Annotated in this window: 53 protein-coding genes (1 of these 53 cut by a window edge); 32 read left to right on the forward strand and 21 right to left on the reverse strand. The window is 62.9% G+C overall.

The genetic code is table 11. The features are described from left to right. Positions 1-287: 287 nt before the first annotated feature. A complete protein-coding gene (repB, locus tag ACSQ3I_RS13600; protein ID WP_435999687.1) occupies positions 288-1,325 on the reverse strand; it encodes a plasmid partitioning protein RepB in 1,038 nt (345 codons plus the stop codon). Beyond that, positions 1,322-2,527: a plasmid partitioning protein RepA gene (gene repA / locus ACSQ3I_RS13605; protein ID WP_435999688.1), complete on the reverse strand. Its 1,206-nt coding sequence runs from the start codon at positions 2,525-2,527 to the stop codon at positions 1,322-1,324. The genes repB and repA overlap by 4 nt, the downstream gene beginning before the upstream one ends. Positions 2,528-2,724: 197 nt before the next feature. On the opposite strand from repA, the gene ACSQ3I_RS13610 reads away from it, so the two are divergent. From ACSQ3I_RS13610 to ACSQ3I_RS13625, 4 genes are all read left to right on the forward strand, one after another. Then, positions 2,725-3,411 carry a phosphoribosyltransferase gene (locus ACSQ3I_RS13610; RefSeq protein WP_435999690.1) on the forward strand — a complete coding sequence of 229 codons (687 nt, stop codon included), beginning with the start codon at positions 2,725-2,727 and terminating at the stop codon, positions 3,409-3,411. Positions 3,412-3,561: 150 nt separating this feature from the next. Then, on the forward strand, positions 3,562-4,713 hold the full coding sequence (locus tag ACSQ3I_RS13615) for a GGDEF domain-containing protein (RefSeq protein ID WP_435999691.1): 1,152 nt from the start codon (positions 3,562-3,564) through the stop codon (positions 4,711-4,713). An 82-nt stretch (positions 4,714-4,795) separates the two neighbouring features. Continuing rightward, the gene (locus tag ACSQ3I_RS13620; RefSeq protein ID WP_435999692.1) at positions 4,796-5,167 is read left to right on the forward strand and encodes an antitoxin Xre/MbcA/ParS toxin-binding domain-containing protein; all 372 of its coding nucleotides are present in this window, start codon (positions 4,796-4,798) and stop codon (positions 5,165-5,167) included. Further along, positions 5,164-5,676, forward strand: a complete 513-nt coding sequence (locus tag ACSQ3I_RS13625) for an RES family NAD+ phosphorylase (RefSeq protein WP_435999694.1) — start codon at positions 5,164-5,166, stop codon at positions 5,674-5,676. The genes ACSQ3I_RS13620 and ACSQ3I_RS13625 overlap by 4 nt, the downstream gene beginning before the upstream one ends. Before the next feature lie 3 nt (positions 5,677-5,679). Here the strand turns inward: ACSQ3I_RS13625 and ACSQ3I_RS13630 are convergent, their stop codons facing one another. Further along, positions 5,680-7,089, reverse strand: a complete 1,410-nt coding sequence (locus ACSQ3I_RS13630; protein WP_435999696.1) for a helix-turn-helix domain-containing protein — start codon at positions 7,087-7,089, stop codon at positions 5,680-5,682. Between the two features lie 154 nt (positions 7,090-7,243). On the opposite strand from ACSQ3I_RS13630, the gene ACSQ3I_RS13635 reads away from it, so the two are divergent. Genes ACSQ3I_RS13635 through ACSQ3I_RS13650 form a run of 4 tightly spaced genes read left to right on the forward strand, consistent with a single transcriptional unit; the run spans position 7,244 to position 11,593 of the window. Beyond that, positions 7,244-8,776: an acyl-CoA carboxylase subunit beta gene (locus ACSQ3I_RS13635; protein WP_435999698.1), complete on the forward strand. Its 1,533-nt coding sequence runs from the start codon at positions 7,244-7,246 to the stop codon at positions 8,774-8,776. 52 nt (positions 8,777-8,828) lie between these two features. Next, on the forward strand, positions 8,829-9,203 hold the full coding sequence (locus tag ACSQ3I_RS13640) for a hypothetical protein (protein WP_435999700.1): 375 nt from the start codon (positions 8,829-8,831) through the stop codon (positions 9,201-9,203). Positions 9,204-9,207: 4 nt separating this feature from the next. Continuing rightward, positions 9,208-9,582 carry a hypothetical protein gene (locus tag ACSQ3I_RS13645; protein WP_435999702.1) on the forward strand — a complete coding sequence of 125 codons (375 nt, stop codon included), beginning with the start codon at positions 9,208-9,210 and terminating at the stop codon, positions 9,580-9,582. Between the two features lie 4 nt (positions 9,583-9,586). Then, complete coding sequence (locus tag ACSQ3I_RS13650) at positions 9,587-11,593, forward strand: acetyl-CoA carboxylase biotin carboxylase subunit (protein ID WP_435999704.1); 2,007 nt, start codon at positions 9,587-9,589, stop codon at positions 11,591-11,593. Between the two features lie 5 nt (positions 11,594-11,598). On the opposite strand, the gene ACSQ3I_RS13655 is transcribed toward ACSQ3I_RS13650, so the two are convergent. Beyond that, entirely contained in the window at positions 11,599-11,946 is a 348-nt protein-coding gene (locus tag ACSQ3I_RS13655) for a type II toxin-antitoxin system RelE/ParE family toxin (protein ID WP_435999705.1), read from the reverse strand. Then, positions 11,936-12,205: a ribbon-helix-helix domain-containing protein gene (locus ACSQ3I_RS13660; RefSeq protein ID WP_435999707.1), complete on the reverse strand. Its 270-nt coding sequence runs from the start codon at positions 12,203-12,205 to the stop codon at positions 11,936-11,938. The genes ACSQ3I_RS13655 and ACSQ3I_RS13660 overlap by 11 nt, the downstream gene beginning before the upstream one ends. A 132-nt stretch (positions 12,206-12,337) precedes the next feature. On the opposite strand from ACSQ3I_RS13660, the gene scpA reads away from it, so the two are divergent. The 10 genes from scpA to ACSQ3I_RS13710 all read left to right on the forward strand — a co-directional run bounded on the left by scpA (position 12,338) and on the right by ACSQ3I_RS13710 (position 26,421). Continuing rightward, entirely contained in the window at positions 12,338-14,476 is a 2,139-nt protein-coding gene (gene scpA / locus ACSQ3I_RS13665) for a methylmalonyl-CoA mutase (RefSeq protein WP_435999709.1), read from the forward strand. A gap of 281 nt (positions 14,477-14,757) precedes the next feature. Next, entirely contained in the window at positions 14,758-16,845 is a 2,088-nt protein-coding gene (locus tag ACSQ3I_RS13670) for a putative bifunctional diguanylate cyclase/phosphodiesterase (protein WP_435999711.1), read from the forward strand. 227 nt (positions 16,846-17,072) lie between these two features. After that, positions 17,073-18,962: a bifunctional sugar phosphate isomerase/epimerase/4-hydroxyphenylpyruvate dioxygenase family protein gene (locus tag ACSQ3I_RS13675; protein ID WP_435999713.1), complete on the forward strand. Its 1,890-nt coding sequence runs from the start codon at positions 17,073-17,075 to the stop codon at positions 18,960-18,962. A gap of 90 nt (positions 18,963-19,052) precedes the next feature. Next, complete coding sequence (locus tag ACSQ3I_RS13680) at positions 19,053-19,673, forward strand: TetR/AcrR family transcriptional regulator (protein WP_435999715.1); 621 nt, start codon at positions 19,053-19,055, stop codon at positions 19,671-19,673. Positions 19,674-19,909: 236 nt separating this feature from the next. Next, on the forward strand, positions 19,910-20,770 hold the full coding sequence (locus ACSQ3I_RS13685; protein WP_435999717.1) for a shikimate dehydrogenase: 861 nt from the start codon (positions 19,910-19,912) through the stop codon (positions 20,768-20,770). A 161-nt stretch (positions 20,771-20,931) separates the two neighbouring features. Next, on the forward strand, positions 20,932-21,984 hold the full coding sequence (locus ACSQ3I_RS13690; RefSeq protein WP_435999719.1) for a sugar ABC transporter substrate-binding protein: 1,053 nt from the start codon (positions 20,932-20,934) through the stop codon (positions 21,982-21,984). A 51-nt stretch (positions 21,985-22,035) separates the two neighbouring features. Beyond that, positions 22,036-23,520: a sugar ABC transporter ATP-binding protein gene (locus ACSQ3I_RS13695; protein ID WP_435999721.1), complete on the forward strand. Its 1,485-nt coding sequence runs from the start codon at positions 22,036-22,038 to the stop codon at positions 23,518-23,520. Between the two features lie 12 nt (positions 23,521-23,532). Continuing rightward, entirely contained in the window at positions 23,533-24,501 is a 969-nt protein-coding gene (locus tag ACSQ3I_RS13700) for an ABC transporter permease (protein WP_435999723.1), read from the forward strand. Then, a complete protein-coding gene (locus ACSQ3I_RS13705) occupies positions 24,498-25,472 on the forward strand; it encodes an ABC transporter permease (RefSeq protein ID WP_435999724.1) in 975 nt (324 codons plus the stop codon). Before ACSQ3I_RS13700 ends, ACSQ3I_RS13705 begins: the two co-directional genes overlap by 4 nt. 10 nt (positions 25,473-25,482) lie before the next feature. After that, on the forward strand, positions 25,483-26,421 hold the full coding sequence (locus tag ACSQ3I_RS13710; RefSeq protein ID WP_435999726.1) for a cyclase family protein: 939 nt from the start codon (positions 25,483-25,485) through the stop codon (positions 26,419-26,421). Here ACSQ3I_RS13710 and pcaQ read toward each other — a convergent pair whose 3' ends face one another. Beyond that, the gene (gene pcaQ, locus ACSQ3I_RS13715) at positions 26,422-27,345 is read right to left on the reverse strand and encodes a pca operon transcription factor PcaQ (protein ID WP_435999728.1); all 924 of its coding nucleotides are present in this window, start codon (positions 27,343-27,345) and stop codon (positions 26,422-26,424) included. Positions 27,346-27,433: 88 nt separating this feature from the next. Between pcaQ and pcaD the strand changes: the two genes are divergently transcribed. From pcaD to ACSQ3I_RS13740, 5 genes are read left to right on the forward strand one after another with little or no spacing between them, the layout of a single operon-like run. Continuing rightward, entirely contained in the window at positions 27,434-28,222 is a 789-nt protein-coding gene (gene pcaD, locus ACSQ3I_RS13720) for a 3-oxoadipate enol-lactonase (RefSeq protein WP_435999730.1), read from the forward strand. A gap of 1 nt (position 28,223) precedes the next feature. Continuing rightward, positions 28,224-28,631, forward strand: coding sequence for a 4-carboxymuconolactone decarboxylase (pcaC, locus tag ACSQ3I_RS13725; protein WP_435999731.1), 408 nt, complete (start codon positions 28,224-28,226; stop codon positions 28,629-28,631). Then, positions 28,631-29,371: a protocatechuate 3,4-dioxygenase subunit beta gene (pcaH, locus tag ACSQ3I_RS13730; RefSeq protein ID WP_436000221.1), complete on the forward strand. Its 741-nt coding sequence runs from the start codon at positions 28,631-28,633 to the stop codon at positions 29,369-29,371. The genes pcaC and pcaH overlap by 1 nt, the downstream gene beginning before the upstream one ends. Position 29,372: 1 nt before the next feature. Next, the gene (gene pcaG / locus ACSQ3I_RS13735; RefSeq protein ID WP_435999733.1) at positions 29,373-29,996 is read left to right on the forward strand and encodes a protocatechuate 3,4-dioxygenase subunit alpha; all 624 of its coding nucleotides are present in this window, start codon (positions 29,373-29,375) and stop codon (positions 29,994-29,996) included. 22 nt (positions 29,997-30,018) lie between these two features. Beyond that, on the forward strand, positions 30,019-31,083 hold the full coding sequence (locus ACSQ3I_RS13740; RefSeq protein ID WP_435999734.1) for a 3-carboxy-cis,cis-muconate cycloisomerase: 1,065 nt from the start codon (positions 30,019-30,021) through the stop codon (positions 31,081-31,083). Between the two features lie 83 nt (positions 31,084-31,166). On the opposite strand, the gene kynA is transcribed toward ACSQ3I_RS13740, so the two are convergent. The 9 genes from kynA to ACSQ3I_RS13785 all read right to left on the reverse strand — a co-directional run bounded on the left by kynA (position 31,167) and on the right by ACSQ3I_RS13785 (position 42,714). After that, positions 31,167-31,997 (reverse strand): tryptophan 2,3-dioxygenase, encoded by an 831-nt coding sequence (gene kynA / locus ACSQ3I_RS13745; protein ID WP_435999736.1) that lies wholly within the window; start codon positions 31,995-31,997, stop codon positions 31,167-31,169. Then, complete coding sequence (gene kynU / locus ACSQ3I_RS13750; RefSeq protein WP_435999738.1) at positions 31,994-33,190, reverse strand: kynureninase; 1,197 nt, start codon at positions 33,188-33,190, stop codon at positions 31,994-31,996. Before kynU ends, kynA begins: the two co-directional genes overlap by 4 nt. Next, positions 33,187-34,815: a benzoate-CoA ligase family protein gene (locus ACSQ3I_RS13755; RefSeq protein WP_435999740.1), complete on the reverse strand. Its 1,629-nt coding sequence runs from the start codon at positions 34,813-34,815 to the stop codon at positions 33,187-33,189. Before ACSQ3I_RS13755 ends, kynU begins: the two co-directional genes overlap by 4 nt. A gap of 131 nt (positions 34,816-34,946) precedes the next feature. Next, positions 34,947-36,551: a N,N-dimethylformamidase beta subunit family domain-containing protein gene (locus ACSQ3I_RS13760; RefSeq protein WP_435999742.1), complete on the reverse strand. Its 1,605-nt coding sequence runs from the start codon at positions 36,549-36,551 to the stop codon at positions 34,947-34,949. Further along, entirely contained in the window at positions 36,548-37,903 is a 1,356-nt protein-coding gene (locus ACSQ3I_RS13765; RefSeq protein ID WP_435999744.1) for an aspartate aminotransferase family protein, read from the reverse strand. Before ACSQ3I_RS13765 ends, ACSQ3I_RS13760 begins: the two co-directional genes overlap by 4 nt. 150 nt (positions 37,904-38,053) lie before the next feature. Next, complete coding sequence (locus ACSQ3I_RS13770; RefSeq protein ID WP_435999745.1) at positions 38,054-38,986, reverse strand: putative B6 ABC transporter permease subunit 1; 933 nt, start codon at positions 38,984-38,986, stop codon at positions 38,054-38,056. 3 nt (positions 38,987-38,989) lie between these two features. Continuing rightward, the gene (locus tag ACSQ3I_RS13775) at positions 38,990-40,081 is read right to left on the reverse strand and encodes a putative B6 ABC transporter permease subunit 2 (RefSeq protein WP_435999747.1); all 1,092 of its coding nucleotides are present in this window, start codon (positions 40,079-40,081) and stop codon (positions 38,990-38,992) included. Continuing rightward, complete coding sequence (locus tag ACSQ3I_RS13780) at positions 40,078-41,598, reverse strand: putative B6 ABC transporter ATP-binding protein (RefSeq protein ID WP_435999749.1); 1,521 nt, start codon at positions 41,596-41,598, stop codon at positions 40,078-40,080. The genes ACSQ3I_RS13775 and ACSQ3I_RS13780 overlap by 4 nt, the downstream gene beginning before the upstream one ends. A 132-nt stretch (positions 41,599-41,730) precedes the next feature. After that, entirely contained in the window at positions 41,731-42,714 is a 984-nt protein-coding gene (locus ACSQ3I_RS13785) for a putative B6 ABC transporter substrate-binding protein (RefSeq protein WP_435999750.1), read from the reverse strand. A gap of 150 nt (positions 42,715-42,864) precedes the next feature. Between ACSQ3I_RS13785 and ACSQ3I_RS13790 the strand changes: the two genes are divergently transcribed. Beyond that, positions 42,865-43,293 carry a hypothetical protein gene (locus ACSQ3I_RS13790; protein ID WP_435999752.1) on the forward strand — a complete coding sequence of 143 codons (429 nt, stop codon included), beginning with the start codon at positions 42,865-42,867 and terminating at the stop codon, positions 43,291-43,293. 342 nt (positions 43,294-43,635) lie between these two features. Then, positions 43,636-44,403, forward strand: a complete 768-nt coding sequence (locus ACSQ3I_RS13795; protein ID WP_435999754.1) for an SDR family oxidoreductase — start codon at positions 43,636-43,638, stop codon at positions 44,401-44,403. 237 nt (positions 44,404-44,640) lie between these two features. Here ACSQ3I_RS13795 and ACSQ3I_RS13800 read toward each other — a convergent pair whose 3' ends face one another. The 6 genes from ACSQ3I_RS13800 to ACSQ3I_RS13825 all read right to left on the reverse strand — a co-directional run bounded on the left by ACSQ3I_RS13800 (position 44,641) and on the right by ACSQ3I_RS13825 (position 50,802). After that, on the reverse strand, positions 44,641-45,381 hold the full coding sequence (locus ACSQ3I_RS13800) for a GntR family transcriptional regulator (protein WP_435999756.1): 741 nt from the start codon (positions 45,379-45,381) through the stop codon (positions 44,641-44,643). Between the two features lie 307 nt (positions 45,382-45,688). Continuing rightward, positions 45,689-46,870, reverse strand: a complete 1,182-nt coding sequence (gene ppaT / locus ACSQ3I_RS13805; protein ID WP_435999758.1) for a pyridoxamine--pyruvate transaminase — start codon at positions 46,868-46,870, stop codon at positions 45,689-45,691. A 31-nt stretch (positions 46,871-46,901) separates the two neighbouring features. Next, a complete protein-coding gene (locus ACSQ3I_RS13810) occupies positions 46,902-48,248 on the reverse strand; it encodes an MmgE/PrpD family protein (protein WP_436000223.1) in 1,347 nt (448 codons plus the stop codon). A 2-nt stretch (positions 48,249-48,250) separates the two neighbouring features. Beyond that, the gene (locus ACSQ3I_RS13815) at positions 48,251-49,159 is read right to left on the reverse strand and encodes an NAD(P)-dependent oxidoreductase (protein ID WP_435999760.1); all 909 of its coding nucleotides are present in this window, start codon (positions 49,157-49,159) and stop codon (positions 48,251-48,253) included. Between the two features lie 45 nt (positions 49,160-49,204). Then, positions 49,205-49,984: a 3-hydroxybutyrate dehydrogenase gene (locus tag ACSQ3I_RS13820; protein WP_435999762.1), complete on the reverse strand. Its 780-nt coding sequence runs from the start codon at positions 49,982-49,984 to the stop codon at positions 49,205-49,207. Next, a complete protein-coding gene (locus ACSQ3I_RS13825) occupies positions 49,981-50,802 on the reverse strand; it encodes an N-acyl homoserine lactonase family protein (protein WP_435999764.1) in 822 nt (273 codons plus the stop codon). Before ACSQ3I_RS13825 ends, ACSQ3I_RS13820 begins: the two co-directional genes overlap by 4 nt. 238 nt (positions 50,803-51,040) lie before the next feature. Between ACSQ3I_RS13825 and ACSQ3I_RS13830 the strand changes: the two genes are divergently transcribed. From ACSQ3I_RS13830 to ACSQ3I_RS13860, 7 genes are all read left to right on the forward strand, one after another. Continuing rightward, positions 51,041-51,433 carry a carboxymuconolactone decarboxylase family protein gene (locus tag ACSQ3I_RS13830; RefSeq protein WP_435999766.1) on the forward strand — a complete coding sequence of 131 codons (393 nt, stop codon included), beginning with the start codon at positions 51,041-51,043 and terminating at the stop codon, positions 51,431-51,433. 70 nt (positions 51,434-51,503) lie between these two features. Next, positions 51,504-52,991, forward strand: coding sequence for a 4-hydroxyphenylacetate 3-hydroxylase N-terminal domain-containing protein (locus tag ACSQ3I_RS13835; RefSeq protein WP_435999768.1), 1,488 nt, complete (start codon positions 51,504-51,506; stop codon positions 52,989-52,991). Between the two features lie 115 nt (positions 52,992-53,106). Next, the gene (locus ACSQ3I_RS13840; RefSeq protein WP_435999770.1) at positions 53,107-53,511 is read left to right on the forward strand and encodes a nuclear transport factor 2 family protein; all 405 of its coding nucleotides are present in this window, start codon (positions 53,107-53,109) and stop codon (positions 53,509-53,511) included. Between the two features lie 6 nt (positions 53,512-53,517). Then, a complete protein-coding gene (locus ACSQ3I_RS13845; protein WP_435999772.1) occupies positions 53,518-54,960 on the forward strand; it encodes an amidase in 1,443 nt (480 codons plus the stop codon). 11 nt (positions 54,961-54,971) lie between these two features. After that, positions 54,972-56,273 (forward strand): amidase, encoded by a 1,302-nt coding sequence (locus tag ACSQ3I_RS13850; RefSeq protein ID WP_435999774.1) that lies wholly within the window; start codon positions 54,972-54,974, stop codon positions 56,271-56,273. Further along, positions 56,270-56,803, forward strand: a complete 534-nt coding sequence (locus tag ACSQ3I_RS13855) for a flavin reductase family protein (protein WP_435999776.1) — start codon at positions 56,270-56,272, stop codon at positions 56,801-56,803. Before ACSQ3I_RS13850 ends, ACSQ3I_RS13855 begins: the two co-directional genes overlap by 4 nt. Before the next feature lie 34 nt (positions 56,804-56,837). After that, positions 56,838-56,920 carry the 5' portion of a 2,5-dihydroxypyridine 5,6-dioxygenase gene (locus tag ACSQ3I_RS13860; RefSeq protein ID WP_435999778.1) on the forward strand. It continues 961 nt past the right edge of the window, so 83 of the gene's 1,044 nt are visible here — the first part of the coding sequence; its start codon is at positions 56,838-56,840; its stop codon lies off the right edge, out of view.

Consider the following 56,920-nt stretch of genomic DNA (forward strand, 5'->3'; position numbering starts at 1 on the left):
ATGATTTTCAGATTTCCGCCCGGCATTACCCTACGCGAGACGCGCCGTGCGGATAAATATGGTTAACGTCTGAGGAAATTTCCAGGCGTCAGCTGTTGTTTTATCGCTTGGCGTGAGGTGTACGGAGAAAAAAGAAGGGGTGGAGTGAAACGCCGTTTCAAATCGGCAGCAAACCGCCGCCATTTACCGGCAGGGCACCGGCAATGGATCCGGGCGGACACGCGGGGTGGCTATCCGGCTCTTACCGCAGCTACGGCCGCAGCAAGAGTACCGGTACTTAGCAGCTGCTAATCGCGGCCTTCCGCGGCCGCGAGAAATTCTGCATGGAGGTCGGCAAGGCGGCCTTCAAGATATGCCGCGAAGCCATGATCGGTGAAGGTGAACTTTGTCGCCGTCCGCCGGCGGTCGATGGATCCGAGCGGCTGGCCGTCGCTTCCGGCGAGGATGCCTTCGGGTGCCTCGCTTTCAAACCCCGGTTTGGAGGCAGCGGCTTTCAGCATTTCGGAGAAACGGTCATCGCTTGCCCTTCCGGCAAATCCCCTCGCCGCCTTCAAGCCGCGCATCCGTGCGAGCGCCGTGCCGTCATCCTTCACCAGGCCGTAGAGCTTCAGCCATTTCGTGCGGCCGGTCTTCGGCGCGGAACCGATGGCCGCGACGATGTCGTCGGGGATGATCTCCAACGTGGTGCGGAAGCGGCTGACGTCGGGCGCATGCAGGGAAAGCGCTTCCATGGCAAAGGCCGTCGGATCGCGGCCGCTGTCGCGGGCGAACTGCTCCAGCCTTCGGGCGAACATCGCCTTCTCGATCCAGGAGAGATCCTGGCGGGCGGAATTCTCGATCCCTTGCGCGATCAGCAGTTCGCCATCGGAAAGCTCGCGGACGATCGCCCGAACCTTCAGCCCCTGCCCCAGCGCCGCGATCGCCTTGACGCGGCGGTGGCCATAGATGGTCTGGTAGCGATTGGCTTCGGCCGGATGCGAGCGCACCAACACCGGCACTTCCTGTCCCGAGCGGGCAATCGACTGGGCCAGCGCTTCGATCGCCTCGGCATCTTCGGCGCCGTCCATGCGATCGGGGAAAGGCGACGGCGAAATCATCGCCGGGTCGATCTCGACCACCCTGCCCTCCTTGGTGATATGCGCCAGCGTATTCTTCAGCGCGCCGACCGCACCGGCGCTGACGCGCGGCTGAAAATCTCCGTCCCGCGGCGCCAGCGTCGGCGCCTCGACGGTTGCCGTCTTCTGTTCCGGAGCCGCGGCGGGCGCCGCCTGGCTTGTCATCAACGCGCTCAGCATCGAATTGCGCGAGGAAGGTTTCTTGCTCATTTGCGGCCCCAGGCTTGCTTCATCAGGTCGAAGACCTCGGCATTGGCGGCGCTGATCGATTCCAGCGCCCGGTTCAGCGTCTCCCGGCCGATAGACGTGCGCTCGATCTCGTAGAGGCTCTTGCGTTCGATGCTGGCATTGGCGATGGCCGTGGTCTCGACAATCGGATGTTTCAGCACCGCATCGGTGAACAGGCTGCGCAACAGCGCGACGACATGCAGTTGCGGGTGATCGTTGGGATCGTGCCGGGTCAAGGCGAATTTGAGGAAGTCGTGCTCCAGCCGGCCGCCCGCCTCACGGATGACACTCATCAGTTCGCCGGCCATCAGCAGGAACTGGCTCATGGAGGCAACGTCGAGCATCGCCGGATGCACCGTGACGAGCACGCCGGTTGCGGCAAACAAGGCGCCCAACGTCAGGAAGCCGAGCTGTGGCGGGCAGTCGATGACGACGACATCATAATGTTCCTCGATTTCACCAAGCGCTGCGGCCACCCGCTGAAAGAACAGTTCGGCACCTGCCTCGCGCGTCGCCAGCGCCCGCGGCGTATCGTGCTCGTATTCGGCCAGTTCGAGATTGGCGGGCACGAGATCGATGCCTTCGAAATAGGTCTTGCGGACAACCTCCGCCATCGGCCGGCGTTCTGCATCGTAGCGCAGGGCTGCATAAAGCGTCTCGTTCTGGCCGACATCGAATTCCGGCTGCAGGCCGAACATGGAGGTGAGCGACGCCTGGGGATCGAGATCGATGGCCAGCACCCGCAATCCCTGCAGAGCGAGGTAATGGGTCAGATGCACCGAGGTCGTCGTCTTGCCCGAGCCGCCCTTGAAATTGGAGACGGCGATGACCTGCAGCTTGTCGCCCGCGCGGCGGCGCGGCATGATTTCGGCAGCATCGGCGGCATTGCTGCGGCGGCCGGCAAAATGGGCGCGCAGCTCATTGATCTGTGCCAGGGTAAAGGCGCGCCGGCCGTTGGCGAGCCGTTGCGGCTCCGGCCCGGTGCCCGAGAGATCGATGGTGCGAATCGAGGATTCAGACATGCCGAGCATCTGCGCCACTTCCAGTGTCGTGAATGTGCGCAACGTCTTGCGGGCTTCCGGCGGATAGAGCGCCAACCGCAGGGCCGACAGCTTTTCCGAGAGCAACTCCGAATAGCGGATGATCTTTTCCGGAGTTTCCTCACGGACGGCGGCTTGTGTCATGATTTCCGTTCCAGGCGTTCGATTGATGCTTTTTCGGCGCAATCGGCGTAAAAACCGTCAGCAAAGGTATGAGGCCGCAATCGCTGATTTGTCCAGTTTTTTTTGGTTAACAAAAGGTTAACGGCGTTCTCCCGACAAGCCGATTTGCGCAGCTGCAGTTTCGCGGTAGGGGAGGGGGGACATTTCGCGGAGAGACCATGAGCATCGCGCCGGAACATTTTTGGCAGGACATCCTGCCGGCAGGCCCCGAAGAAGACAGGGAATTCGACACCGCATTTCCGGCCAGCCTGGAAGACGGGCGGCGTCTTCTCCTGCCGATCCGACCGCTGGCGGACGGCAAACACGCACTTGCCTCGTTGATCATCAACCAGGCGAGCTTTCCGGTTCAGGACATGCTGGCCGCAGCACTTGCGGAGAAGCTGCGTCCTTTCGCACCCGATGTGGTGGTCGGCCTGCCGACGCTCGGCCTGACCCTGGCGGCCGCCGTGGCGCGCGCGCTCGGGCATTCCCGCTACGTGCCGCTCGGCACCTCCCGAAAATTCTGGTACCAGGACGCGCTGTCCGTGCCGCTGTCGTCGATCACCACGCCGGGGCAGGGCAAGCGGCTCTATATAGACCCGCGCATGCTGCCGCTGTTGCGCGGTCGTCGGGTGGCGCTGGTCGATGATGTCATTTCCAGCGGCACGTCCATCCTCGCCGGTCTGTCGCTGATGATGGACTGCGGCATCGACATCGTTACGACCGGCGCGGCGATGCTGCAGTCGGATCGCTGGAAGGACAAGCTGGCGGCTGAGGCACCGGCTGCACTCGATGCGGTGAGAGGCGTGCTGGCGACGCCGATGCTGGTCAAAAGCGAAAGCGGCCGCTGGCGGGTGCCGCGTTGACGCAATCCTGCGACAGTTTCCAACGAAAATGTTACCGGAACGACAGAACGCTTCAAAGCCGCACACAATGACGGTAAGATTTCAGATACCTCTTGAGTGGTAGTTTTCACCTGCGCCAGCATGAAGCCATGGCGTAGGAAAAGGCCGGCCATGTCGCTCGATTATAATTCCTTGCTGCTCGCCACCGGTTTTTCGGCCGGATGTCTCGGAGTAACGTTGCTCGGCAGTTGGGTCGCGGCACGCTCGGAGCGTTTTCTACTGACCTGGGCTTGCGGTACCTTTTGCGTGGTCGCAACGGTTTTCACCTACAGCGCCTATGCGGAATACCGGGACAACGCCCTGCTGATCGCCACCTATATTTTCCTGACCGGCGGCTTTGCCTTCGTCTACGGCGCCGCCTACCAGTTTCGCACGCGACGGCTGCCGATGCCGCGCGTGCTGCTCGCCGTCATCATTCCCACCGTCATCGCCATCCCGGCCTTCGTGATGGAATGGAATGGTGTGACGATCATTCTGATGAATGTGTTTGCGACGACATTGCTGTTGCTGACGGCGCTGGAGCATGCCCGTAACTACAAGGAGGCGCCGACACCCGTGCTGGCGCTCACGGTGCTCTATTCCCTCGTCGGCTTGTCCTTTGCCCTCTGCGCCGCGGTGCTGATCGCCGACGGCAAGCTGGTCATTGCCGGGCCGCCGCAGAACTGGGCCGAGACGGTCAATCTGATCGCCTGCATTGCCGGCCTGAGCAGTATCGGTGCCTTGTCGTTCGGCCTCAACCAATGGCGCTTGGCGCAGGTTCACAAGAAGGAAGCGACCACCGATGCCCTGACGGGCTTGCTGAACCGGCGAGCCTTGTTCGATCGCTATAGCAACCGGGTCATCGGCCCCGACACGGCCGTCGTGCTGTTCGATCTCGACATGTTCAAGGCCATCAACGACCGCTACGGGCACGCGGTCGGCGACGAGGTTTTGAAGATGTTTGCCCGGCAGATCGAACTTCACTCCCGCACGACGGATGCCGCAGTCCGCCTTGGCGGCGAAGAATTCGCACTCGTGCTCGACGGCGTGAAACCCGGTGTGGCAGAGCGTATTGCCGAAAATATCCGGACCGCCTTCAGTACCCATGATATCCACATCGATGGCGGCACGATCCGCGCTACGGTCAGCGCCGGCATTGCCTTTGGCACGGAAGGCGGCCTGTCGCTGGACGCGGTGCTGAATGCTTCAGACAAGGCGCTTTATGCCGCAAAACATGAAGGCCGGAACCGGGTATCGGTCTCCAACTACCTCTGGGCAGTCTGATATCCTGTCTCGCTTGCTTGAAATAGGCCTGCTTTGAGCATAGATTGATAGCCGAACGATCAATACATGCCAGGAGTTTGCCATGGGAGCCGTTTCTTTTGACATTCCGGCAGCCCGCTTCAGCGATGAACAGGCGCCTTTTCTTTCGGCGCGCCGGGTTTCCGAGCAATTGGGCCTGACGCTGTCCGAGCTTGCGCGCCTCGCCGGCATCGCCCGTAACACGCTGACGGCAAAATCCAGCGCCCGCAAGGTCGATAGCGCCTTGAGCAGCATCGTCCGCATCATCGCCATGGCGAGCGAGATGGCCGGCGACGAAAAGCGCGCCGTCATCTGGTTCAAGCACCAGCCGATCCCCGGCTGGGCCGGCAAGACCGCTTATGACCTGGTGGGCGAGGGCAAGAGCGACAAGGTGCTTGCCTATCTCGAGGCAGTTCGCTCCGGTGTCTATGCGTGATCGTCGGAGCGGATCCGCTGCTGCTCTGGCGCGCCTATGTGCCGCGCTGGGCCTATATGCCGCTCTCCGGTGATGGTGCCGGCCGCTTCGGCGGCCGCTGGAATCCGGTGGGCGCACCGACGATCTATGCGGCGCTGGAACTCTCCACGGCCTGGGCGGAATATAACCAGGGTTTCGTCCAGCATCCGGCGCTGATCGTCCAATTAGAATTAACAGATGCTAAACTCGCAGATCTGACCGACCCCGCCGAGTGCAAGGCGCTCGGGATAGACAGGACCATTCATGCCTGCGAATGGCGCGACGAGGTCGATGCCGGCCGGGTGCCCGAGACCTACACGACCCGCGAAACCCTGATCGCCGACGACTACCACGGCGTGATCTACCCATCCTACATGTCGCCCGGCGGCACCTGCCTTGCCCTGTGGCGCTGGAATGCGGCGAAAGGCCCGAAGCTGAACGCCGTCGATCCGGATGCGCGACTGCCGAAAACGCCGGCCTCCTGGATCTGAAGTTCAATCAGCAATGCGGTAGGGGAGGGGGCCACGCAAGGTGTGGTCGATGGTGAGCTTGCGCTTCAGCGGCGGCACGGCGCGGCTGGCGCATTTCGTCCGCTCGCAGATGCGGCAGGAAATGCCGATCGGATCGAAGGCGCCGCGGCTGCCCATGTCCAGCCCGTCGGCATAAACGAAATTCGCCGCATCGGAGATCTCGCAGCCGAGCGCAATGGCATAACTCGGCCGCGGCGCGCCAAAACTGCCGCCGCCCTTCGTCACCTGCGTTGCCAGACAGAGATAGCGCACGCCATCAGGCGTTTCGGCCAACTGGCGGATCATCCGCCCCGGCATCTCGAAGGCCTGGTGCACGTTCCAGAGCGGACAGGCGGCGCCGAAGCGGGCGAACTGCAGTTTTGCGGCGCTGTGGCGCTTGGTGATGTTGCCGGCCCGGTCGATGCGGGCGAAGAAGATCGGGATGCCCTTGGCGCCCGGCCGCTGCAATGTCGAGAGCCGGTGACAGACCTGCTCCAGCGAAGCGCCGAAGCGGGCCGCCAGCAATTCGAGATCGTGGCGCAACTCACGCGCCGCCCTGAGGAACGGCTGGTAGGGGAGGGTGAGGGCGCCGGCGAAATAATTATGCAGGCCGATGCGACAGATATCCGCCGCTTCCTGCGTCCGGAAACCGGCACCCGATATCACCGCATCGATCTCCTTGCCGGCATGCAATTGCGCGATCTGCAGCGCGATCTGGAAGTCGCGGGTGGGGGCGGGGGCATAGGGGCTGAGCGTCAGGATGCGGGATTTCGGATCGTAGCGGCGCAACTCCTCGCTATCGGCAGGGCCTCGCACCACTCGCACGCCGTAGTGTCTCTCTATATAGGTCGACATCAAACCGTGACTGTCGCCTTCGCCGATACCCAAAGCCGCTGCCAGTCGTTCGGCCAGCATGTCGATGTCATGGATATAGTTGTCGACGAAATGGAAGAAGTCGCGGACTTCTTCATAAGGCGTCGTCTCCGTCAGCGTTGCCGCATGCGTGTCGTCGAAGCTGGCCAGCTGCTCGCTGTTGCGGCGATAGGCCTGGTGGACGCTGATCAGCGCATGCGCCAGACCCGGCGCATTTTGTGTGACCAGCTTCAATTCCTGCAGGCTCGGCGAATAGTTTTCGAACAGCGGGTCCGACAGCGCCTCGGAGAGAGCCGACAGCAGCCGATCGCCTTCGCCAGAGGAAAGATCGGCGATGTCGATCTGGAATTTTTCCGCCAGCGCCAGAAGCACCGAGGCGGAAACCGGCCTCTGGTTGTTTTCGATCTGGTTGAGATAGCTGGTGGAGATGCCAATGCGTTCGGCGAACTGCCCCTGGGTCGCGCGGTTGGCCTCGCGCAGTTCCCGCACCTTCCTGCCGATGAAAAGTTTGCCGATCGCCATATTCGCAAATTCGCAATTTACAGTTTGCAATTTTGTACATTACGCTGTTGCACCTGATCAACTGTTTTGTTCCGCCCATTGCGGCGCTATGTGAAACAAGACATCCGGGCGCCGAAGCAGGCGAGCCGGACATGAGACAATGAGAGGACAATTCATGCGCGCCATTCTCGCCGAGGTCGAAGCCCGCCGGGCAGAAGCAAGGCTCGGCGGAGGCCAACGCCGCATCGACGCCCAGCACGCCAAGGGCAAGCTGACGGCCCGCGAGCGCATCGAGGTGCTGCTCGACGAGGGTTCCTTCGAGGAATACGACATGTACGTCACTCATCGGGCGACGGAATTCGGCATGGCGGAGCAGAAGGTCGCCGGCGACGGCGTCGTCACCGGCTGGGGCACGATCAACGGCCGCCAGGTCTACGTCTTCTCCCAGGATTTCACCGTGCTCGGCGGCTCCCTCTCCGAAACGCATGCGCAAAAAATCTGCAAGATCATGGATATGGCGCTGCGCAACGGCGCTCCGGTGATCGGCCTCAATGATTCCGGCGGCGCCCGCATCCAAGAGGGCGTCGATTCGCTCGCCGGTTATGCCGAGGTCTTCAAGCGCAACGTCGAGGCCTCCGGCATCGTGCCGCAGATCTCCGTCATCATGGGCCCCTGCGCCGGGGGCGCGGTCTATTCGCCTGCCATGACCGACTTCATCTTCATGGTGCGCGACAGTTCCTACATGTTCGTCACCGGCCCGGACGTGGTGAAGACCGTCACCAACGAAATCGTCACCGCCGAAGAACTCGGTGGTGCCCGCACCCACACGCAAAAATCCTCCGTCGCCGACGGCGCTTATGAAAACGACATCGAAACACTGGAGCAGGTCCGGCTGCTGTTCGACTACCTGCCGCTCAATAACCGCCAGAAGCCGCCCGTCCGTCCCTTCCACGACGATCCGGCCCGCCTCGAAAACCGCCTGGACACGCTGATCCCCGACAGCTCCAACAAGCCCTACGACATGAAGGAGCTGATCCACGCGGTGGCGGATGAAGGCGAGTTCTTCGAGATCCAGGAAGCCTACGCCAAAAACATCATCACCGGCTTCATCCGCATCGAAGGCGAAACGGTGGGCGTCGTCGCCAACCAGCCTATGGTGCTCGCCGGCTGCCTCGATATCGACTCCTCGCGCAAGGCGGCCCGCTTCGTGCGCTTCTGCGATGCCTTCTCGATCCCGATCCTGACGCTGGTCGACGTGCCGGGTTTCCTGCCGGGAACGGCACAGGAATATGGCGGCGTCATCAAGCACGGCGCAAAACTTCTCTTTGCTTACAGCCAGGCCACCGTGCCGATGGTGACGCTGATCACCCGCAAGGCCTATGGCGGCGCCTACGACGTCATGGCCTCGAAACATATCGGCGCCGACGTCAACTACGCCTGGCCGACCGCCGAGATCGCCGTCATGGGCGCCAAGGGCGCGACGGAAATCCTCTACCGCTCGGAGCTCGGCGACCCCGAAAAGATCGCCGCCCGCACCAAGGAATATGAAGAGCGTTTCGCCAATCCTTTCGTCGCCGCCGAACGTGGTTTCATCGACGAGGTGATCATGCCGCATTCCTCCCGCCGCCGCATCGCCCGCGCCTTCGCCTCTCTGCGCGGCAAGCAGGTGGAACCGCGGTGGAAGAAGCACGATACGATCCCGTTGTGAGTGTTATATCCTCCGATATGAGATTGGCACACACAGCGATGGATAAAGACTGATGGCAGATATCCCCGAAATGACCCGGCATCGCGGGTTCCCGACCGGTTTTACCGGCATGAAATGGCAATTCACCATCCGGCGGGCCAACCCGAAGGTGACGAAACTCGCCGCATGGCCGCGCAACAACGACCGCGACAAGAACGAGACGCTCGGAGATGCGGCCTTCCTGCATGCGCTCTGGCACTATTTTGGCGCCGAACCGTTCGAACGCGGCAATCTCGATGCCGGCCGTTTGTCGCGGCTGTTCGACAGGGAGGTCGTTCCGGCCGAAAAACCGTTCAATCCGTCTTCCTATCAGGCGATGCTGCAGATCAACGAGCGTGTGGGACGGAAAAACTTCCCGCAGGCTTTCGAAGACGTGATAGAAATCTGACGCCATGGCCAAGACCCCCGAAATGCCCAAGCATCGTGGTTTTCCGGCCGGCCTGCTCGGCACCCAATGGCAGTATACCCTGCGTCGGGCAAACCCCAAGCCGACCGTGCTGAGCGCCTGGCCGCGGCACCGGACGATGGACCAGACGGTCGCGCTGGCCGATATCGGCTTCGTGGAGGCCGTGTGGCAATATTTCGGCACGGAGCCGTTCCAGCGCGGCAATCTCGACGGCGAGCGCTTGTGCCGCCTGTTCGGCCGGGAAATCCTGCCGGCCGAGCGCGGTTTCGATCCCGCCTCCTACGAGGCGCTGCTGAAATTCAACGAACCACTGGCGCGCAAGAATTTTCCGGCCGCCTTCGAGAATCCGAAGGAATCCTGACAGCATGTTCAAGAAGATCCTGATCGCCAACCGTGGTGAAATCGCCTGCCGCGTCATCAAGACGGCCAAAAAACTCGGCATCGCCACCGTCGCCGTCTATTCCGATGCCGACCGCGATGCCCTGCATGTGCGCATGGCCGACGAGGCGGTGCATATCGGCCCGGCGCCGTCGTCGCAGTCCTATATCGTCATCGACAGGATCATCGAGGCGATCCGCAAGACTGGCGCCGACGCCGTGCATCCGGGTTACGGCTTCCTGTCGGAAAACGCCGCCTTTGCCGAAGCGCTGGAGAAAGAAGGCGTCGCCTTCATCGGTCCGCCGGTCGGCGCCATCCAGGCGATGGGTGACAAGATTACTTCCAAGAAGCTCGCAGCCGAGGCCGGCGTTTCCACCGTGCCCGGCCACATGGGCCTGATCGCCGATGCCGACGAGGCGGTGAAGATCTCTGCCGAAATCGGCTATCCCGTCATGATCAAGGCGTCCGCCGGCGGCGGCGGCAAGGGCATGCGCATCGCCTGGAACGATCAGGAGGCGCGCGAAGGTTTCCAGTCCTCGAAGAACGAGGCGAAATCCTCCTTCGGCGACGACCGTATCTTCATCGAAAAATTCGTCACCGAGCCGCGCCACATCGAAATCCAGGTGCTGGGCGACAAGCACGGCACGGTGCTTTACCTCGGCGAGCGCGAATGCTCGATCCAGCGCCGCAACCAGAAGGTCATTGAAGAGGCGCCGTCGCCCTTCCTCGATCCGGCGACCCGCAAGGCCATGGGTGAGCAGGCGGTGGCGCTTTCGAAAGCCGTCGGTTACCATTCCGCCGGCACGGTGGAATTCATCGTCGATGGCAAGGCCAACAAGTTCTACTTCTTGGAAATGAACACCCGCCTGCAGGTGGAACATCCGGTGACGGAACTGATCACCGGCATCGACCTCGTCGAGCAGATGATCCGTGTTGCCTCGGGTGAAAAACTGTCCTTCGGCCAGGATGACGTCAAGCTCAACGGCTGGGCGGTCGAAAGCCGCCTTTATGCCGAAGACCCGTTCCGCAACTTCCTACCGTCCATCGGCCGGCTGACGCGTTACCGCCCGCCGGCAGAGGGCAAGAAGGACGACGGCACCATCGTGCGCAACGATACCGGCGTCTTCGAAGGTGGCGAAATCTCGATGTATTACGACCCGATGATCGCCAAGCTCTGCACCTGGGCACCCGATCGCCTGACGGCCATCGATGCCATGAGCGCAGCCCTCGACGATTTCGAGGTGGACGGCATCGGCCACAACCTGCCCTTCCTCTCCGCCGTCATGCAGCACGAGCGGTTCCGTGACGGTCGCCTGACGACGGCCTTCATCGCCGAGGAATTCCCGGAAGGTTTTCTCGGCGTCGAGCCGGGGGAGGGGGACCTGCACAAGCTCGCGGCGATCGCCACCGTCGTCAACCAGACGCAGCAGGCCCGCGCGGTGCAGATTTCCGGCACCATCGGCAACCATCGCCGGATCATCGGCCAGAACTGGGTGGTGAAGCTCGCAGACCATGAATTCCCGGTGACGCTGGAGACTTCCGCCGACGGCACCGCCGTCGTTTTCACCGATGGCGGCCGGGTGACGGTCGCCGGCGGCTGGCTGCCGGGCCAGACGCACGCGCATTTCACCATCGACGGCGCGCCGCTCGGCATCAAGGTCGCACGGACCGGCACCGGCATCCGCCTGCGCTGGCGCGGCATGGACGTGGTTGCCCACGTCCGCGAACCACGCGTCGCCGCCCTTGCCCGGCTGATGCCGGTCAAGCTGCCGCCGGATACCTCGAAGATGCTGCTTTGCCCGATGCCGGGCGTCATCACCTCCGTTGCCGTCGTCGATGGCGATCAGGTCGAGGCCGGTCAGGCGCTCGCCACGGTCGAGGCGATGAAGATGGAAAATATTTTGCGCGCCGAGAAGCGGGGTGTGGTGAAGCGGGTCGCCGTTGCCGCAGGACAGAGCCTTGCGGTCGACGAACTGATCATGGAATTCGAGTGATGTCTTCAGTCGCTGCCCAGACGCCGCAGCATCAGCCGCTGGTGGTCCTGGCCGCCGAAGAACACCGCAAGGATGCGTACGGTTTTGGCGGTATCGTCGACGTCAAAGTAGAATATAGCCCGGTTTTTCGTGACGTGGCGCAATCCCGAGCCAAGATCGGCATGCAGCGTTCCCTGGTGTGGCGCCAGCGCCAGGGTATTCATGTCCGATCGGAGGGCAGCGATACGTTGCGTCGCGCGTTCGAATGCCTCCAGCACCGAATCGCCAAGTGTCAGGTAGGATTGAAACAGGTGGTCGAAAACGATGTCGAGATCCCGTTCGATCGCCGGCGAACGGACTATTCTATAGGCCAAGTTCGGCCTTCTTTCTTGCGATCATGTCATCGATCTGCCTGTCGCTCTCTTCCATCGTCAGGAATTCGCCCTGCATTCGATCCAGCAGCAGCCTCTTCAGCGCTGCGAGTTCGGCATCCTTCAGTTCCGTCTCTTCGCGAACCAGCTCCAGGCCGCGCTGGACCACCGCGCTCAGGCTTGCATAACGCCCGTCCTCGACGAGTTTGCGCGCAAAACTCTCCTGCTGATTGGAGATGGAGACCGAGGCTTTTACGACCATATCAGATAACTCCTGTTGACCGCGAAATTTACTACTGAGTAGCACTCCGGTCAATATCGGCCGCAGTGCCGGGTATCAGGCCCAAAATTGAATCAAGCGCTCTCCGGCGCACCCCATGTCGAGGAAAAAACGATGTCGGAAAAAACCGTTCAGGACTGGGCCGCACTGGCCGAGAAGGAATTGAAGGCCTCGCCGGAAACGCTTGTCTGGCACACACCCGAAGGTATCGACGTCAAGCCGCTCTATACGGCTGACGATCTGGCGGGTATGGACCATCTGAATTCGCTACCCGGCTTCAAGCCCTTCGTTCGCGGCCCGCGCGCCACCATGTATGCCGGCCGCCCCTGGACGATCCGGCAATATGCCGGCTTTTCCACCGCCGAAGAATCCAACGCCTTTTACCGCCGCAACCTCGCGGCCGGCCAGAAAGGCCTGTCGGTTGCCTTCGACCTCGCCACCCATCGCGGCTACGACTCGGACCACCCGCGTGTGGTCGGCGATGTCGGCAAGGCGGGTGTCGCCATCGACTCGGTCGAGGACATGAAGATCCTGTTCGACGGCATCCCGCTGAAGGACATGTCCGTCTCGATGACCATGAACGGCGCCGTCATCCCGATTCTCGCCAACTTCATCGTCGCCGGTGAGGAGCAGGGCTGTTCACGCGCGGAACTTTCGGGAACGATCCAGAACGACATCCTCAAGGAGTTCATGGTCCGCAACACCTACATCTACCCGCCGGAACCCTCGATGCGGATCATTGCCGACATCATCGAGTATACGTCGAAGGAGATGCCGAAATTCAACTCCATCTCGATTTCCGGTTACCACATGCAGGAAGCCGGGGCGACACTGGTGCAGGAGCTGGCATTCACGCTGGCGGACGGCCGCGAATATGTCCGGGCCGCGCTCGAAAAGGGGCTGAACGTCGACGATTTCGCCGGCCGACTGTCCTTCTTCTTCGCCATTGGCATGAACTTCTTCATGGAAGCGGCAAAACTGCGCGCCGCCCGCTTGCTCTGGTCGCGGATCATGGAGGAGTTCCAGCCGAAGAAGGCGTCGTCGCTGATGCTGCGCACCCATTGCCAGACATCGGGCGTCTCCCTGCAGGAGCAGGACCCCTATAACAACGTCATCCGCACCGCCTACGAGGCGCTTTCGGCAGCACTTGGCGGCACCCAGTCGCTGCACACCAACGCCCTCGACGAAGCGATTGCCCTGCCGACGGATTTTTCCGCCCGCATCGCCCGCAACACCCAGCTGATCCTGCAGCACGAGACCGGCGTCACCAAGGTGGTCGATCCGCTCGCCGGCTCCTATTACGTCGAAAGCCTGACCAACGACCTCGCCACCAAGGCGTGGGAGCTGATCGAACAGGTGGAAACCATGGGCGGCATGACCCGCGCCGTCGCCGAAGGCCTGCCTAAACGGCTGATCGAAGAAGCCGCCACCCGCCGCCAGGCCGCCGTCGACCGCGGCGAGGAGGTCATCGTCGGCGTCAACAAGTACCGCCTTGAAACCGAGGACCAGCTCGACATCCTCGAAGTCGACAACGCCGCCGTGCGCAATGCCCAGATCCGCCGCATCGAAGACACCAAGCGGCGCCGCGATTCCCGCCGCGTCACGGCTGCTCTCGAAGCCCTGACCGAGATTGCCCGCTCCGGCACCGGCAACCTGCTTGCCGCCGCCGTCGAGGCCGCCCGCGAGCGCGCCACGGTCGGCGAGATTTCCGATGCCATGCGCGCCGTCTTCAACGATCACTCCGCCGTCCCCGTCGTCGTGCGAGATGTCTACGGCCCGGCCTACGACAAGGATCCCGAATATCAGAACCTCGTCACCCGCATCGACGATTTTGCCGCCGAGCTGAAACGCAGGCCGAAGATCATGGTCGCCAAGCTCGGCCAGGACGGCCATGATCGCGGCGCCAAGATCATTGCCTCGGCCTTCGGCGACATCGGTTTCGAGGTGTTGGCCGGCCCGCTGTTCCAGACACCGGAAGAAACTGCGGATCTCGCGATCGCCAGCAAGGTGCACGTCGTCGGCATGTCGTCGCTTGCCGCCGGCCACAAAACGCTGGCGCCGCAACTGGTCGAAGCGTTGAAGGCGAAGGGCGCGGAACACGTCATCGTCGTGGTCGGCGGTGTCATTCCGCGGCAGGATTACCAGTACCTGCTCGACAATGGCGTCTCGGCCGTCTTCGGCCCCGGTACCAATGTGCTTGAAGCGGCTCGGGCGGTTCTCGATCTTATGCAGGGCAGGTTGCGAAACGCGTAGTAACGCACGCCTCAATTTGCAATTTGGCGGTAAAAACGCGAAAACTATGAATAATACTAGAGGAGTTTTTTCGAATATAATTAAATTCACCGAAAGCCTATAATCATACAATTGGGTTGACCAAGAGATGGACAAATCTGCTCCGTCTGCGTTGATCGTGGTGAGGAAAAATCTAGGTGAAGACGAAAGAACTGATGCTGCCATCGGAGGCTGGTCGTTGCCTCGGCCAAGACAGCATCGGCGTTGTTCATCCTGAATTTTCAAACGCTCCTTCGGAAAAGTTGACGCCCAGTGCAGTGCGTCTGGCGGAATTCGACTGGGCTTTCTCGATGCTTTTCGAGCAAAATCCGATCCCCATGTGGATACTCGACGCCGCGACCCTGTTCTTTGTCGCGGTCAACGATGCGGCCTGCGCGCTCTATTGCTACGACCGGGAAACCCTTCTCGAAAAGAACCTGCTCGACGTCTGCCAGGAAGAAGACCGGGGCATCGTTCGACAGGCAATGATGAATTTCGGCGATAGCTTTCAACCGGACCGTTCGTTCACCCATGTGAAATCGAATGGTGAAAGGATCAGGGTCCTCACCTTTGCCCGGAGGATCCGCCATCGGGGTACGGACTGCGTCGCCTTCTGGAACATCGACGTTACAGAGCGCGAGCAGGCCTCCGTGGAACTGAAAAGCACGCAGATCTTTCTCGACGCTATTGTCGAAAGCATTCCCTCCATGGTGTTCGTCAAGGATGCCCAGGACGGGCGGTTTGTGCTTCTGAACAAGGCGGGTGAGGAATTGCTCGGCCTGGACCGGGGCGATCTGATCGGCAAGACGGACTTCGATCTCTTCGACAGTGACGATGCCCAGCGATTCCGCACCGCCGATCAGGCGGTCGTCGCCTCCGGCAGGTTGGTGACGATCGAAAACGAACCGTTGACGACACCGGTCGGCATCCGCAGGCTTCGGACGCAAAAAGTCGGCGTCCCCGACGTCAACGGCAAGCCGCGTTACCTGCTCGGCATTTCGGAAGACGTCACCGAAAAATTGCGGGCCGACGAGCGAAGCCGCCATCTGGCCTTGCACGACGTGCTGACCGACCTGCCCAACCGGCTGCAGTTTCAAAACCTTCTCAACCGGGAACTGGAAGGCGACGGCGGGGATGCGGATTTCGCGCTGCTGCTTCTCGACCTCGACCGGTTCAAGGCGATCAACGACAGTCTCGGGCACCATGCCGGCGACGAATTGCTGCGGCAGGTTTCGAAACGCATGCTCGCGCTCAAGGGCGAAGACGACGTGATCGCACGGCTTGGGGGTGATGAATTCGGGATTCTTCACCGTCGTCTGGTTGGCCAGGAAAGCGCCTCGGAACTGGCGCGCTCCCTGATCTCGGCGCTTTGCGAGCCCTTCACGATCGATGGGCAGATCGTTTCCATCGGCTGCAGTGCCGGCATAGCGCTGCGGTCGGCGCATGGCAGCAACTCCGACGCGCTGATGAAACGCGCCGACCTTGCCCTCTATGCCGCGAAGGCAACGGGCAGGGGGGATTTCGCCTGGTTCGAATTCAAGATGGAGGAACGGGCCGACCGTGAACGCCTCCTGCGCAACGAGCTGGCCAAGGCACTGGAAAAGCAGCAGCTTCACCTCGAATACCAACCGATCGTCTGCGCCGGTTCCGGCCGGATCGTCGGATGCGAAGCGCTGCTGCGCTGGCGTCATCCCGTGCGGGGATTGATCTCTCCGGCGGAATTCATCCCGGTGGCGGAGGCTTCAGGCTTGATCGAGCCGATCGGCCGATGGGTGCTGCAGCAGGCTTGCGCCGAAGCGGCGAGATGGCCGGGGAACATCCGGGTCGCCGTCAACCTGTCGCCGCGTCAGTTCACCGGCTTCGGTCTCGCCGCGGATGTGATGCGGTCCCTGGAGCAATCCAATCTTTCACCCGACCGCCTCGAACTGGAAATCACCGAATCCGTCCTGCTGGCCGATAGCCAGGAAAACGTCCGCATCCTCAACCAGATGCAGCAGCTCGGCGTCCGTATCGCGCTCGACGATTTCGGCACCGGCTATTCGAGCCTAGCCTACCTTCGTTCCTTCTCCTTCAACAAGCTGAAGATCGACCGATCCTTCATCGCCGACCTGACCGCATCCCGGGAAAACCTGGCGATCGTCCGTGCCGTGATTGGGCTGGGCAAGAGTTTCGGTGCCACCGTGACCGCGGAAGGCGTGGAGACCCAACAGCAATATGCCTGCCTTGCCGCCGAAGGCTGCGACGAAGTGCAGGGTTTTCTCTTCGGCTTCCCCCTCAAGGCCGAGGCCATCAGGACCATGCTCGCCGGCCTTCCCGACGGAAAGATCCGCGAACACCGCGACTGCTTTTAAGTTCGAGGCCATCAGGCGGACAGAGCCATCGGCGGACACGGCATTGTCCGCGCGCCCGGGGTATTTGCGCGTTTCTCCGTAACTGATGCAGGCGCATCCACCTCGATGCAGGCCGGTCGCCATTTTCCTTCACCGATTTCCTTCTGCGCTTGATCGGCCATTTGCTTGTCGGGTGAAACTGATCTATTTGTATTCGAACTAGTTAGTACATATTGGGAGGAGATGCCTTGAAAACCTCTATCGCCACGGTGTCGGTCAGCGGGGAACTGGACGAGAAGCTCGCCGCGATTGCCGCGGCGGGTTTCAACGGCGTCGAAATCTTCGAAAACGACCTGCTTGTCTTCGACAAACGTCCGCAGGAGGTCGCCCGCATCGTCCGCGATCATGGCCTGGAGATCACCCTGTTCCAGCCGTTTCGCGATTTCGAAGGCATGCCCGAACCACAGCGCAGTCGCAATTTCGACCGGGCCGAGCGGAAATTCGATATCATGCAGGAACTGGGCACGGACCTGGTGCTGGTCTGCTCGAACGTCTCGCCGATTGCGCTTGGTGGGCTGGACCGGGCAGCCGCCGATTTTCGTGAACTGGGAGAGCGGGCAGCAAAACGCGGGCTGCGGATCGGCTACGAAGCACTCGCCTGGGGACGCCATATCAGCGATCATCGCGACGCCTGGGAAATCGTCCGGCGCGCCGACCATCCCAATATCGGCCTGATCCTCGACAGTTTTCACACGCTGGCAAGGAAGATCGCGGTCAACTCCATTCGCTCGATCCCGAAAGAAAAGATCTTCATCGTCCAGCTGGCGGATGCGCCGCTGATCTCCATGGACCTGCTCTATTGGAGCAGGCACTACAGGAACATGCCGGGGGAGGGTGACCTGCCGGTCAGCGATTTCACGCGTGCCGTCGCGGCCACCGGATATGACGGCTATTTTTCGCTGGAGATTTTCAACGACCAGTTCCGTGGCGGCTCGACGCGGATGATCGCCGCCGATGGCCGGCGGTCGCTGGTCTATCTCGGCGACCAGGTGCGCCGGATCGAGCCGGATGCCGCGCTCACCTTGCCGCATCTGCCGGACCGGATCGACGTCGAGGATTTCGTCTTCATCGAATTTGCCGCCGACGAACGCGAAGCAAAGGATATGGTCGCTCTGCTGCGCGTGCTCGGTTTCCGAAAGGTCGCCCGGCATGCCAGCAAGTCGGTCGTCGTCTACCAGCAGGGCCGCATCCGCATCGTCGTCAACACCGAATCGACCGGATTTGCCAATGCCGCCTTCAATGTGCATGGCACGACAGCCTATGCCGTAGGCCTGAAGGTTGCCGATGCCCGGCAGGCGGTGGTGCGGGCGGTGGGCCTTGGTGCCGAGGAATTCACCCAGCAACCCGGTCCCGGCGAAACGAAACTGCCGGGCGTTTTCGGCCCCGGCGGCGGCGTCTATTATTTCCTCGACCATAGCGAGGAGCTGGAAAACATCTGGACGGCGGAATTCGTGACGGAAGACGAAACCGCGCCAACTCTACCGGCAGGTCTGGATGCCATCGACCACATCGCCCAGACCGTCCGATATGACGAGCTTTTGTCGACGGTGCTTTTTTACACCTCGCTCTTCAAGGCGGAGAAAACGCCGGTGGTGGATATCATCGATCCCGCCGGCGTCGTGCGCAGCCAGGTGGTGGCGAACGAGACGGGCAGCATGCGCATCACCCTGAACGGCGCCGAGAACCACCGTACCTTCGCCGGCCATTTCATCACCGAAAATTTTGGACCGAGCATCCAGCACGTGGCGTTCCAGACCGACGACATCCTGGCGACGGCTACAGCCCTTGCGGCGAACGGTTTCAGGCCACTGGAGATCAGCCGCAACTACTACGACGACATCGAGGCCCGGTTCGGACTGGAACCTGATTTCGCCGAAAAGCTCAGGGCCAACAATATCCTCTACGACCGGGACGAAGGCGGGGAATATTTCCAGCTCTACAGCCCGGTTTACGGCGAAGGTTTCTTCTTCGAAATCGTCCAGCGGCGCGGTTATCGCGGCTACGGCGCCCCCAATGCGATTTTCCGCATCGCCGCGCAGAAGCGGCACATGCGGCCCGAAACGATGCCGCGCAGTTGACCGGCGGCATTTCGTGAGGCTATCCATGACGATGAGGACGAGCATGATTTTCAGAAAGCGAATGGCAAAGTGAACCTTGCGCAGACACGCGTGGGACGCAAGAACGACCCTGACGGCACGAAGGAAAACATCCTGCAGGTTGCGACGGAAGAATTCGTCGATGCCGGATTTTCGGGCGCCCGCGTCGATACCATCGCCGAGAAGACCAAGACCTCGAAGCGCATGCTGTATTATTACTTCGGCAGCAAGGAAGGCCTGTATCTCGCCGTGCTGGAACGGGCCTACGCCAAGATCCGTTCGCTGGAAAGCCGCCTCGATTTGCAGAATCTCGAGCCGGAAGAGGCGATGCGCAGCCTGATCACCAGCACCTTCGACCATGACGACGCCAATCCCGATTTCGTCCAGCTGGTCAGCATCGAAAACATCCACCGCGCCGAACACCTGAAGAATTCCGACGTGCTGCGGCGGACCAATTCCGGCGCCATCGACATCATCGCCGCCATTCTGGCCCGCGGCGAGGAAAGCGGCGCCTTCCGGCGCAAGGTCGATCCCGTTGACCTGCACCAGATGATCAGCGCCGCCTGTTTCTTCCGGGTCTCGAACCGCCACACCTTTGGCGCGATCTTCAATCGCGACCTGATGGACGGCGACCTCAAGGTCCGCCACCGGCAGATGATCTGCGATATGATTCTCGCCTATCTCCGGTCCTGACGACCAGATTCTTCACAACTAACTGATATTTTTATTTTTTTTGCGGTTTCGCCGCCATCGCGACGTGGCTCCGCTTGGCCATTTTTCGCTCAATCACCGCGCAAAAATGCCATTCCGCGGGAAAAGCTTTTTGCGGCGATTGACTTTACTAACCAGTTCGTACATTTTGACGACGAGGATAATGCCGGGATGGATCGGCAGGGTTTGGGTGGAGTTTTTCTTCGGTGGCAGAGACAATGACACGGCCTATTCGCGTGGGCCTGATCGGCAGCGATATCGGCAGATCGCGCACGCCCGCCATGCATGTCCAGGAAGGACGCATGAACGGCATCGACTATCGATACGACCTGATCGATCTGTCGGCGCTGGGTCTCGGCGTGGATGCACTGCCGCAGCTGATGGATCGCGCCGAGCGTGACGGTTTTGCCGGCCTCAACATCACCCATCCCTGCAAGCAGGCGGCAACGCAGTTCGTGGACGAACTCTCCATGGACGCCGCCGTTCTCGGTGCGATCAACACGGTCACTTTCACCAACGGCCGGCGGGTCGGCCACAACACCGACTGGTCCGGCTTTTCCAAGGGTTTTTGGCGCGGGCTTCCGGATGTGCAGGTCGACGAGGTCGTGCTGATCGGCGCCGGCGGCGCCGGCCTCGCCGTGGCGCATGCGCTGGCGAGCATGGGGGCGCAGACGGTGCATGTCTTCGACCTCGACGCAAGCCGGACGGAGGCACTGATCCTGCAGCTGGCGACCAAGCATCCCGGCTGCACCTTCAAGCCGGGTATCGACATGGCGCAGGCACTGCAGGCGGCCGACGGGCTGGTGCATGCTACGCCGACGGGCATGGCGTCGCACCCCGGCCTGCCGCTCGATGTCGATCTGCTGCAGTCCCGGCACTGGGTCGCCGAGATCGTTTATTTTCCGCTGGAAACGGCGCTTCTGACCGAAGCCTCCAAACGTGGCTGCCGGGTGGTGAATGGCGGCGGCATGGCCGTGTACCAGGCCGTCGGCGCCTTCGAACTGTTTACCGGCATCGCACCCGATGCCGAGCGCATGATCCGGCACTTCGGCTCCCTCGGCGAGGGAGGGGGTATCTAGAGCAATTCCAGCAAAAGTGCGGAGCGGTTTTGCGTCCGGAATTGCGTAGAAACAAAAGGATAGAGCGTTCTCCCGTCAGGAGGGACGGAGAAACGAAAGAATCGCATGAGAAACGCCGCAGAGCGGCTTAAAAGGCCTCGATGGCCATGGGAGGAGACTACATGAAACTGAAAATGACACTCGCAATCGCCGCATCCTTCGTTGCCGGTCTTGCCGCATCCGCCGCCTATGCCGAAAGCAAGGGCTCGGTCGTCGTCTTCGTGCCGTCGAGCACGAACCCCTATATCGGCCAGTTCCAGCTGGGCGCCAAGGACAAGGCCAAGGAACTCGGCTACGACGTCAAGGTGATCGAAAACAACTTCAACCAGGCCGAACAGGACAGCCAGGTTCAGCAGCAGCTCGCTTCCGGCGAACAGGTTGCCGGTTACGTCTGGTGGCCGTTCGAAAATGCCGCCGGCGTCGCCTCGCTGCGCGCCTTGTCGCAGTCCGGCGCGCCGGTCATCGTCTCCAACCAGTATCCGATCAAGGGCACGGAAGCCTTCTGGACGGCCTATGCCGGCGCCAACGACTTCCTGAGCGGCAAGACCGCTGCCGAGATCCTGCTGGAGGCGTGCGCCAAGGCCGAGATCAAGTGCGACAAGGGCGCCATCATCCGTTTCCCGGCCGGCGTTTCGGCTGGTGACGACCGTGCGACCGGTTTCCAGGATGCGGTGAAGGGCAAGCTGACCGTGCTCGACGTCGTGCCGACCGCAGGCTTCCTTGAAGACGAGGGTTACAAGGTCGCATCCCAGATCATCCCCGCCCACAAGGGCGAGCTGACCTGGCTCTATACGGAAAACGATTCGCTTGCAGGTGCAGCCGCGCAGGCGGCAAAAGAAAACGGCCTGACGCCGGGCAAGGACATCTTCATCGTCGGCGGCACGTGCCATGGCGATTCCAAGCATGTGAAGAGCGGCGAAATCGCCGGCACGGCAATCCAGTCCGGTTATTGGGAAGGCTGGATGGCGGTGCAGGCGCTCGGCAAATATGTCGCGCAGGGCAAGGTCGTCGACGGCGAAAAGTACCTGGAGGGCACGCCGGATGCAGCCCCCTCGGATGCCGATCCGCTCTACAAGTACAATTTCCTGCCCAACCCGGCTGTCGGAAACACGCAGGCCGCTTATGATGCCGCCAAGCTTTGGGGCAAGACCGCGGACCAGCTCTGCAATTTCTGATACCTGCCGCGTCGCGCCCCGGCGCGACGCCTTCTTACCGGGATTTCTGCCATGCTCGTGATGACCGATATCGTCAAGCGTTACGGCCCCACTCTGGTGCTCGACGGGGTGGGCCTTGCCGTCAAGGCGGGGGAGGTGATGGCGCTGATGGGCGAGAACGGCGCCGGCAAGTCGACGCTGGTGAAGATCCTCGCCGGCATCGAGCCCTGCGACCAGGGAAGCATCGAGATCGACGGCAAACCCGTCGCCATCCGCTCGCCGGGCCAGGCCCGCGCCGCCGGCGTCGGCTACGTGGCGCAGGAACTGTCGATCATCGACAGCCTGTCGGTGGCCGAAAACGTCTTTCTCGGCGATTCCTCCATCGGCATCATGCGCTCCGCCGCCAGGCTCGCCGAGATGGCCAGACCCTATCTCGACCGCGTCGGGCTGGATTATGTCGATCCGCTGGCGCTGGCCGAAAACTATTCCGTGGCGGAGCGGCAGCTGATCGAAATTGCCCGGCTCCTGTCGCGCAAGGCGCGCATCGCCATCCTCGACGAGCCGACGGCAGCCCTGTCCGAATCCGAGATCGTCCGCGTCAAGGCTGCGGTTCGGGCAATTGCCGCCGATGGCTGCGCGGTCATTTACGTCACGCACCGCATGCCGGAGGTCTTCGAACTCACCAACCGGGTGACGGTGCTGCGAAACGGCAAGAGTTTTGCGCCGATGGAAACGGCAACGCTTTCCATCGACACGCTGATCGAGGCCATGCTCGGCCGCCAGCTTGGAAAAATGTTCCCGCCACGCGCAGCCAGACTGGGCGCGGAAGCCGTTCGCCTCGACGGCTGCATGGCGCCGGGCCTCAAGGCCCCGGTTTCGCTTTCCGTCCGCTCCGGCGAGATCCTGGCTTTGGCCGGGCAGGTCGGCAGCGGCGCCAGCACGATCTTGCGGCTCTTGGCCGGCGTAACGCCTCTCGGCTCTGGCGCGATTTTCCTCGAAGGCAAGGCTTACGCACCGAAAAACGTCGCGGACGGCATCGCCAGCAAGGTCGTTTATTGCTCCGACGACCGCAAGCGCGACGGCATCTTTGCGGTGCGCTCGGTGCCGGAAAACCTCTCCGCGCCGGCGCTCTCATCGATCAGCCGCTTCCAGCTGCTGTCGGGTAGCCTCGAAAAGGGGCACATCCGCTCGATCGCCGCAAAATTCGGGCTGGACGAACGCTATTTCAGCCGGCTCGCCGGCAATCTCAGCGGCGGCAACCAGCAGAAGGTGGCGCTGGGCAAGTGGATCGGGCTCAATCCCAAGGTGCTTCTCGTCGAGGAACCGACGCGCGGCGTCGATGTCGGCGCCCGCGCCGAAATCTACAAGCATCTGCGCGAATTGGCCGATGACGGCCTGTCGATCATCTTCGCTTCGTCCGATACGCAGGAAGTGCTCGGCCTTGCCGATCGTATCGCCACCTTTTTCCATGGGCAGCTGGTGCAGGTCGTCGATGCCGATGCCGCGACCGCCGAAAGCCTCACCCGCGACGTGACCCGGGCCGAACAGGCCGCCTGAACGGACCAGAACATGAGTACGACCATGACAAGCCAGAATCCGACGGCAGAGCGCCGGATACGCTTCCCGAGGCCGGTCTATAGCCTCGCCGCGATCCTCGCCATCGTTGCGGTGGCGGGGTTCACGACGCCGTCCTTCGCCACATTGGACAATCTGTTCGTGGTGATCCGCGCCGCCTCGCTGACCGGTATCGTCGCCATCGGCATGAGCTACATCACTATTTCCGGCAACCTCTTCGCCCTGTCGGCCAGCTCGCTCGGCGCCCTTCTCGCCGTGCTGTTCGCGCTGATCACCGCGCAGTTCGGCTTTGCCGCCGGTGTCGTCCTGACGCTGCTGCTGGCGGCCGTCTCCGGCGCCGCGCAAGGCATGGCCATCTCGCTGATCGGCAATCCGATCATCACCACCCTGGCCTTCGGAACGGTCTTTCGCGGGCTGGCGGCGCTGTTCAGCGGCAATTCCATCCTTCGGATCGAGAGCGATCTCGCCTTGTGGATCGGCACCGCTCGTCCGCTCGGCGTGCCGACGCAAAGCTGGGCCTTCGTGGTGGCCGCGTTGCTCAGCTGGTTCGTCATCCGCCATCTCAAGCTCGGCCGTGAGATCGTGCTGTGCGGCGCCAATCCGCAGGCGGCCATCGCCAGCGGATTGCGGGTCGGCCTGGTCACCTCGGTCGCCTGCATCGCGCTGTCGACAGGCGTGGCGATCATGGCCATGTTGACGGTATCGCAATTCTCGCAGGCCAAGGCCGATCTGTTCATGGGTTATGATTTCGATTACATCGCCGCGGTGCTGGTCGGTGGCATCGCGCTTCGGGGCGGGCGCGGCTCGCCGCTGCAGGCCGCACTTGGTGCCATCCTGATCGCGCTCCTGCAGAATTTCATGCTGCTCAACGGTTTTAGCGCCGGACTGCGCATGACGATCGTTGGATTCCTCGTGGTCGTCTCCATCAGCCTCTTTCACGTCCTGCAGGGCAAATCGCGATGAAAATGACAGCGGAAACCAGAAGCAACCTCGCCCGCATCGCCCTGATGCTCGGCGTCTACCTGATCTTCGCCAGCCGCATTCCGAGCTATTATTCGGTGGCCGGCGTTGCCGCGCTGCTCGACGGTGCGGTTCTCGCCGGCATCATCGCCATCGGCGTCGGCCTGACCATGATCGCCGGCGAGATGGACCTGTCGGTGGGCTCGATGGCCGCCCTTGCCGGCATCCTGTCGATCAAGTTCTACGCCTTCGGCATGCTGCCGGCCTTCCTGCTGGTCATCCTGGTCTGCGCCGTCATCGGCGCGATCCAGGGCTACTGCATCTACCGGCTCAACATCAGTTCCATGGTCTTCACCATCGGCACGCTGATTGCGCTGCGCGGTCTGACGCTGGTGATTTCCGAGGAGAAGACGGCGCTCATCCCCTTCGAGGACATCGCCCAGACCGATATCCTGTCGACGAAATTTTTCATCTTCTCCATCCCCTCCATCATCCTGCTGCTCCTGGTGCTGCTGGTGGATTTCCTGTCGCGGCGGACACTCTGGGGCCGCGAAGTCTTCGCCATCGGCGGCGGGCGCAGCGAGGCGCGCGCCGCCGGCGTTTCGATGAAACGGCCGATCGTGCTGATCTTCTCCCTCTCTGCGGCCTTGGCCGGCCTCGCCGGCGCGCTGCTATCGATCAAGTCGGGCAGCGCCAGCCCGCTCGGCTTCGAAGCCGTCGTGCTTGAAGCGGTGACGGCCTGCCTGATCGGCGGCATCGCGCTTTCCGGCGGCCGCGGCAGCATTCCGGGCATTCTCATCGGTCTCTTCACCATCCGTTTCCTGGTCAGCGGCATAGCCGCGCTGGGCGCGCCATTCTGGATGCAGAGCTTGGCGACCGGCGCCCTGCTGATCGTCGTCATCATCGGCGAGGCGGTGATCCGCCATGCCGTACGCCGCCGGAAGTTTGCGCTTTCGGCGCAGCTTGCAGCGTGAAAGAGACAGAATGAGCGACGTTGAAAATCCGGCCCTCGGCCAAGCCTGGTTTCCCTCCCGCTGGGGCGCCGACGATGAAATCGGCGCCGGCAACCTGCTTGGCCCGCACAAGGTGCTGGAGGCGGCAAGGCTGATCCGCTCCGGCGAGACCGTCTCGCTCGGCTTTCCCTACCGCGTCGGCATGCCGCTCTCTCCCGGCCGGACCTTCGGCCTGAAGATGCCCGGCGGCCCCACAGGCGGGCCGGAAGGCGCCGTCAGCCGCACCGTCTGGAACGATGATTTTATCTGCACCGAGATCGGCCAGATCGGCACCCACATGGATGCGCTCGGCCATCTCGGCCACCAGGTGACCTATCCCTGCGGCCATTGCGACACACTCGTCTACAACGGCAACAAGCTTTCGGAGATCTGGTCTCCCTACGGGCTGAAAAAGCTCGGCATCGAAAAGGCGCCGATCTTTTTCACCCGCGGCGTGCTGCTCGACGTGCAGGCGCTGTTTGGTGAACCGCTGGCCAACGGCTTCGAAATTACCCCCGACCACCTGCTGCAATGCATCGACCGGCAGGGGCTGGATCGCAACGACTGGCTGAGGCCCGGCGACGTGGTGCTGATCCGCACCGGCCATGGCTCCCGCTTCTTCTCGGAGGCGGCCAGCTGGTATGACGGCGAGCCGGGCCTTGGTCTGGCCGCGGCCGAGTTCCTGGCCGCCCTGCAGCCCGTCGTCGTCGGCGCCGACAACTTTGCCATCGACGTGGTGCCGCCGGTCGATCCCGACCTAGTGCTACCCTGCCACCAGCACCTGATCATGCGCCACGGCATCTACCTGCACGAAGGCATGAACCTCGATGCCCTTGCCGAAACGAGTCGCTCGGAATTCGTCTATGCCTTCGCGCCGCTCAGGATCGAAGGCGCGACCGGCTCACCCGGCACGCCTTTCGCCATCCTGTAGCTAGAACTGCTGGCCGCTGCCGGCGAGACGGGCACGGATCGTGGTCATCATGATCGACACCGGCAGGGTGGGCGCGACGTCCGCCCGCATGGTGAAGCCGACGGCGCCGCGCGTCTCCGACGTATCGACGTCGAGAAAGGACATGGTCCCGGCTTCGATCTCGCGCTTCACCACGCCTTTCGAAATGATCCAGACGGCATCCTGCGTCTGCAGGAAGGCGCGGCCAAAGCTGTCCGAGACGGTTTCGATCGTGTTCGTCAGCGCCCCGATGCCGTTGGACAAAAGGAAACGGTCGACGAACGGCCGGATCACCGACCCCTTGATCGGCATCAGCACCGTATAATGGCCGATCTCGGCCAGCGAGAAGCTGCGGCGTTGCAGCAGCGGATGCCCCGAGCGGACAGCAAAGCCGACCTCTTCCGAATAGAGAGGTTCAAAGCTCAGGCCGGCCATGAACTCGGCCGCGGCAAGCCGACCGACGACGAGATCGAGCTCGCCCAACCGCAGGGCATCGAGAAGCCAGCGGTTTTCGCCGGTGACGATGGTGACCACGCTGCCCGTACCCGCCTTGATGAAGTCCGCCACCGCATCCGGAAGGAAGCTGGCGGACGCCGTCGGCAAGGCGCCGATCCGCAGCGGCGGGCCGGAGGAGGTTTTCGCCAGCGAAATGGAATCGACGCCGCGGCGAACCGCAGCAATGCTCTCGCCGGCATGGCGCAGGAACACCTCGCCAAACCGTGTTATGACGATGCCGCGACCTTCCCTTTCGAACAGATCGACGCCAAGATATTCCTCGAGTTCACGGATCGTCCGGGTTACCGCCGGCTGGGTGAGGGACAACACGTCGGCAGCGCGGCCGACGCTTTTCTGCCGCGCGACTTCAACAAAGGTGTGGAGGTGTCGAAACTTGATCCGGCTGTCCAAATCATATCCATCCCGTTATGAATTCGTCGGAAAATATCATTATAAACGCCAATAACCATCATGTAACTGAAGTTCGAGGAGAATTCACATGGCCTTCGCAGCGATCAACGGCACCGTCGTGCATTACGAATACCTGACCGAGTCGAAGAGCAATCCGGTGCTCGTTCTCGTCAATTCGCTGGGGACGGATTTCCGCATCTGGCTGCCGCTGATCGACGAGCTGGCGGAAGACTGGTCGATCCTGGTCTATGACAAGCGCGGCCACGGCCTCTCCGATCTCGGCACGGTGCCTTACAGCATCGAGGACCATGCGCGTGACCTGATCGGCCTGCTGAAACATGTCGGCGTCAAGAAGGCGGCCTTCTGCGGCCTGTCGGTCGGCGGTCTCATCGTCCAGAGCCTCTACAAGCTCAAGCCGGAGCTGGTCGACAAGCTGATCCTCTGCGACACCGCCGCCAAGGTCGGCACGCAGGAGAGCTGGAACACCCGTATCGCCACGGTGAAGGAAAAGGGTCTCGAAGCGATTGCCGACGCCGTGATGAAGGTCTGGTTCACGCCGGATTTCCACGCCAAGCGCAAGGCAGACCTTTCCGGCTATCGCACCATGCTCGTGCGGCAATCGGTGGAAGGCTACGTCGCCACCTGCATCGCGCTGCGCGAGGCCGATTACACCGAGGACGCGCCAAAAATCGCCGTTCCGACGCTGGTCGTGGTCGGCGATCAGGATGGCTCGACGCCGCCCGATCTGGTCAAGGCGACTGCCGACCTCATCCCGGATGCGGAATTCGAGATCATCAAGGGTTGCGGCCACATTCCCTGTGTCGAGCAGCCCGGCCAGCTGGCGGAACTGCTGGCCGACTTCATCAACGAGGATTGACATGAACCAGCCGTCTGATCGCTTTCTACAAGGCATGGCCACGCGGCGTGCCGTGCTGGGAGACGCCCATGTCGACCGTGCGGAAGCGAACAAGACGGATTTCGACGCACCGTTCCAGGCGATGATCACCGAAACCGCCTGGGGCGATGTCTGGTCGCGGCCGGACTGGAGCAAGCGCGAACGCTCGATGGTGACGATCGCGCTGCTGGCGGCACTCGGTCATCACGAAGAACTCGCCATGCATGTCCGCGCCACCGCCAACACCGGCGCGACGGCGGAGGATATACGCGAGGCCATGCTGCATGTGGCGATCTATGCCGGCGTGCCGGCGGCGAACACGGCGATCAAGATCGTCACGAAGACGCTAGACGAGATGCGGGGCGCTCAGGTGCCCCGGGGAGGAGAATGATGAAGGATACACCGCCCGAAACCGGCGCATTTTTCGCCCGCGACCGCAACTGGCACCCGCCGGCACTGACGCCGGGCTACAAGACGTCCGTGCTGCGCTCGCCGCAGAGGGCGCTGATTTCGCTCGAAGGCACGACGACGGAGCTGACCGGGCCGGTCTTCGGACACAACATGCTCGGCCCCAACGACAACGACCTGATCGTCAACTATGCTAGGCCCGGCGAGATGGCGATCGGCCAGCGCATTCTCGTGCATGGGCGGGTGCTGGACGAGCGCAGCCGCGGCGTGCCCGGCGTTCTGGTGGAATTCTGGCAGGCCAATGCCGGCGGTCGCTATCGCCACAAGAAAGAGACCTATCTCGCCGCCATCGACCCGAATTTCGGCGGCGTCGGCCGCACGATCACCGACGACGAGGGCGGCTACTGGTTCAAGACCATCCAGCCCGGTGCCTATCCCTGGCCGAACGGCGTCAACGACTGGCGGCCGGCGCATATCCATTTCTCCGTCTTCGGCCATGGTTTCGCGCAACGGCTGATCACCCAGATGTATTTCGAGGGCGACCCGATGATCGCCCGGTGTCCCATCGTCAGGACGATCCCCGACCCGCAGGCGATCGAACAGCTGATCGCGCCCCTTGACTGGAATGCCACCGTGCCGATGGACATGCGCGCCTACAAGTTCGACATTGTTTTACGCGGCCGGCGGTCGACGCTGTTCGAGAACCGCAAGGAGGGCAATTGAGATGGTTCTGCCGCTCGGCTACCTCAAGGAAACGCCGTCGCAGACCGCCGGCCCCTATGTGCATATCGGCTGCACCCCGAACTTTTCCGGCATTTCCGGCATCTTCGAAACCGATCTCGGCTCGGGACCGCTCGCCAACGACCAGGCGCGCGGCGAACGCATCACCATTCGCGGCTTCGTTTATGACGGGCTCGGAAGCCCGCTGAAGGATGCTTTGGTCGAAATCTGGCAGGCCGATGCCGACGGGCTCTACAACAGCCCGACGGAAACGCGTGGGTCCGCCGATCCCAACTTCCTCGGCTGGGGCCGCCAGCCGGGCGATATGCAGACGGGCGAGTTCGTCTTCCACACCATCAAGCCCGGCCGCACACCGTTTCGGCCGAACGATCCGAGGCCGATGGCGCCGCATATCCTCTTCTGGGTCGTGGCCCGCGGCATCAATATCGGGCTGCAGACGCGCATGTATTTTTCGGATGAAGAGGCCGCAAATGCGGAAGATCCGGTTCTTACCCGCATCGAGCATCGCCAGCGTGTCCGCACGCTGATCGGCCGGCGCGAGGGGGAGACGGTGCGGTTCGATATCCATCTCCAGGGTGAAAACGAAACCGTCTTCTTCGATATGTAGGCGCTGGACCGGGGCTGCGATAGTGACCGAACTGCTTTCCTCCTTTCTCGATGAGCTTCTTGGCGATGTCGAACTGGCCCGCCTGATCGGCACCACAGCCAATTGCGCCGCCATGCTGCGCTTCGAACTGGCGCTGGCCCGGGCGGAAGCCGATCATGGCCTGATCCCGCAGGTCGCGGCATCCGAGATATCGGCGGCGGCTGCGAGCTTCAAGCCGGATCTCGCCCTGCTTCGGCAGGCGACGCTGAAGGATGGCGTCGTCGTTCCGGAATTCGTGCGTCAATTGCGCCTGCATGTCGGAGAACCGGCGGGGCGCCACATCCATTTCGGCGCCACCAGCCAGGATGTCATCGACACGGCGCTGGCGCTGAAACTCAAGCCGGTCCTCGCCCTTTTCGACATGCGGCTGCAGGCGGTGATTGCGCATCTGGATGCCCTCGCAAGCACATTCGGCAAGAACCCGGTGATGGGGCGGACGCGCATGCAGGCGGCAATCCCGATCACCGCCGCGGACAGGATCGCGGTATGGCGCGACTTGATCATGAGGGCAAAAGGCCAGCTTGAGGACGTTTGCCGGCAGAACCTCATCGTCAGCCTTGCAGGGCCGGCCGGCACGGCGGAAAAATTCGGCGGCAGCATATCCGGCGTGCGACAAGGCCTCGCCTCGGCCCTAGAGCTTTCGGTGCCCGACTACGTGCCGCATGCCGCCCGCGACCGGATCGCCGGCCTCGGCAACTGGCTGAGCCAGGTGACCGGCGCCCTCGGCAAGGTCGGCCAGGATATTGCACTGATGGCACAGAACGAGATTGCAGAGGTGGTTATCGAAGGCGCCGGCGGTTCATCAGCCATGGCGCACAAACAGAACCCAGTCCGTGCCGAAGTCCTCGTGACGCTTGCCCGGTTCAATGCCGTGCAGCTCTCCGGCCTGCATCAGGCGCTGGTTCACGAGCAGGAACGCTCCGGCGCCGCCTGGACGCTCGAATGGATGATCCTGCCTCAGATGCTGAATGCAACGGGAACCGCCCTGCTGCACGCGCAAAACCTGCTGGCTTCGATCACGAGACTAGGGACGGTAGAGCCGGACTGACGCACCGGCGCCAGTCCGCTTGCGCCGGTGCCAGACCTATTACTGCACCGGCCGTAGCGCCGCCAAACTCGAGCCTTTCCGGCTCAGAGGACGGTGCGAACCTTCCACAATTCCGGGAACAGTTCCACCTCGAGCATGCGCCGGAGGTAAGAAACGCCGGCCGTGCCGCCGGTGCCGCGCTTCAGGCCGATGATGCGCTCCACGGTCGTGACGTGGTTGAAGCGCCAGCGGCGGAAATAATCCTCGAAGTCGATCAGCTTTTCAGCCAGTTCGTAGAGCGACCAGTATTTTGACGGCTCGCGATAAACGTCCCGCCAGGCAAATAGTACCGCCTCGCTTTCCGCCCGCGTTGACCGTGTGTCGGCTGCGGCCTCGTTGCCAATGTCGAAACCGTTGCGGCCGAGCAGCAGGATAGCCTCCTGGTAGAGGCTCGGTGCCTTGAGAATGTCTTCGAGCTTTTCGCTGATGCCGGCGTCGTGCTCGTGCGGCTTCATCATCACCGGGTTGCGGTTGCCGGCCAGGAACTCGATAGCGCGGTACTGCCAGGACTGGAAGCCAGAGGATTGCCCCAGCGCATCGCGAAACAGGGTGTACTCGCTGGGCGTCATCGTCCGCAGCACATCCCAGGCGCTATTCAGCTGCTCGAAAATGCGGGCGACGCGGGTCAGCATCTTGAAGGCCGGCTGCAAGTCGTCGTTGCGAATCGCCTCGCAGGCGGCGCGGATTTCGTGGATGGCGAGCTTCATCCACAGTTCCGACGTCTGATGCTGAATGATGAACAGCGGTTCGTCATGGGCGCTGGAGAGCGGCGCCTGGGCATTCAGCACCAGTTCGAGCTTCAGATAGTTCGAATAGGACATCTTGTCGCGAAAGTTCAGCTCGGCGCCATCCGGCGACAGGTCTTTGCTCGTCATGTGACCTTGCTCTTCTTCAGGAATTCCGGGCGATCCCAGAGCTTTTCCTTGATGATCTTTTCCAGCACCTCGGCCGCAGCAACCGTTTCTTCAAACCCGATGTAAAGCGGCGTGAAACCGAAACGGATGATATCGGGAGCACGGAAATCGCCGATGACATTGTTGGCGATCAGTGCCTGCATCACCGCGTAACCCTGCGGATGGCGGAAGGAAACCTGCGAACCGCGCCGGCTGCCGTCGCGCGGCGACGCCAGGACGAGATCGGGGCAGCGCGCTTCCACTTCCTTGATGAACAGGTCGCAGAGCGCAATCGAGCGTTCGCGCACGACATGGATATCAACGCCATCCCAGGCCGAAAGCCCGGCATCCAGCGCCGTCATCGACAGGATCGGCGGCGTGCCGGCCCGCATCCGGTCGATGGACGGACCGGGACGGTAATCGAGGTCGAAGAGGAACGGCGCTTCGTGGCCGAGCCAGCCGGAGAGCGACGGGCGGATCTTTTCCTGCAGTTCCGGTCGCACATAGATGAAGGCCGGTGCACCCGGACCGCCGTTCAGATATTTGTAACCGCAACCGATGGCAAAATCGGCACCGGCACCGAAAAGATCGACCGGCAAAGCGCCGGCGGAGTGGGCGAGATCCCAGATGGTGACGACGCCGGCGGTCTTCGCCTTGGCGGTCAGCGCCTTCATATCGTGCAGGCGGCCGGTGGCGTAATCGACTTCCGTCAGCATCAGCACCGCCACGCTCTCGTCGATGGCCGCCTCCACCTCTTCCGGCGCCACGACCTTCAGCTTGTGGCCCTTGTCGAGCGTGCGGATCACGCCGTCGGCGATATAGAGATCGCTGGGGAAATTGCCGCTGTCGGAGAGGATCACTTTGCGCTCGCCGGTGAGCGACAGCGCCGCCGTCAGCGCCTTGAACAGGTTGACCGAGGTCGAGTCGGCGGCGATCACCGATCCCTCGGGCGCGCCGACCAGCGTGCCGATCTTGTTGCCGATGCGCGCCGGCAAGTCGATCCAGCCGGCCGTGTTCCAGGCGCGGATCAGCTGGCCGCCCCAATTGTCCGCAACTTCCCGCGCCAGCCGCTCCTTGGCCGCCTTGGCAAGCGGGCCGAGCGAATTGCCGTCGAGATAGATGACGCCTTCGGGGATCTCGAAGAGCGCCTTTGTCCTTTCGAAAAGGTCGGTCATTGGACTCTGCTGCTGTTTCTCAGTTGGAACCGTTGGATCTTGCCCGTCTCCGTCTTCGGCAGGCTGTCGACGAAGCGGATGGAGCGCGGATATTTGTAGGGAGCAATCGTCGCCTTGACGTGATTCTGCAAGGCCACGGTCATCACCTCGTCGCCATTCTTGCCCTTGGCCAGCACGACGTAAGCCGCGACGATCTGGCCGCGCTCCTCATCCGCCACGCCGATAACGGCGCATTCGGCCACGTCGTCATGGGCGAGCAGTGCTGCCTCGACCTCCGGTCCGGCAATGTTGTAGCCGGCGGAAACGATCATGTCGTCGGCGCGTGCGGCAAAGTGGAAACGGCCGTCCTCGTCCTGATAGAAAGCGTCGCCGGTGATGTTCCAGCCGGCCTTCACATATTCGCGCTGGCGGGCATCCGCCATGTAACGGCAGCCGACGGGGCCGCGCACGGCGAGCTTGCCGATCGTGCCGCGCGGCACTTCGTTCATCTCCTCGTCGACGATTTTGGCCTGGTAGCCGGTCAAAGGCCTGCCGGTGGAACCCGGCGCCCGGTCGTCGAGACGATTGGAGATGAAGATATGCAGCATCTCGGTGGCGCCGATGCCGTCGAGGATCGGCTTGCCGGTCTTGGCTTCCCACAATTCGTAAACCGGCGCCGGCAGCGTCTCGCCGGCCGACACCGCGATGCGCAGCGACGAAAGATCGGCGCCGGCATCCATCGCCGCCAGCATGGCGCGGTAGGCGGTGGGCGCGGTGAAGCTGATCGTCGCCTTGTAGGTCTCGATGATCTTGACCATGTTCGGTGGCGTTGCGCTTTCCAGCAATGCGGCGGCGGCGCCGAAACGCAGCGGGAAGATCGCCAACCCGCCGAGGCCGAAGGTAAAGGCGATCGGCGGCGAGCCGACGAACACGTCCTCCGGCGTCACCTTCAGCACTTCCTTGGCATAGGCGTCGGCGATGATCAGCAGGTCGCGGTGGAAATGCATCGTCGCCTTCGGCACGCCCGTGGTGCCCGACGTGAAGCCCAAAAGAGCAACGTCGTCGCGCCCGGTCTTCACCGCGTCGAACTTCACCGGCTTGTCGAGAGCGATGCGGTCGAGTTCCGCATCATGGTTGGCCGTGCCGTCGAAGCCGATCACCTGCTTGAGGAAATCGCTGTCCTTGGCGCAGGCGACAAGCTCGTCGATGATGCGCGTATCACAGAGCGCGATGGAGATTTCCGCCTTATCGACGATCTTCTTGAGTTCGCCGGCCCGCAGCATCGGCATCGTATTGACGACGACGGCGCCGACCTTGGTGGCCGCCAGCCAGCAGGCGATCATCGCCGGATTGTTGGCGGAGCGGATCAGCACGCGGTTGCCCGGCTTTACGCCATATTCCTCGACCAGCGCGTGAGCGAGGCGGTTGCTCCAGTCGGTGAGTTCCTTGTAGGTGCGCCGCCGGCCGTTGCCGATCAGCGCCGTATGGTCGCCAAAACCCTTTTCCACCATGCGGTCGGTCAGCTCGACCGCGGCATTGAGATGATCGGGATATTGGAAATCGCCCATCACGAATTCAGGCCATTCCTCCCGAGGCGGCAGGTTGTCACGCGTAAAAGTGTCGATATGTGCGGAAGGGCTCAACATCGTATCTGTTTCCCTTTGTCTTATGTTCCCTGACTCAGACGTTACACCAGCCGCAATCTATTTCAAGTTTAAAATATCTCGATGCACGGATGCCCCCGAATGGGGGTAGGGGCGTGGCGCCCCATCCCTGCCTAAGCCAGGTACCGGTTGAAAACGTTGCGCGTCACCGCCTCCACGCCGGCATCGCCGCGGATGAGGCCCGCGACCCATTCGCAGCTTCCGGCATGAAACACCTCGCCCTTGCCTCTGGGAAAGTTGACGATCATACCGCTGCCGCGCTTGGCGCGGTCCACCGCGTCCGGGCCGGTATCGCCATACAGGATTTCGGCGATGAACACCGCATCCTCATTGTTGAGGAACACGTCGCCGGCCTTGACGGCCTCGCCCTCCTCGACATTGCAGGCGAGGCCGAGCGCCAGGATCGACAGGCCTTCCGGCACCTGTTCCTCGCCGGAAGGATAGGGCAGGCCGCCCTTGATGACATAGTCGAGCCCATCGACCTCATAGCCGAAGGCATGCGAGGCAGCGCCCAGCACGTCGCCGTAACCATAACCGGTGCCAGCAAAGGCCCAGTGTTCGGGGCGGTAGATCGGAAAGCCCCGCGCGCCGCGGGCAACGGCGCCGCCCCAGCCGGTATACATGCCGCGCGTGGCGTTCAGCCCGAAGGTCAGGGCGCCCGGCCGGCCGATTTCCGCCGCTTCCCAGCTCGTGGTGGCGAAACGGGCGTTCTCGGTGCCGTAGACGGGATCTTCCTTGCGGGCGCGGTATTTGTAGCAGATCTGCCGACGACCCTCGCCCTCCAGGCGGATCTGCCACATGAAATTTCCGGCATAACGCGCCACATGCCCGCCCGCCTCGACATAGGCATCGACGGCGTCCCGCATCTGCCAGCTCCAGTATTCGTCATGCCCGGCGAAGACGAGGCAGGAATAGCTGTCGATGATTTCGGGCCGGTACTGCAGATCTGTCTGGGCGATGATGTCGACCGCATACCCTTGGCGTTCCATCCAATGGAAGAAATGCCGGTCGTAGCTGGCCCAGCCGGAGGAAGCGTATTTCTTGCTGTGGCCGGTCCGCCATGCCCATTCCATATGCGGATAACGCGGCGGCGCCAGCAGGCCGGGCACATGGTCGAGCGCCACCCGTGGTGCATCCGGCGGCAGGCTGGCGAAACCGCGACAGAACGGCCTGTCGGCATTGACGATGGGCGAGAACTGGTTGCGCTCCGGCCCGCTGATGCCTTCGTAAAAATTCGAGCCGCCCCAGTCGTTATAGGCCATCCAGGTGCAGGTCGGCGGCACGAAGAGCACGCGGCCACGGCCGTTTCCCGGCGCCGGGCGAACGATCAGGATGGTTTCCGCCGTCAGCCGGGAGTTTTCCTCCGACCACAGCATCAGCTTGTAGCCGCCGGACGGCCAGCCGGCCTCGACGGTAAAGCTGAAACAGACCGGCCAGCCGCAGCCTTCGGCGGAACATTGGTCGGGCGTCTCGTAGGCGGCGCCTTCGATGTTTCCCTTCTGCCAGACCGTTACCGGCACAAGACCATCGCGGACAAGCGTGGCGCGAAAACGTTTCGCCGTGGTGTTGACGTGGACGGAAACCGTTTCACCTGCGCCGTAAGAATGCCGGTCGGCATAGGCCCAGAGGAACGGCGTGCCCGGCGGCAGGTTGGCCGGCGATTCGAAATAGCGGCCGAAAACGGCTTGGTAATGCGCGGCGGTCGAAGGACTGCTCATGCCAGCGTTTCCCCCTTGCGGGCGGCATGAACCGAATCCTTCACCGCAACAGTGAGCTTCGACAGGATTTCGGCCAGTTCTTCCTCGCTGGCATTGTAGGGCGGCGCCAGGATGACGGTATCGCCCGCCGTGCCGCCGACATTGCCGGTGCAGGGATAGCAGATCAGCCCGGCCTCGAAGGCGCGCCGGCCGATATCCGCATGGACGGAGAGATTGGGCCGGAACGGCGCCTTGCTTTCAGGATCTGAGACGATCTCCAGCCCGATAAAATAACCGCGCCCCCTGACATCGCCAACTTCAGGCACATCCGCGAAGGCTTTCCGCAACTCACCCCGGAATGCCTCGCCCCGCGCCAAAACATGATCGAGCAGCCCGTCGCGGCTGATGATTTTCTGGACGGCGACGGCGGCCGCACAGGCGGCGGTGTGGCCGGTGAAGGTATGGCCGGTCTGGGCACCGCCATGGGCATCGACCAGCGTCCGGTGAACGGCATCGCTGTAAAGCGCAGCACCCAGCGGCACGTAACCGGCGGCCAATCCTTTAGCGACGCTCATGATATCCGGCACCACGCCATCCTGCTCCAGCGCCCGCCAGGTGCCGGTGCGCCCGGAGCCACACATCACCTCGTCGCCGATGATCAGCACGCCGTGGCGCCGGCATACGGCTTCCACGGCCTTCGCATACCCCTCCGGCGCTGGCACGACGCCACCGGCAGCGCCGACGACCGGTTCGAAGATGAAGGCCGCCACCTTTTCGGGGCCGACTTTCAGGATCTCGTCCTCCAGCTCTTTCGCCAGGAACGCCGCCAGATCGCCAGCCGCCACACCGTCCGGTGGACGGTAGGCATTGGCGGCGGAGACAAAGGAGACATCCAGCAGGCTGCCCTCGAAGGAGGCGCGGCGCGTCTTGAAATCGGAGACAGACAAGGCGCCCAGCGTGTTGCCGTGCCAGGAGCGCCGGCGAGCGATGAAGCGGCGGCGGCTCATCTCGCCGCGGGCGGCGTGATATTGCAGGGCGATCTTCAGGCAGGATTCCACCGCCTCGGACCCGCTCGTCACGTAGACAGCATTGGGGAAATGCCCGTCTGTCCGGTCGGTGATGATATCGGTCAGTTCCTCCACGGCGTCGCTGGAGAAGAGGTAACGATAGGCATGGGCGATCTTGCCCATCTGCTCGGCGACGGCGGCATTGACCTCCGGATGGGCGTGGCCGAGACAATAGACCGCCGGGCCGCCCGAGCCATCGAGATAACGGTTGCCATCGATATCGAAGAGGTAGCTGCCGCGAGCGTAAGCGATCTTCGGGAGGTAATCGACACCATAGCTGCTGCCGGTACTGGTGGGCTTGGACATGCTGCGGTTTTCCTCCTTTTTTGCGCCGGTGAGGGTCACAAAGCCCGCCCCTTATGCGCAGAATCTCGTCATGGTTCCGGACATGACCATGAAAACGAATCCGCCGCCAGAGGTCTGGCGGCGGATTTCAATCGGGCATTTGTGACGGGTTCAGCGCGCGCCGCGCACATAGCTGGAACCGAGCGCCAGCGGCAGGCTGGCGCGGCGGCCGGCCAGGATCAGCACCAGCATGACCATGGCGAAGGGCAGCATCTGGATGACGTCGGTGGGGATATCGACACCGGCCACCTGCAGCGCCGTCGTCATCGACAGGCAGGCGCCGAACAGCAGGGCGCCGCCAAGCACCCAGAGCGGTTTCCCACGCGCCAGCATGGCGAGCACGATGCCGATGAAGCCGTTGCCATGCGTCATGAACGGCACGAAGACACCGGCGCCGACGATCGACATGAAGGCACCGCCGAGCCCGGCGAATAGTCCGGTGCACAAGACGGCAACGGTACGGGTTCGAATGACGTCGACACCCGCGGCATCCAGCGCCGCCGGCTTGTCACCCGCCGCCTGCAGCGCGCTGCCAAGATGGGTGGCGCGGAAGACGTAGATCATCACGAAGACGAGCAGGATGGCGATGTAGACGATGATCGGCCGATCGAAGACGGCCGGCCCGATCACAGGGATGCCAGAAAGGAATGGAATCGGCAGCGTCTCCATCGCATCCAGCCGCGGATAGGTGCGCGAAAACTGGATGTTGTGCAGAAGTGCCGTAATCCCCTCGGCGCCCAGCGTCAGGGCAATGCCGATGACGATCTGGTTGAGGCCGAGCCGGACGCAGAGCAACGCCATGATCGCCGCCACCGCCATGCCGCCCAGCGCGCCGAAGACGAAGCCGAGCGTGGTGGAGCCGGAGACATAAGCAATCAGGAAACCCATGTAGGCGCCGATCAGCATCATGCCTTCGAGACCGATGTTGAGCACGCCGGCCTTTTCGGACAGTTGCTCGCCAAGACCGGCCAGCAGGAGCGGAATGCCGGCGACGACGGCACCGAGCACCAGAGACGTGAGGAAAGCTTCGGTAAACAGACCCATGACTTAGCTCCTCACCGTCTGCTGCCGGCGCTGGTCGAGATATTCGGTCAGGCCGAGCACGACCAGCAGGATCGCCACGATAACCAGCGAGAAATAGTTCGGCACGCCAAGCTTGCGCGCCGCGCTCTCGCCGCCGATCGACAGCACCGAGAACAGGAAAACGAAGGCGATGGTACCAAACCCGTTGAAGCGGGCCAGGAAGACCAGCGGCACCACCGTCAGGCTGTAGGCCGGGTTCCAGTCGGCGCGGACATTGCCCTGGGTGCCGAGGATATCGACCGCGCCGGCAAGCCCGGCAAGGGCGGCGGAGATGCCGAACACCAGCACTGTCAAAAGCGGCACCGGCAGGCCGGCATGGATCGCCGCCCTGGAATTCGCGCCGACGACCCGCAATTTCAGGCCAAAGGCCGTGCGGGTCATCACCAGATGTACGACGATGATGACAGCGAGGCCGATCAGCAGGCCGGAGGAAACGGTGGTATCGAACAGCCGCGGTAGGCGATCCTCCACCGGCAGCGTCCGCGTCTGCGGCACGGTCGTGGTCGGATCGAGGAAAGCCAGCTTGACGAGAACGTTGGCGAGCGACACGCCAAGGAAGGTCATCATCAAGGTGGTGATGATCTCGTTGACACCCTGGTAGGCCCGGAGCAAGGCCGGCACCACGGACCAGACCATGCCGACGATAGCGCCGATCACCAGGCCGGCAAGCAGCACGATCCATACCGGAAAGATCTCGACCAGGACAGGACCAGCAGCGGCGACAAGCACCGCGCCCAGCAGGAACTGCCCGTCGCCGCCGAGGTTCCAGATCCCGGCCCGGAAGGCGACGATCAGGCTGGCGGCGATCAACAGCAGCGGCCCCATACGCGTCAACGTCGCCTGAAGGCCCGACGGCGAAAGCAGTCCGCGGCCGGCGACATAAGAATAATAGGTCAGCGGATTGACGCCCATGGCGATCAGTACCAGCCCACCGATGATCAGGGCAACGATGACCGGACCGATGGTGATCAGAGCCATATGCGCCCATTCGCGGCGGTGTTCCGGCGGGGCCTCGGTCGGCTTTTCCGCCGTGCGTGTTGTCTGTGCGGCGCTCATACCGTCATCCCACTCATCAATTCGCCGATCTTGCGCCGGGCATCGGCATCGTTCTCGACCGTGCCGACGATACGCCCTTGCGACATGACGGCAATACGATCGGCCAGTTCCAAAATTTCCTCAAGGTCGGTGGAAATCAAAAGCACGGCCCGGCCGGCCTCCGCCGCCTCGCGAATGCGGCGGCGGGACGAGCGGATGTTCTGGACATCCAGCCCATAGGTCGGCTTGGCGAAAATCACCGCCTCGGCCGCGCCGGAAAGCTCCCGCGCCAAAAGAACCTTCTGGATATTGCCGCCGGAGAGTTTTGCCACCGGGGTCTCGATGCTCGGCGTGCGCACGTCGAATTCACCGACATAACGCCGGGCATTGTCGGCAATTGCCGCCGGCTGCTCGACGCCGCTCTTCCAGAACGGCCGGTCGCCGATCTGCTTGAGGAGAAGATTGGTGGAGACCGGGAATGTGCCAACCGTGCCTTCGCCCAGCCGGTCGTCGGTGACGTATCGCAGCCCGTGGCTGCGCCGCTCGCCGACGCCTGCCTTTTCCAGCGACGCGCCCTTGAGTTTCAGCACGCCGGAGCGGATCGGGCGCTGGCCGGCAAGCGCTTCCGCCAGTTGCTTCTGGCCATTGCCGTCGATACCGGCCAGGCCGAGGATCTCGCCTGATGCCACGGTAAACGAGATGCCGGAGAGAGGCACCGAACCATCGTCGACCGCGAGATCATCGACGGCGAGCACCGGTTTGCCGCCCGCGGCACGACGTGTCTCGCGCCCGCCAGCTTCGGCTTCGCCGGAGGCATTGGTGCCGAACATCATGCGCACGACTTCCGCCATAGCGACGGAAGTATCGGCATTCTTCAGGATCTCCGGCTCCATGGCACCGGCATTCTTGCCGAGCCGCAGCACGGAGATGCGGTCGCCATAGGCCAGCGCCTCATTGAGCTTGTGGGTGATGAAAACCACGGCCAGCCCGCGCGCCACCAGGCGCCGCATCAGCTCGCCAAGCTGTTCGGCATCGCGCGGCGTCAACATCGCCGTCGCTTCGTCAAGGATCAGGCAGCGGCTGCCGCGCAAAAGGGCGCGAACGATCTCGACCTGCTGCTGCTCGCCGAGCGACAGCGATCCCGCCAGCGCATAAGGATCGATCTTGATGCCAATGCTGCCGGCCTGCTCGCGCATCCGCGCCGCAACGCCTTCGCGATCCGGCCGCTTCCACCAGGGGCCGCCGAGGGTAAAATTATCGACCAGGGTCAAGGAAGGAACCAGCATCGAATGCTGGAAGACGGTGCCGATGCCGAGATCGAGCGCCTGGCGCGGCGAGGCGATATCGATAGCCTGACCATCGATCAGGATTTCGCCCTCATCCGGCTTCTGCAGCCCCGACAGCATGCCGACGAGCGTCGATTTGCCCGCACCGTTTTCGCCGAGAAGAACATGCACCTCTCCCGGCCAGAGGTCGATCGTCACGTGGTCGTTGGCGACCACGCCTGGAAACCGTTTTGTCACCTGGCGCAAGGACACGACTGGCCCTTGTGCGGCAACCGGAGAAGCGGAACTGCCCACCATAAATCTGCAACTCTATTTCATGTCCGAAAAGGCATCGCACGCGCCGACGGAACCCCATCGGCGCGGCGAACGATCGTCTGCGCTCTATTACTGCGCTGTCGGAACGGCCGTGACAAGCTTGTGCACGGTATCGGCATCGAAATGCGGCTCGACCTTGATCTTGCCGCCGATGATGTCGTCACGCAGCGCCGAAATCTGCGACCAGACGTCATCCGGGATGCTCTTGGTCTTGAGCAGCTTGACGGAGTCGTCGGACAGCTTGATGTCGTAGTTGCGGCTACCGAACTTGTCGGCCTTCAGGTCTTCGATCATCGCACCGTAGACCGGGGTCAGGTCCCAGATGACGGACGACAGCAGGAAGCCCTTGTCCAGCGAGGTCTTGTCGCCGATGACGTCGATGAAATAGACCTTGCCGCCATCGGTTGCCTTGGTGGTTTCGACAGCCTGCAGCATGCCGAAGGACGAGCCGTTGCCCTGGCCGAAGATGACGTCGGCGCCGGCGGCGATCACGGTTTCGGTGACACGCTTGCCGCCGGCGACGTCAGCATAAGCAGCCGGGCCGATCACCGCGTAACGAACTTCGACGGTCGATTTTTCAGCCTTCACGCCTTCGGCGAAAGCAGAAGACATGGCGTTCCACGACGGAGGCTCGCCGGAAACGACGATGCCGACGACGCCGGTGCGCGACATCTTGGCGGCGAGGCGGCCAGCGAGATAAGCGCCTTCATGACCGCTTGCCGTATAGTCGGCAACGGCACCGGCCTTCAGCTGGTCCGGACGGTCGACGATGGCGACCGGAACGTTCAGTTCGGCGCCGATTTCCGGGGCAGCGGTGTTGTAGCCGCTGGCATGGGCGATCAGCAGGCTCGCGCCGTCTTCGGCAAGCTCGCGCAGCGTCGGGCGAACGTCGCCGTAGCCGAGGTTTTCGGCAACGGTGACTTCAACACCGGCCTTGGCGCCTGCGGCCTTCGCCGCATCGATGCCCTGCTGGTTCCAGCCGAAATCCGTGCCCTGTTCCGGCGTCAGGATGGCGATGGACTTGACTTCCGCGGCAAGCGCAAAAGTATTCATGAGTGCGACAAAAGTAATAACACTCGCACTTCTTTTCAAAATGCTCTTCATTTCTTAGGTTCCCCTTTTTGTTTGCCTGTAATTCATATGTTTGTTATTCGTATTTTGCAAACAACAAACACAGTATTCATTAAACTCAACGAGTCGACGATGAAATTCTCCCTGATTTCGATGTTCATGATCGCCCTGGCCGGCACGACCGCCGCACAGGAAGTCCATGTGGTGGTGCGCGGCCGCGACGGGCTCGTGAAGGTGCCGATGACCTTCACCAATGCCGGCCCGGCGCCGATGGCCTGCAAGAGCGCGATCGCCCACTGGTATTCGCTGGACCTCGGCATTGCCGCGGAGGGCGCCAAGGTGAGCGTCGACCTGTGGTCGGATCCGAAAAGCGGCGAGATTTTTCTGCTGAACGACAAGGAAGACCGCATGCCGATCCAGTCGCTGTGGTGCGGCCTGGAGGGGCGCTCCTGGGAGACGCGCGCCGAAATCGTGCTGTCACGCCGCGCCGGAGACACGCCGGCAGCGGAAAATCTCGTCTGCACCCAGGCGGAAAACCGGGTGACCTGCAAGGCAATCTGAGAAAGGCGGGCGGCCCTGCCGCCCTTACCCCTGCCGACAACAGGACCGGCGCACGGACGGCCGGAGGCCTGCCGCAAGGCAGTCATCGCACCGTGGATACGCCAATCGACTTGCATCGGGAAAGCCTTTCCTGCACTTGTCCAGAAAAGCCGTTCGGAACAATTTCCCGAACCGGGGACCATTGGGCTTGACACGCCTCTATGGGCATAACACTCTCATACCGTAATACAATCTGTCAAGCGCATTGAGGCGCGAAAACGGGAAATCGGCAGTCCGATCCATCGCTTTGAAAAAGCTTGGAAAAGCGCTCATTTCACCCTACGAAACACGAAGGAAAAGACAATGCAGACAGCGATCGTGACCGGCGCCAGCAAGGGATTGGGACGGGCCATCGCCATCGAGCTCGGCCGGGCCGGTTATGCCGTCGTGGTTGCCGCCCGCGACCAGGCCGGCCTCGACGAAACGGTTGCGCTGGCAAAGGCTGCCGGCGCGCCGGCAACGCTTGCCGTCGCGGCCGATCTTTCACAGCCGGAAGCGCCCGACGCGGTGGTCAAGGCCGCCCTCGATACGTTCGGCCGCATCGACGTCGTCGTCAACAATGCCGGCGCCACCAAGCGCGGTGATTTTTTCGCCCTGACGGAAGAGGATTTCATCAGCGGCTTTGCGCTGAAGTTTCATGCCACCGTGCGGTTCTGCCGGGCCGCATGGCCGGCGCTCGCCAAGGCCGGCGGCAGCATCGTCAACATTTCCGGCATCGGCGCCCACACGCCGGAACCGGATTTCACCATCGGCGGCTCGGTGAATTCCGCCATCATCAACTTCACCAAGGCGCTGTCGAAGCGGGCGGCCGCGGACGGCATCCGCATGAACGTGTTGTGCCCCGGCCATATCGTCACCGACCGGCTGGAAGCCCGCATCAAGGTCCGAGCGAAGGACCAGGGCATCAGCTTCGAGGACGCCCGCGAGGAAATGCGCATTGCGCAGCACATCGACCGCTATGGCACGCCGGAAGAGATTGCCCACACGGTCGCCTTCCTCGTTTCCGACAAGGCTTCCTATATCCAGGGCACGGTGATCAACGTCGACGGCGGCGCGACGCCGGGGATCTGAGACGGGCGAAGCGGGGCGGCAACGGCGGCAAACGTGCCTCCGTCAGCTTGTTTACAAACCGCTATCGTCCCAATGTCGTCATCCTCGGGCTTGTCCCGAGGATCTGCCTTCGCCTGCTAAGCCATTGACGATGAAAGATTGCATTTCGCGTGCCCAGATCCTCGGGACAAGCCCGAGGATGACGACGGAGACGTTTTAAGCCTTTGGCAACAGCCTAGCGGCCGCAAGTTTCAGCCGTTATTCCGCGGCCGCTTCCTCAAACTGGGCGCGCAGAATGCCGATTGCCACTTTGGCGGCATTGGATACATGCTTGATCGCGGCCTTGCGGGCCTCGGCATCCTTGCGGGCGACCAGCAGTTCCACCAGTTCGCTCAGTTCTTCCATGCTCTGCACCGTGCGACCCGGCGCCTGCAGCGACGTTGCACGCAGCACCATGATGCGCGAATTGAGCATGGAGAGCGTCTGGCCAAGCGCCTCGTTGTAGGCGCCGGAGATCAGACAATCGTAAAATTCATTCTTGGCCTTGAGACGGACGATGGAATCCGTCGAGGTCGATGAATCCTTCATCTTCTTGAAGGCCTTGCGCAATGCCTTGTGGTCGGCGGGCGTCGCACGCTGCGCAAACAGTTCACTGGCCAGCCCTTCGAGCTCCATGCGCACCTGATAGATTCCCTCGGCCTGTTCCGGCGTAACGCCGGCGACGATCGGGCCGCGGTGCGGCAGGACGTAGATCATGCCTTCGGATTCGAGCTGGCGTAGCGCCTCGCGCACGGCGGTGCGGCTGACGCCGGTCATTTCGCAGAGATCGCGTTCCGTCAGCCGGTCGCCGGCCTTGTAGATACCGGCGGCAATGGAATTGCGGATGCTTTCCGTAACGCTGTGGCGCAAGGGAGCAGCCGTCTTGGTGACCTTGAAATTATACTGGGGCGCGTCCTTGGACAAAACCGGCATCTTCTTCTTACCGTTGTTATTCAGCATCAGCGGTTTAGTATCCTGTCCCGTGCGCGACCGTAACGATCCGGCCAAAGCTTCGACAATTACGCACATCATACCATAGTCCGGGGAACTGTACCAAGCATCGCCACCGACCTGGGCGCTTCAGTCCCCGCCATTTTTGACAGACGTCAACCTCGACCGAGGCGCCATGCCCCGGCGGCGATATCGCGTGAAAACCGCTTCTGGCCGCATCCCCCACCGGATTCGCATAATACGCGAATATAATACTATGCCAACCCGCCTTTTTCAGGTGGGCGGCTGCCGCCGTCGCCGGCGGCAGCGTCTGACGTCACAGATCGCGGTCGATTACCGCCATGGCAGCGGTCACGCCTGCGCCGAGATCGAGGCCGGCAACGCCCATCGCCGTCAGCGTGCCGACCAGGGCCGTGATGGCGATCGGCGCATAGATCGGCCGCGCCGTCGGGCCCATATGGCCGATACGCGTCAGCTTGCCGAGCGTTTCGCCACGGCCGGAGGAGAACACCACGCCATACCGCCGCCGCGCCTCTTTCCGCAGCACCGCCTCGTCGATGCCCTCGGGAACGCGGACGGCCGTCGTCGTCGGCGACGAAATCGCCTCGCTGGCCGGCCAGAGTTTTAGGCCGGCGGCCAGGATGCCGGCGCGGGTCGCCTCGGCCGTCACCGCATGGCGGCGCCAGACGTTTTCCGGCCCTTCGTCGAGATAGAGGTCGAGTGCCGCATCGAGACCATTGATTTCGGCCACCGACGGCGTGAAGGGGAAGGAACGATCGGCACGCCAGGCTTCTTCCCAGTCGAGGATCGACAGCATCGAGGCGCGCGGCGCGGCCGGATTGGCCTTCATCTTCGCCCAGGCGGCATCGCTGACCGACAGCAGGGAGAGGCCGGGCGGGCAGCCGAGGCACTTGTTGGGGCCGGTAACGAACAGGTCGGCATGGATCGCGTCGGGATAGACCTCCATGCCGCCGAAGGACGACACGGCATCGACCAGCAGCAAGGCGCCATGCGCATGGACGATCCGGCCGATTTCGGCGACAGGATTGATCGTGCCAGAGGGCGTGTCGTGGTGGCAAACCGCGACGACGCGAATTTCTGGACGCGCCTTCAGCATGTCGGCGACCGATTGCGGATCGATCACCTCATTGTAGGGAACGCGGATTTCCACCACTTCGGCGCAATACCGCTTCGCCCAGCCGGCAAAACCGGCGCCATAGACGCCCGAGGCGAGGTTGAGGACGACATCCTCCTTGGCGAGCAGCGAAGCGGCGGCGGCTTCGAGGCCGAGCACCGGCTCGCCCTGCAGGATCACCGGCATATTGCGCGATGCGAACGCCTTCTGCACCTTGCGGGAGACATTTTCGTAGTGTTCGAGGAAAGCCGGGTCGTAGTCATACAGCACCGGCCGCGCCAGCGCCCGCAGGACCGCCGGATAGGAATCGACGGGGCCGGTGGTCAGCGTAAAAATCGGATCGGTCTGGGTGGGTTTGCTCATGGTCTTCACTCCCTGTTCTGCAGCGGCGGCCTTATCGCCCGGCCGCATGTTTCATGACGGCACCCGCATCGTCCGTTCGGTCGAGCGCCCAGATGGCCGACAGCAGACGGTCGATGTCGAAGCTTCGACCGCGATACTGGCTCAGTGTCTTCAATTTGGCCTCCAGGTCGGCATCGCTCAAGGGATTGCCGAGGCTGCCGCGCGCCTTTTCCACGGTCACCGCCAGGTTTCCGGAGGCGAAGCCGATCTCGACGCGCGCCCCTTCGACATCGAAGGCGGGATCGTCGACAAAGGCAAGCTTTTCGCCCAGTGCCCGCACCGCAGGATCGGCAACGCTGTCATCGCTGAACTCCGGCAGGCCGGCCCGGCCGGTGAGCAGGGACACGGCAACCGCGTGCTGGGCACTCACCTGCGACAGGCGACCGGTCGCAACGCCGGGGCGGTCCGTGCGCTGGCGCAGCAGCGGATGGCCCGTCAGGGTGATCTTTTCGATGGCCCCGGCGTCGAAGCCGGGCTTGCCGCGCAAGGTCAGGCAGGCATCGATCACCGGATTGAGCACGACGCCGCAGGGATAGGGCTTGTAGGTGTTGGAGAGGATTTCCCACCGCGTCCCGAGGCCGTCGAGGAGAACGGCAAGATCGGGTTTTTCCGCCGTGACCTCCAGGAATCCGCGCGGGCCTTCCAGCGGCAATGTCGGGCCGGAAAAACCGTCCGCGGCCAGCAGCGCTGAGAGCAAACCGTTGCGGGCGGCATTGCCGACGCTGATGCTTTTCGACATCGTTCCCAGCGTCTCCACCAGGCCGGAGGCCTGCGCCGAAGCATTACCGAGGGCGTCGAGAAACTGCCGCTCATCGAACCCGAGCAACTTACCGGCCGCGAAGGCGGCACCGAACGTGCCGCAGGTGGAGGTAATGTGCCAGCCGCGGCTGTAGTGGCTCGGCGAAACGGCGTTGCCGATACGGCATTCGATTTCCACCCCGAGAACGAAGGCTAGCAAAAGATCCTCGCCGCGCAGCGGACGGTTTTCCGCCAGCGCGAAAACGACCGGAGCGACCGGTGCCGTGGGGTGGATGATCGTCGGAATATGCGTATCGTCGAAATCGAAGACATTGGCGCTGGCGGCATTCAGGAACGACGCCCACAGCATATCCGGCCGCTCGTCGCGGCCGATCACGGTGGACGAAGACGGGCCGCTGAAGGCGGCAAGAACGCCGCAGGCCTTGTCGAGCGCCGGTTCGCCGCTGCCGGCAATGGCCGTTGCGAAAAAGTTGACCAGGCAGCGTTTCGCCGCGTGCCGTACCTCGGCAGGCAGCTGTTCCCAGGTCAGGCCCGCAGCGAAGGCCGCAAGCCTCCGGCTCGCTCCCGTTTCCGCCGCCATGCTCACGCCTTGACGTCCTTGCCCCTGACTTCGGCGCCGGCCCATTGCTCGACGGTGCGGATGACGGCGGTCATGTCGGCATCATGGCCGAATTCGCTCTTGGTGATCGAAAACAACTGACGGACGGCGCTCGCCACCATCATCGGCACGCCGAGACGCTCGCCTTCCTCGACGCACAGGCGGATATCCTTGGCGGACAGGCCGACGGCGAAGCCGAAATCGAAGGTGCCAGGCAGGACGAAACGCGGGATCTTGTCCACCGAGGCGCTGTTGCGGCCGCTGCCGGCGTTGAGCACGTCGATCATCGTTTCGGCGTCCAGCCCGGCCTTGGCGCCGAGCACCATGGCTTCGGAGGTGATGGCAAGGGCGGCTGCCGAGCAGATGTTGTTGATCAGCTTCATCGTCTGCGCCATGCCCGGCTCGGCGCCGACATAAAACACCTTGCCGAGGTTTTCGAGCACCGGCACGAGCAGGTCGAAGGCGCCACGGTCGCCGGAAGCCATCAGCGCCAGCGACCCCTTTTTCGCGCCGGCAACGCCGCCGCTCACCGGGCAATCGATCAGCTTGATATCCGTGCCTTGCAGTTTCGTCGCCACCTCCGCCTCGGCCTGCGGCCCGGTGGTCGACAGGTCGACGATGCGGCGGATTTTCGTGCCCGAGGACAGACCGTCGGCGCCGGTGCAGACGAGCTTGACGACGTCGGGCGTCGGCAGCGAGATCAGCACGGTCTCGGCCTCGGAGGCGATCGCGGCCGGCGAAGCGGCGGCACGCGCGCCCTTGGCGACGAGCGCCTGCAGGGCGGCTTCGCTGCGGTCGTAGATCACCAGTTCATAACCCGCATCGATGAGACGCGACGCCATCGGCGCGCCCATGTTGCCGAGACCGACGAAACCGAGAACCGTTTTAGACATGATACCTCCAGGGCGCCTGCTGCGCCGTCTGCGTTCGAAATGAAATCAGGCGATGGACCAGCCGTTGTCGACCGGCAAAAGCGCGCCGTTGAGATCGCGGCTGTGCGGGCCGCAGAGAAAGGCGGCAAGCGCCGTGACCGTGTCCATGGAAATGAAGCGCCCGCCGGGCTGGCGGGTCGAGAGGAAATCGCGGGTGGCCTCCTCGACGGAGATGTTCTTCTCCGCCGCCATCGCCTCGATGCGGGCCTGCGCCGAGGGCGTGTGCATCAGGCCGGGGCAGATGGCGTTGCAGGTGATATCCTCCGAGGCCGTCTCCAGCGCCACCGTCCGCGTCATGCCGACGATGGCATGTTTCGTCGTGACGTAGTCCAGCCGGCCGGGCAGGGCGATCAGGCTGTAGACGGAGGCGAGGTTGATGATCCGGCCCCAGCCTTTCTGCCGCATGCCAGGCAAGGCCAGCCGGATCGTGTGGAAAGCGGCGGAAAGGTTGACGGCAAGCGCCTGGCTCCAGTCCTCCGGCGGCAGCTGATCGACAGGCGCGAAGCGGCGAATGACGGCATTGTTGACGATGATATCGACCGTATCGAAGGTGCGGATGGCAGCGGCGTGCAGCGCTTCGATTTCCTGCTGGTTGCGCAGGTCGGCGCGCTTGTAGACGACGCAGCAGCCGTGTTTCGCCTCAAGCCGCGCGGCCACTTCCTCGCCGTCTTCCTGGGTATCGAGGCCGGTCAGCACGGTGTTGCAGCCTTCGGCGGCAAAACGTTCGGCGATGGCCAGTCCGAGCCCGGCCGTCGAGCCGGTGATCAGGGCAGTCTTTCCCTTCATGGCAGCAGATCTCTCCATGGTTTGATCGGCGGTTCGTCGAGCCTGACGGCGATGCCCTCCAGCTCCGGGCTCGGCGGCCGATACACCTTCATCACCAGCGGATCGTGCCCCGGCACGACATGGTCTTCATCCTCGGCCAGCGCCTTGACGGTGCGAAACCCCTCCAGCATGTCGCCGAGACTATGCAGGATCGGGAAGGACCGGCCGCTCGAAAAATTGTCGTAGAAATGCGAGGCATCGGAGGCGATGACCACCCAGCCGCGCTTCGTCCAGACGCGCACCACCTGCAGGCCGGCGGTGTGGCCGCCGGTGCGATGCAGCGTCAGGCCGGGTACGATTTCGGTGGTGCCGTCATGGAACGCCACGCGCCCATGATAGACGCAGCGCACGAAGCGCGTGACGTCCTCGACGGAATAAGGCGCGCGTAGCGGCTGATGGCACATGCAGCGCCCGGTGGCATAAGCCACCTCCGCATCCTGCACATGGAACCGCGCCTTCGGAAAGCTGTCGAGCGTGCCGGCATGGTCGTAATGCAGATGGGTAAGGATCACCTGATCGACATCGGCAGCAGCGATGCCGAGATGGGATAGCGCCTCTGACGGCATGCGCAAAAGGGTGCGACCGCGTGCTTTTGCCGCCTCTTCATCGAAGCCGGTATCGATGACGAAAACGCAGTCTGAGCGCCGCGCCACCCAGACGTAATAGTCGAGATCCGCACCGCTTTCATGGCTGTCGCCACCAAGATAATTGTCGGAGAGATGGCGGCCGGAATGATTGGCGTAGCGAATGGCGTACAACTCAAATGGTTCTATCGACACGTTTTTCCGCCCCATCGCCAGCTGCAGTTTTCGACCGCTGCGGCATTGATGTTCGATTCCGCCGCCGCTGTCGAGACCGCGCCTTCGCCTGCCCCGTTTTTATATTATTGTAATCCTGTCATACAATCTCTTGACGGTCAATATCGTGGCCGTTATGGTCCAGGCATCAACGGCGAAGGGTGGCAGCTGCCTGCAAACCGGGCGCCCGGCGACAACAAATAAGAAATGGGGGACATAGATGACGACTCGCCCCGAGTTCCAGACGGAGCTCTTTGAAAAAGGCCTGAAAGTGCGGCGGGAGGTTCTTGGCGACGCCTATGTCGACCGCTCCCTCAATTCCGTCGACGACCTGACGGCGCCGCTGCAGAAACTGGTGACGGAATGGTGCTGGGGCGAGATCTGGAATCGCCCGGGGCTGGAGCGCAAGACGCGCAGTTTCCTCAACCTCGCCATGCTGACCGCGCTCAATCGCCCGCACGAAATCAAGATCCACGTCCGCGGCGCGCTGAACAACGGCGTCACCAAGGAAGAGATCGTCGAAGTCATCCTGCAGGCCGCCATCTATTGCGGCGTGCCGGCCGCGCTCGACTGCATGCGCGTCGCCGCAGAAGTGATCCGGGAGCAAGAATAGCCGAACATTTCCGCCTGACGGCGCCTCACATATCTGCCTTATCTTAAAATATCCGAAGGGGAACACGCGTATGACAAACACGCAAAGGCAATTCAAATCGGCGACGGAGCACCGTCTGAAGACGGGTGCCGAATTCAAGGAGTCGCTGATCGACGGCCGCCAGATCTGGGTTGGCGGCAAGCAGATCGAAAAAGTGACGGACGAGCCGGCGCTCGCCGCCGGTGTCGATCTCCTCGCATCGATGTTCGACGACCAGTTCACCGACGAGCACGCCGAAGCCACGACCTATTACGACGAAGCGGCCAAGGCCGTCGTCAGCCGCGCCTGGCAGATCCCGCGCACCAAGGAAGAGCTGGTGGATCGCCGCAAGATGATCGAATACACCAGCCTGAAGACCGGCGGCACCTTCGGCCGCCCACCGGATCTGGCGCCGGCCATCGCCGTCGGCCTCTATGCCCACCTGCCGACCTTCAAGCGCAAGAAGTCGCTGATCGACGGCATCGATCCGGATTTCGCCGAAAACATCGAGCGTTACGTCGAATACGGCCGCGACAACAACCTGACGGCCTCCGAAAGCCTTGCCGGCCCGCAGTCCGACCGCTCTTCACCGAAGGCTTCGGAAGCCTCGCTTCTCAAGGTCAAGAGCGTCGAGAAGGACGGCATCCGCATCTACGGCGCCAAGACGGTCGGTTCGATCGCGGCGCAGGCCAAGGAAATCTTCTTCACCAACCTCGGCGGCATCCAGGAAACACCGGCGGATGCCTGCATCTGGGGTTCGATCCCGGTCAATTCCGACGGCATCAAGCTGATCTCTCGCGAGATGGTGTCGCAGCCAGGTTCGGAAAAATTCGACCATCCTATCGCCTCGATGGGCGAAGAGGCCGACCAGTTCATCATCTTCGACAACGTCTTCGTTCCGAAGGACCGCATCTTCAACCTCGGCGATCCGACGGCGATGCAGTATTACGGCCCGGTCTGCATTTTCGCGCACTGGCACGTTTTGACGCGCCTTGCCGTCAAGGCGGAACTGTTCGTCGGCGCCGGCCAGCTGGTGCTCGACTATCTCGGCACCGGCAAGATCCCGGCCGTGCAGCTGATGCTCGGCGAACTGATCGAATACCAGCAGGCGCTGCGCGCCTTCGTGCTGGCGGCGGAAGCGCTTGCCAAGCCGACCGAAGGCGGCGTGATGGCGCCCGATGCCGGCATGCTGACGGCAGGCCGCCTCTACTCGATCCAGCATTATCCGCGCATCATCCACATCCTGCAGGAAATGTGCGGCCAGGGCCTCGTCATGCGCTTCGGCAAGAAGGCATACGATAATCCGGAGATCGGCCACTACCTGCACGACCTGCTGCCCGGCCACGGCGTTTCCGCCATGGTCAAGGAACAGCTGATGAACTTCATCTGGGACATGACGTCAGGCGCGCTTGCCGGCCGTGTCGCCCTGTTTGAAAACGTCAATGCCAGCCCGGCCCCGCGCCTGCGCGCCCGTCTCTACGAAGAGATCAAGCGCAACGAGTTCACCGGCCAGGTCAAGAAGCTCGCCGGCATCGAATAAGCCGGCCTTCATCGGCAAGGCGGGCGCCCCTCAGGGCGCCTGCCGACATCCTGAATCTGGCCGTCTCGCCCCGGATCGGGGCAGGCGCCGCCAGCTATTGCTGGGGACATCTCCCATGGCCGATATCCAATCCACCCTCGATGCCTTTTATATGGCCTACGCCGAGCGCGATGCGGCCAAGGCAGGCGCGCTCTATCCGGACGACGGCTGGCACGAGGAAGTCGCGATGAGCAAACGCAGGACGGGACGGGACGCGGTGGTCGAAGGCCTCGCCGGTTTCTTCCGCATGCTGCCGGACGTCACCTGGAGCGAAGAACAGCGCATTCTTTCCGGCCAGCAGGCGGCTGTGCTCTACACGATGTGCGGCACCTTTACGCCACGCCCGAAAGAGGGCGCGGAAGCGCCGCAGCCGAAGACCGTGGTGCTAAAAGGCTTGCATCTCTTCGAATTTTCCGATGACGGCTTGATCGGCACCAAGGATCTCTGGAACCTCGACAGCTTCAAACAACAGATTGCGTGACGAACGATGGCCGCTTTCGATTTCACCCGATACGACGCGCTGGGACTGGCCGGGCTGATCCGCCGGAAGGAGATTTCGGCGGAAGAGCTGCTCGATGCAACGATCGCGCGGATCGAGGCGCTGAACCCGAAGCTCAATGCCGTCGTGCACGCGCATTTCGACCTCGCCCGCAAGGCGATTGCCGACGGCCTGCCGGACGGTGCCTTCACCGGCGTGCCGTTCCTGATCAAGAATACCGGTTTCGAGGTGGACGGCATGATCCTCTCCACCGGCTCGGAACTACACCGGAACACGATATCCAGGCGCGACGGAACGCTGGCGGCGCGCTACAAGGCCGGCGGCCTCGTCATCCTCGGCAAGTCCAATACGCCGGAATTCGCCCTCAGCTTCACCACCGAATCCGATGCTTTCGGGCCGGTGCATAACCCATGGGACTTGACGCGCACGGCCGGCGGTTCTTCCGGCGGCTCGACGGCGGCCGTTGCGGCCGGCCTCGTTCCTTTCGCCAACAGTTCCGATGGCGCCGGCTCGACGCGCCTGCCGGCATCCCATTGCGGCCTGTTCGGATTCAAGCCGACCCGCATGCGCAATCCGCTCGGCCCCATCGCCGTCGAGGCCATTGCCGGCATGTCGACACCGCACGCGGTCTCCTGGTCGGTCCGCGACAACGCCGCCCTTCTGGACGTTTCGGCCGGCGCCGATATCGGCGATCCCTATGCCGCACCGGCGGAGGAGGGCACCTACCTCGCCAGCCTCGCCACCCCGCCAAAAGGCCTGCGCATCGGCATGACGCTGACGGCGCCGACCGGAACAGCGATCGATCCACAAGTGCTGGCAGCGGTTCGCGACAAAGCGAAAAAGCTGGAAGACCTCGGCCATCATGTCGAGGACGTGGCCGATGCCGGTTATGACGGCCATGCGCTGATGAAAGCCTGGCGGATCATCGCGGGCGTCAGTGCCGCGACCGGCGTCAGCTTCAGCCAGCAGCCGGGTGGGCCGGATCCGATCGAGAAGATCGAACCGGTCAACCAGGAATGGGTGCGCGAAGGCCGTGCCCGCTCCGGCATCGAATATATGTGGGCAATCAACCAGCTGCATGCGACGGCACGCGCGCTCGGCCGCTTCTTTGCCCGCTACGACATCCTGCTCAGCCCCGTCGCCGACACGCCGGCGCCAAAACTCGGCGAACTGGCCGGCCGCGGCAGGGGCCTTGACGAATTCTTCGCCCGCTTCTGGAGCCATGGCCCGTTTACCGCCGTCTTCAACGCGTCGGGTTGCCCGGCAATGAGCGTGCCGCTCGCCATGAGCGATGACGGCCTGCCGATCGGCATCCATTTCGGCGCGGCATTCGGGCGGGATGCGTTGCTGTTTTCGCTGGCGGCGCAGCTTGAACAGGCATTTCCGTGGTTCGACCGCCGCCCGTCGGCGCCGTTCGGCCACGTAGCATAAGGAGGCGGACCATGGCCGCGACAGCGCAGATCCTCGAACTTTCCGCCCGCGACATCGCCCGAAAAGTCGGCAATGGCGATCTCTCCGCCGTCGATGTCACGACGGCCTTCCTCGATCACATCGAGGCGACCGACGGGCCGATCATGGCATGGCAACATCTGGCGCGCGACAATGCGCTGGTCCATGCCCGCGGCGTCGACAAGGCTGCAACCAGGGGAACGCTTGCCGGCGTGCCCGTCGGCGTCAAGGATGTCATCGACACGGCCGACATGCCGACCGGTTACGGTTCGCAGGTCTATGACGGCTTCCGCCCGGCCTGGGATGCGCCCTGCGTCACCATCGCCCGCAGCGCCGGCGGTGTCGTGCTCGGCAAGACGGTCTCGACCGAATTCGCGATGATGAACCCGAACAAGACACGCAACCCGCACAATACGGCCCACACGCCCGGCGGTTCGTCCAGCGGTTCCTGCGCCGCGGTCGCCGCCGGCCATGCCCGGCTCGCCTTCGGAACCCAGACTTCGGGTTCCGTTGTTCGGCCCGCCTCCTTCTGCGGCGTGGTCGGCTTCAAGCCGACCTTCGGCCTGTTGAACCGCACCGCCGTAAAAGTCCTGTGCGACAATCTCGACACGCTCGGCATCATCACCCGCGATGTCCGGGATGCGGCCTGGTGCACGGCCGCCATCGCCGACAATCCGGGGTTCGTCGTCGACGAGGCGGCGAGCAAGCCGACAGTCGGGATTTTCCGGACATCGCGCTGGAACCAGGCCGAAGCGTCGTCGCAACAGGCGGTGGAAACAACCGCCGACCTGCTGTCGAAAACCGGGGCGACCGTGAAGGAAATCGCCGTACCGGACTGGTTCGACGAGATCTTCGCCCTGCAGGATGCCATCATGGGCTGGGAAGTGACGCAGTCGCTGGCCTATGAGCGCAAACACCTTTCGCCACAGCTCGGCGCCGCCACCCGGCAGATGATGCACGACAAATCGCTGACGACAATCGATGAATATATGGATGCGCGCCGCCGCCTGCCGGAAATTCGCAACCGCTTCGAAGCCCTGCTCGACGGGTTCGATGCGCTGATTACGCCGTCCGCCCCCGGCGAGGCGCCCGAAGGCATGCCGACCGGCGATCCCTTATTCAACCGCGCCTGGACCGTGCTGCACAGCCCATGCCTCAGCGTGCCCGCCACCACAGGCCCGAGAGGCCTTCCGGTCGGCGTGCAGGTGGTGGGGCGGCGATACGACGACCGACGCACGCTTGCGGTGGCGGCAGCCGTCGAGGATGCGTGGAAGCAGGAAAGGGGCAATGCATGAACGCCGCGCAAATTTCACCCGACCTTGCCGCGCCTGATCTCGTTGACGATTTCAAGGCGGCGATGCGGCTTCTGGCAGCCAGCGTCACCATCATCACCGCCGGCCAGAAGGAGGCCCGCCGCGGCTTGACGGCCACGGCCGTCTGCAGCCTGTCGATGACGCCGCCGAGCATGCTGGTCTGCGTCAACCGTCTCGGCGAGGCGCATGCGGCGATCACCTCGACCGGCGCCTTCTGCGTCAACATCCTTGCCGAAACCGACGAAGAGATCGCCAAGCGTTTTGCCGGCCATGGCGGCGCGGTGGGTCAGGACAAATTCCTCAATGCCGACTGGCTGGAGCTGGCGACCGGCTCGCCGGCGCTCGACAGCGCGCTGGTCAACATCGACTGCGTCGTTTCGGAGGTGACGCAGACGGAGAGCCATTCGGTGTTTTTCGGCGCCGTCAGGAAGGTGCGGCTCAATCCGGCCAAGCGGCCGCTGCTGCACTTCAACCGCAATTTCTTTTCACTGCCGGGCCAGGACGACGCCTGATCCGGTGCGCAATTAAAAACAAGGGAACAAAACGATGGCGATTAGCGATGCAGCATTGATGATGGCGTGGAAAGAGGTTCTCGCCATGTGCAACCTCAAGGCCGGCGAACAGCTGAC

The sequence above is a fragment of the Rhizobium sp. LjRoot30 genome, assembly GCF_964253915.1.
In the GTDB taxonomy this organism is placed as follows: Bacteria; Pseudomonadota; Alphaproteobacteria; order Rhizobiales; family Rhizobiaceae; genus Metarhizobium.

Bases quoted from the DNA above. Each gene is read 5' to 3' on its own strand.
- ACSQ3I_RS13810 (WP_436000223.1), bottom strand. From the start codon at position 48,248: ATGGCGGCGGAAACGGGAGCGAGCCGGAGGCTTGCGGCCTTCGCTGCG.
- pcaG (WP_435999733.1), top strand. From the start codon at position 29,373: ATGGTTCTGCCGCTCGGCTACCTCAAGGAAACGCCGTCGCAGACCGCC.
- ACSQ3I_RS13630 (WP_435999696.1), bottom strand. From the start codon at position 7,089: ATGGCGATCGGCAAACTTTTCATCGGCAGGAAGGTGCGGGAACTGCGC.
- repB (WP_435999687.1), bottom strand. From the start codon at position 1,325: ATGAGCAAGAAACCTTCCTCGCGCAATTCGATGCTGAGCGCGTTGATG.
- ACSQ3I_RS13820 (WP_435999762.1), bottom strand. From the start codon at position 49,984: ATGAAGGGAAAGACTGCCCTGATCACCGGCTCGACGGCCGGGCTCGGA.
- ACSQ3I_RS13635 (WP_435999698.1), top strand. From the start codon at position 7,244: ATGCGCGCCATTCTCGCCGAGGTCGAAGCCCGCCGGGCAGAAGCAAGG.
- ACSQ3I_RS13685 (WP_435999717.1), top strand. From the start codon at position 19,910: ATGACACGGCCTATTCGCGTGGGCCTGATCGGCAGCGATATCGGCAGA.
- ACSQ3I_RS13755 (WP_435999740.1), bottom strand. From the start codon at position 34,815: ATGTTGAGCCCTTCCGCACATATCGACACTTTTACGCGTGACAACCTG.
- ACSQ3I_RS13760 (WP_435999742.1), bottom strand. From the start codon at position 36,551: ATGAGCAGTCCTTCGACCGCCGCGCATTACCAAGCCGTTTTCGGCCGC.
- ACSQ3I_RS13785 (WP_435999750.1), bottom strand. From the start codon at position 42,714: ATGAATACTTTTGCGCTTGCCGCGGAAGTCAAGTCCATCGCCATCCTG.
- ACSQ3I_RS13840 (WP_435999770.1), top strand. From the start codon at position 53,107: ATGGCCGATATCCAATCCACCCTCGATGCCTTTTATATGGCCTACGCC.
- scpA (WP_435999709.1), top strand. From the start codon at position 12,338: ATGTCGGAAAAAACCGTTCAGGACTGGGCCGCACTGGCCGAGAAGGAA.
- ACSQ3I_RS13790 (WP_435999752.1), top strand. From the start codon at position 42,865: ATGAAATTCTCCCTGATTTCGATGTTCATGATCGCCCTGGCCGGCACG.
- ACSQ3I_RS13835 (WP_435999768.1), top strand. From the start codon at position 51,504: ATGACAAACACGCAAAGGCAATTCAAATCGGCGACGGAGCACCGTCTG.
- ACSQ3I_RS13815 (WP_435999760.1), bottom strand. From the start codon at position 49,159: ATGTCTAAAACGGTTCTCGGTTTCGTCGGTCTCGGCAACATGGGCGCG.
- ACSQ3I_RS13650 (WP_435999704.1), top strand. From the start codon at position 9,587: ATGTTCAAGAAGATCCTGATCGCCAACCGTGGTGAAATCGCCTGCCGC.
- ACSQ3I_RS13795 (WP_435999754.1), top strand. From the start codon at position 43,636: ATGCAGACAGCGATCGTGACCGGCGCCAGCAAGGGATTGGGACGGGCC.
- pcaC (WP_435999731.1), top strand. From the start codon at position 28,224: ATGAACCAGCCGTCTGATCGCTTTCTACAAGGCATGGCCACGCGGCGT.
- repA (WP_435999688.1), bottom strand. From the start codon at position 2,527: ATGACACAAGCCGCCGTCCGTGAGGAAACTCCGGAAAAGATCATCCGC.
- ACSQ3I_RS13855 (WP_435999776.1), top strand. From the start codon at position 56,270: ATGAACGCCGCGCAAATTTCACCCGACCTTGCCGCGCCTGATCTCGTT.
- ACSQ3I_RS13615 (WP_435999691.1), top strand. From the start codon at position 3,562: ATGTCGCTCGATTATAATTCCTTGCTGCTCGCCACCGGTTTTTCGGCC.
- ACSQ3I_RS13845 (WP_435999772.1), top strand. From the start codon at position 53,518: ATGGCCGCTTTCGATTTCACCCGATACGACGCGCTGGGACTGGCCGGG.
- ACSQ3I_RS13770 (WP_435999745.1), bottom strand. From the start codon at position 38,986: ATGGGTCTGTTTACCGAAGCTTTCCTCACGTCTCTGGTGCTCGGTGCC.
- ACSQ3I_RS13640 (WP_435999700.1), top strand. From the start codon at position 8,829: ATGGCAGATATCCCCGAAATGACCCGGCATCGCGGGTTCCCGACCGGT.
- ACSQ3I_RS13765 (WP_435999744.1), bottom strand. From the start codon at position 37,903: ATGTCCAAGCCCACCAGTACCGGCAGCAGCTATGGTGTCGATTACCTC.
- kynA (WP_435999736.1), bottom strand. From the start codon at position 31,997: ATGACGAGCAAAGACCTGTCGCCGGATGGCGCCGAGCTGAACTTTCGC.
- ACSQ3I_RS13800 (WP_435999756.1), bottom strand. From the start codon at position 45,381: ATGCTGAATAACAACGGTAAGAAGAAGATGCCGGTTTTGTCCAAGGAC.
- ACSQ3I_RS13690 (WP_435999719.1), top strand. From the start codon at position 20,932: ATGAAACTGAAAATGACACTCGCAATCGCCGCATCCTTCGTTGCCGGT.
- ACSQ3I_RS13700 (WP_435999723.1), top strand. From the start codon at position 23,533: ATGAGTACGACCATGACAAGCCAGAATCCGACGGCAGAGCGCCGGATA.
- ACSQ3I_RS13645 (WP_435999702.1), top strand. From the start codon at position 9,208: ATGGCCAAGACCCCCGAAATGCCCAAGCATCGTGGTTTTCCGGCCGGC.
- ppaT (WP_435999758.1), bottom strand. From the start codon at position 46,870: ATGAGCAAACCCACCCAGACCGATCCGATTTTTACGCTGACCACCGGC.
- ACSQ3I_RS13710 (WP_435999726.1), top strand. From the start codon at position 25,483: ATGAGCGACGTTGAAAATCCGGCCCTCGGCCAAGCCTGGTTTCCCTCC.
- ACSQ3I_RS13660 (WP_435999707.1), bottom strand. From the start codon at position 12,205: ATGGTCGTAAAAGCCTCGGTCTCCATCTCCAATCAGCAGGAGAGTTTT.
- ACSQ3I_RS13850 (WP_435999774.1), top strand. From the start codon at position 54,972: ATGGCCGCGACAGCGCAGATCCTCGAACTTTCCGCCCGCGACATCGCC.
- ACSQ3I_RS13705 (WP_435999724.1), top strand. From the start codon at position 24,498: ATGAAAATGACAGCGGAAACCAGAAGCAACCTCGCCCGCATCGCCCTG.
- ACSQ3I_RS13775 (WP_435999747.1), bottom strand. From the start codon at position 40,081: ATGAGCGCCGCACAGACAACACGCACGGCGGAAAAGCCGACCGAGGCC.
- ACSQ3I_RS13620 (WP_435999692.1), top strand. From the start codon at position 4,796: ATGGGAGCCGTTTCTTTTGACATTCCGGCAGCCCGCTTCAGCGATGAA.
- ACSQ3I_RS13610 (WP_435999690.1), top strand. From the start codon at position 2,725: ATGAGCATCGCGCCGGAACATTTTTGGCAGGACATCCTGCCGGCAGGC.
- ACSQ3I_RS13695 (WP_435999721.1), top strand. From the start codon at position 22,036: ATGCTCGTGATGACCGATATCGTCAAGCGTTACGGCCCCACTCTGGTG.
- pcaD (WP_435999730.1), top strand. From the start codon at position 27,434: ATGGCCTTCGCAGCGATCAACGGCACCGTCGTGCATTACGAATACCTG.
- pcaH (WP_436000221.1), top strand. From the start codon at position 28,631: ATGAAGGATACACCGCCCGAAACCGGCGCATTTTTCGCCCGCGACCGC.
- kynU (WP_435999738.1), bottom strand. From the start codon at position 33,190: ATGACCGACCTTTTCGAAAGGACAAAGGCGCTCTTCGAGATCCCCGAA.
- ACSQ3I_RS13830 (WP_435999766.1), top strand. From the start codon at position 51,041: ATGACGACTCGCCCCGAGTTCCAGACGGAGCTCTTTGAAAAAGGCCTG.